Below are 57,153 nucleotides of genomic sequence, written 5' to 3'. Positions count from 1 at the left end.
GAGGTCTCGATTGGCTTCGTCATTGTGACGGTGCTGCTGTGCGCCGGCACGCTGAACCTGTCGGGCATTGTCGAGGCGCAGCAGGCGCGCGGTCTGGCTTCGCTGCTGGGCGCGCCGCAACTCACCTTCCTGAACTGGTACATCATTCCGCTGTTCCCGATGTTCGTGGTCTTCCTGATCTCGACCCTCGCGGAAACCAACCGCCCGCCCTTTGACCTGGCCGAAGCCGAGTCGGAGCTGGTCGCGGGCTTCATGGTGGAATATTCGTCCACGCCGTACCTGCTGTTCATGCTGGGCGAGTACATCGCCATCCTGACCATGTGCGCCATGGGCGCCATCCTGTTCATGGGCGGCTGGTCCGCGCCGGTTGACCTGCCGCCGTTCACCTGGGTGCCGGGCGTCGTCTGGTTCATCCTCAAGCTGTCGTTCTTCTTCTTCCTGATCGCGATGGCGAAGGCGATGGTTCCCCGTTACCGCTACGACCAGCTGATGCGCCTGGGCTGGAAGGTGTTCCTGCCGATTTCGCTGATCATGGTGGTTCTGGTCGCGTTCTTCCTGCACTTCACCGGGTTCGCCCCGGGCGCATGATGCAGTTGCTGACGCCGGCGGCCATCGCCGGCGCCGCCATCGGTCTGATGATGGCGGTCGTGCAAATTCTGGTCGCCCAGGCGCTGATCCGCCGGGCGATCGACCAGGAAACGGAGGCGGAAGGTCCGTCTCCCGATGAACTGGAGTTCCAGAAGCGCCTGGCGACGATCCGCCGGATGGTCTGGTCCTCCCTCGTGATCCTGCCGCTCGCCGGTTTCGCGCTTGGCGTGGCTGTCGGCAGGGGTCTTTGAGTGAATGCGTTTTCCTGAAACGGGGCGTTGTCCGCCTCGCCGGGAGACGCTCCAGGTGGTTCTTCCCCGACAGGGGGGGCTGCTGGCGCAAGCTGGTTGCGCGGGGCTGGACTTCAGTTCGCGCGGCGTTGACGGAGTAAGATCATGGCGATCGGCCAGGCGGTGTCGTCGTTGTTTCTGAAGGAGTTCGTGTCGGCGTTCACGCTGTCGATGCGTTATTTCTTCCGGCCCAAGGCGACCCTCAACTATCCCTTCGAGAAGGGCCAGTTGTCGCCGCGTTTCCGCGGTGAACACGCGTTGCGCCGTTATCCGAACGGCGAGGAGCGGTGCATCGCCTGCAAGCTGTGCGAAGCCATCTGTCCAGCCCAGGCCATCACCATTGAGGCCGGGCCGCGTCGCAATGACGGCACGCGCCGCACCACCCGTTACGACATCGACATGGTGAAGTGCATCTATTGCGGCATGTGCCAGGAGGCCTGCCCGGTGGACGCCATCGTCGAGGGGCCGAATTATGAATTCGCGGTCGAGACGCGCGAAGAGCTCTACTACGACAAGCAGAAGCTCCTCGATAACGGCGATCGCTGGGAGCGGGAAATCGCGCGCAACATCGCGATGGACGCGCCTTACCGTTAATCCAGGTCAGTTCCACGCCCTGTCCGGCGCCAGCGTCCGGGCAGGGCGGTCACCCGCAGCAAAACCCGTTCATTCCGGACCGGAGTTTTGCTCCATGTTTTGAATTGACGCGCTTTCCGCGCGCAGGGCGCCACGGGCCTTGCGGGAAAACGCTCCAGGACGGGTTGAGGGCCTTACCGGGACCTGAAACCGCAACCGACGCCGGGCAGGCTGTCAAGGACGCAGACGGATGATCGCCGCAGCAGTCTTCTTCTATCTCTTCTCAGCAGTGGCCGTCGCTTCGGCGTTCATGGTGATCGCCTCGCGCAATCCCGTGCATTCGGTGCTGTTCCTGATCCTGACGTTCGCCAACGTCACCGGGCTGTTCATCCTGCTCGGCGCCGAGTTCCTCGGACTGCTGCTCATCATCGTTTATGTGGGCGCGGTGGCGGTGCTGTTCCTGTTCGTCGTCATGATGCTCGACGTCGACTTCGCCGAGCTGAAGAAGGGCGCGCTGCAGTACATGCCGGTGGGCGCCCTTGTCGGCCTGGTGTTGCTGGCCGAGCTGGTGATGATCATCGGCGCCTGGCTGGCCCCCGCCGGGGTTCCGCGCACCGTGGCCTCGCCGATCCCGCCGGCCGCCCAGCTCACCAACACCGAGGCGCTGGCCCGCGTGCTCTACACGGACTTCGTCTTCTACTTCCAGGCAGCCGGTCTGGTGCTGCTGGTGGCCATGATCGGCGCCATCGTGCTGACCCTGCGCCACAAGCCCAATGTGCGTCGTCAGGACGTCAGCCGTCAGGTGGCCCGCACCAAGGAAGATGTTATCGAACTGCGGAAGGTTCCCTTCCGTCGCGGCCTCTGAGGGAGATCAGCCAGATGATTATCGGACTTGGCCACTACCTCACCGTCGCCGCCATCCTGTTCACGCTCGGCGTTTTCGGCATCTTCCTCAACCGCAAGAATGTCATCGTCATCCTGATGTCCATCGAGCTGATCCTGCTCTCGGTGAACCTGAATTTCGTGGCCTTCTCCAGCTTCCTTGGCGACATGATGGGTCAGGTGTTCGCGCTGATGGTGCTCACCGTCGCCGCCGCCGAGACCGCCATCGGCCTCGCCATCCTGGTGGTGTTCTTCCGCAACCGTGGCTCCATCGCGGTTGAGGACGTCAATACGCTGAAGGGCTGAGGCCCCGCCGCCGGCTTCCGGGCCGGCGGAACCACGGATCCGCCGCGTCGCGCCTCTGGTGCGACGCGGCTCCAGAGCCGGAGCCGCGAGCGCCTGACATCTGTCGGGCAGGGGAGTTTCCCCGCAAGCGGCGCCGAAACAAGCCACAGGACGGCGGGGCGCAAGCTGCGGCCGTCCACATGCACGAACGGCCGTCATGTATCACGCGATCGTCTTTCTTCCGCTTGCCGGATTTCTGATTGCAGGCCTCTTCGGCCGCATCATGGGGGCGCGCGCCAGCGAAATCGTCACCACGTCGCTGCTGTTCGTTTCAGCGGCTCTGTCGTGGGTGGTGTTTTTGCAGGTGGCGTACCAGTCCGGCCCCGTCCACGTGACGATCGTCAACTGGATGACCTCCGGCGGGCTGGTCGCCGACTGGGCGCTGAAGATCGACACGCTGACCGCCGTGATGCTGGTGGTGGTCAACACCGTGTCGGCGCTCGTGCATCTGTATTCGATCGGCTACATGCATGAAGACCCGTCCCGGCCGCGGTTCTTCGCCTATCTGTCGCTGTTCACTTTCGCCATGCTCATGCTGGTGACCGCCGACAATCTGGTGCAGATGTTCTTCGGCTGGGAAGGCGTCGGCCTGGCCTCGTACCTGCTGATCGGCTTCTGGTACGAAAAGCCCTCGGCCAACGCCGCCGCCATGAAGGCCTTCATCGTCAACCGCGTTGGCGACTTCGGCTTCCTGATCGGCATCTTCATCGTCTTCGTGATGACGGGATCGGTCGCCTTCGACCAGATCTTCCCGAAGGCCGCCGAGATGGCTGGCAAGACGTTCCACTTCCTGGGTTATGACTGGAACGCCATGACCATTGCCTGTCTCATGCTGTTCATGGGCGCGATGGGCAAGTCGGCGCAGTTCCTGCTCCACACCTGGCTGCCTGACGCCATGGAAGGTCCGACCCCGGTGTCGGCGCTCATTCACGCCGCCACCATGGTGACCGCCGGCGTGTTCATGGTCGCCCGCCTGACGCCGCTGTTCGAACTGGCGCCCACGGCGCTCGTGGTGATGACGGTCGTCGGCGCCACCACGGCCTTCTTCGCCGCCACCGTCGGCCTGGTGCAGAACGACATCAAGCGCGTCATCGCCTATTCGACCTGCTCGCAGCTCGGCTACATGTTCGTGGCGCTGGGCGTCGGCGCCTTCGGCGCTGGCGTGTTCCACCTGTTCACCCACGCCTTCTTCAAGGCCCTGCTGTTCCTTGGCGCCGGTTCGGTGATCCACGCCATGCATCATGAGCAGGACATGCGGAACATGGGCGGGCTGCGGAAGTACATTCCGTACACCATGACCGCTATGCTGATCGGAAATCTGGCGCTGACCGGCTTCCCGTTCACGGCCGGGTATTATTCGAAGGACGCGATCATTGAATCCGCCTTCGTCTCGCACTCGCCGGCGGCAACCTACGCCTTCCTTTGCGTTGTCATCGCCGCGCTGTTCACCTCGTTCTACTCCTGGCGTCTGTTCTTCATGACCTTCTTCGGCGAGCCGCGCTGGAAGCAGCATGACGCGCACGGTCATGACGATCATGCGCACGCGGCCCATGCCCATGATGACCACGGCCACGGCGATCACACGCCGCACGAGAGCCCGATGGTCATGATGATCCCGCTGGCCGTGCTGTCGGTCGGCGCGCTGGTCGCGGGCGCGGCGTTCGCCGGGTCGTTCATCGGCGACAACTACGAGCACTTCTGGAAGGGCGCGCTGTTCACGGCGAAGGACAACCATATCCTGCACGACATTCACCACGCGCCGCTGTGGGTGAAGCTGTCGCCGATGCTCATGATGATCCTGGGCTTCGTCGTCGCCTGGTGGTTCTACGTCAAGAACCCGGCGCTGCCTGTGCAACTCGCCGCCGACCAGCCGATCCTGTACCGCTTCCTGCTCAACAAGTGGTACTTCGACGAGATCTACGACGTGCTGTTCGTACGTCCGGCGAAGTGGATCGGCAGCTTCCTCTGGAAGAAGGGCGACGGCTGGCTGATTGACGGCTTCGGGCCCGACGGCGTGTCAGCCCGCGTGGTTGACGTGGCCAACCGGGCGGTCCGGCTGCAGTCCGGCTACCTCTATCACTATGCGTTCGCCATGCTGATTGGCGTTGCAATCCTCGTTACCTGGTACCTCGTTGGAGGGGCCCACTGATGTTCGGCTTTGGCATCCTCTCTGGCCTGGTCGCCATTCCGGTTGTCGGCGCACTGCTGATCCTGGCGTTGCGCGGCGCGAAGGAATCCGTCGCCGCCAATGCGCGCTGGATCGCGCTGGCGACCACGGTTGCGACGTTCATCCTGTCTCTGGTCGCCTGGCATCGCTTTGATACGGCCAGCGCCACGTTCCAGCTGGTTGAAAGCCACGCCTGGATCGCGGAGACCATCCGCTTCAAGCTTGGCGTCGACGGCTTCTCGCTGCCCTTCATCGTGCTGACGGCGTTCCTGATGCCGTTCTGCGTGCTGGCGTCGTGGAATTCGATCGAGCACCGGGTGCGCGAATACTTCATCGCCTTCCTGATCCTGGAAGCGACGATGATCGGCGTGTTCGCCGCGCTCGATCTGGTGCTGTTCTACCTGTTCTTTGAGGCAGGCCTGATCCCGATGTTCCTGATCATCGGCATCTGGGGTCATGACCGGCGCATTTACGCCAGCTTCAAATTCTTCCTCTACACGCTGCTCGGCTCGGTGCTGATGCTGCTGGCGATCATGGCCATGTACTGGCAGGCCGGCACCACCGACATTCCGACGCTGCTGCAGCACAAGTTTGGCCCCCAGCTGCAAATCTGGCTTTGGTTGGCCTTCTTCGCCTCGTTCGCGGTGAAGATGCCGATGTGGCCGGTGCACACCTGGCTTCCTGACGCCCACGTGGAGGCGCCGACCGCCGGTTCGGTGATCCTGGCCGCCATCCTGCTGAAAATGGGCGGCTACGGTTTCATCCGCTTCTCGCTGCCCATGTTCCCCGACGCGTCGGCGTATTTCGCGCCGCTGGTCTACGCCATGTCGGTGATCGCGATCATCTACACCTCGCTGGTCGCGCTGATGCAGGAGAACATCAAGAAGCTCATCGCCTATTCGTCGATCGCCCACATGGGGTTCGTCACCATGGGCATCTTCTCGATGACCGAGCAGGGCGTCCAGGGCGCCATGTTCCAGATGGTGTCGCACGGCCTCGTCTCGGGTGCGCTGTTCCTCGGCGTCGGCGTGATTTACGACCGCCTGCACACCCTGCGCATCGACGCCTATGGCGGCCTTGTCTCGCGCATGCCGAAATACGCCATCGTCATGCTGATCCTGACCATGGCCAACGTCGGTCTTCCGGGCACCTCGGGCTTCGTCGGCGAGTTCCTGACGCTGCTTGGGACCTTCCGCGCCAACACGTGGGTGGCGTTCCTCGCCTGCACCGGCGTCATCCTGTCGGCGGCCTACGCCCTGAGGCTGTTCCGCCGCGTGGTGTTCGGCCCGATGGAGAAGGACGTCCTGCGCAAGATGACGGACCTCAACGTGCGCGAGGTGGTGATCTTTGTCCCGCTGATCCTGCTGATCATCTGGTATGGCGTGCAGCCGGGCCAGATCCTCGACGTGTTCGCCGCGCCGACCGCAGAACTTCTCAAGCACACCCAGGCAGCGCTTTCCGCCGTGAAAACGGCTGCGCTCGCGACCCATTGAGGCAAGCATGACCGCCGCAGCGATTTTTCCAGCGCTTCCGTTGTTCCTGCCCGAGCTGTTGCTCGCGGGGAGCGCGCTTGCGCTGCTGCTCATCGGCGCTTTCGCCGGCCCCCGGTCCACGGCTTTCGTCAATGGCATGACGCTGCTGTTGCTGATCGTTGCGGGCGCACTGGTTGCGATGCAGCCGGAAGGACGGACCGTCGCCTTTAACGGCGCTTTCGTGGTGGATGGTTTTGGCCGCTTCATGAAGGTGCTGGCGCTGATCGGCGCCGCCGGCGCGCTGATGCTGTCGTTTGACGATTTCCGCCAGCGCGGCCTCAGCGCCTTTGAGTATCCGGTGCTGGTGCTTCTCTCCGTCACCGGCATGATGGTGATGATCTCGGCCGGAGACCTGATCGCGCTGTATATCGGCCTGGAGTTGCAGTCGCTGGCGATCTACGTCATCTGCGCCTTTGACCGCGACAATGTCCGTTCGACGGAAGCTGGCCTGAAGTACTTCGTGCTGGGCGCCCTGTCCTCGGGCATGCTGCTGTACGGCGCGTCGCTGATCTACGGCTTCACCGGCACTGTGTCGTTCGCCGGCATCGCCGCCGCCGTTACGGGCGCTCCCCATAGCGGCGTGATCTTCGGTCTGGCCTTCCTGGCCGCTGGCCTTGCCTTCAAGATGAGCGCCGTGCCGTTCCACATGTGGACGCCGGACGTTTATGAAGGCGCGCCGACGCCGGTCACGGCTTTCCTCGCCAGCGCCCCCAAGGTCGCCGCCGTCGCCATCACCGTGCGCGTGCTGGTCAGCGCCTTCCCGGGCATCACGGGCCAGTGGCAGCAGATCATCGTGTTCGTGTCGTTCGCCTCGATGGCGCTGGGCGCCTTCGCCGCGATCGGCCAGCACAACATCAAGCGTCTGATGGCCTATTCCTCGATTGGCCACATGGGCTTCGCCCTCGTCGGTCTTGCGGCCGGCACGGAGCAGGGCGTCTATGGCGTGCTGCTGTACATGGCGATCTATGTGGCGATGACGCTGGGCGTGTTCGCCTGCATCGTCGCCATGCGCCGCAATGGCCAGCCGGTGGAGGAGATCAGCGATCTCGCGGGCCTGTCCAAGCAGAGCCCGGCGATGGCCTATCTGTTCGCCCTGCTGATGTTCTCGCTGGCCGGCATTCCGCCGCTGGCCGGTTTTTTCGCCAAGTTCTACGTCTTCGCCGCCGCCATTCAGGCCAAGCTGACGCTGCTGGCGGTGTTCGGCATCCTGACCAGCGTGGTCGGCGCCTTCTACTACCTGCGCATCGTCAAGGTGATGTTCTTTGACGAACCGAAGGAAGGGCTGGACCCGATGCCCGTTGCGGCCAAGGTGGTTCTTGCCCTGTCGACGGTGGTCACGGTTGGCTATTTCGTGGCGCCTGCGCTGCTGAATGTGGTGGCGGTCGCTGCGGCGAAGACCCTGTTCTGACAGACGGGCAGATCCGCTCCGGGACTCGAAAAAGCGCGGCGTCGATGACGCCGCGCTTTTTCATGCGTCCGGCGCCTTCCGCTCCCGTTACAACCCGGCGTCTTTGCCGGTCGTGAGATGAAATACAGGTGTAGCGTTGACCGGGCGGCTCTGGCATACACGATGGGATGCCCGGGATCATCGGCCCGCTGCTTCGTCAGGCAGGGCGGGCTCGCCGTTTCCTGGGCGCCATGGAGCGCGACATCGCCATAGAGCGCTTTCCGACCAGACGGAATCGTCTGGTCGATCAGAATTCGCTCAAAACAAGGAAACTGGAGCAGTTCCCGATCCATATAGAGCGGGAATGGCTCCAGCCCGGTGGAGTCAGACAGGAAGCGCTGCACAAGCCGGAAGGGGCGTCGACATACATGCGATTTTCACTGGCGCCTCAGGCAGAAGCGACAGGTTACAGGCTGCTGGCCTTTGACGTCGTCGAGGGTTCCACGAATACGGACGCCATGGAGCGAGCGCGCGCCGGCGCCGAGGCCAATCTGTGGGTGGTGACGTCGCAGCAGCGCGGCGGCCGCGGTCGCCGTGGCCGCAGTTGGGAAGGGCCGCGAGGCAATCTGGCCGCGTCCCTGCTGGTCGAGCCCCAGTGTGAGCCGGGCATGACCGCGACGATCGGTTTCGTTGCTGGCGTCGCGCTTCACGAAGCAGTCCGGGTTTGCGCGCCGCATCTGGCGGACAGTCTCCGGGTCAAGTGGCCCAACGATCTGCTGATCAATGGCGGCAAGGCCTCGGGCATGTTGCTCGAGAGCGAGGTGCTCCAGCGCGGACGGCGCGTGGTGGTCATTGGCGTCGGCGTCAATGTGGTGGCCGCGCCGGAAGGCGCGCCTTATGCCGTGGCATCGTTGCAACAGGCCGGGGCGCACGTGAATGCTGCGTCGGTTTTTGAAGCATTGTCAGCTACATGGCTGGAATATTTCGCGTTATGGGATAACGCCCGGGGCATGAGGCGCATTCGGGACGAGTGGTTGTCCAGGGCGCACGGCGTCGGCGGCGCGGTCGCCATCCAGTTTGGCGATGAAGTCATTCGCGGCGTGTTCGAGACAATTGACGCCGCCGGGCAGCTTGTCGTCCGCCTGCCCACGGGCGAGGCGCGGACCATTACCGCAGGCGATGTCCAATTTGGCGACGTGGGTTCATTCAGGGGGGAGGCCGCGGCTGCGCGCCCGCAGGACGGGGCGTCGCAGAACGCAGCAAGGATTTGATGCACATGACACAGCCGGTTGAGGAACTCGTTTTTGCGCCGCTTGGCGGGCTGGGCGAGATTGGTATGAACGCGGCCCTGTACGGTTTCGGGCCGCGCAAGAACCGGCAGTGGATTCTGGTGGATCTGGGCGTGAGCTTCGCCCAGGCCGACACGACCCCTGGCATTGATCTGGTGTATCCGGATCTGCAGTTTTTGCACTCGATCCGCAATAACCTGCTTGGTCTGGTGGTGACGCACGCCCATGAGGACCATATCGGCGCCATCGCCCAGTTGTGGCCTCAGGTCAGCGTGCCAGTCTACGGCACCCGCTTTTCGCTTGGCCTGCTGGAGGCGCGGCGACTGTCGGAGTTCAACGCGCCCAAGATTCCGCTGCGCGAGGTCAAGCAGGGCGGCGTTCTGACCCTGGGCCCGTTCAGCATCGAGTTCGTGCCGGTGTCGCATTCGATCCCTGAGGCGAACGCGCTCTGCATTCGCACGCCCGCCGGCACGGTGCTGCACACTGGCGACTGGAAGCTGGACGCCACGCCGGTTGTTGGCCGCGCCACGGACGTGGAGCGCCTGAAGGCGATTGGCGATGAGGGCGTGCTGGCCCTGGTGTGTGATTCCACCAATGTGGTCCGCGCCGGCTCAAGCCCGAGCGAAGCGGATGTTTCCCACACCCTGAAGGACCTGATCGCCGGCGCCAGCAACCGTGTTTGCGTCACGGCCTTTGCCTCCAATGTGGCCCGCATCCGCTCGGTGGCTGAGGCTGCGGCGGCGTGCGGTCGTGAAGTGGTGGTGGTTGGCCGCGGTATGGACCGGGTGATCCAGGTGGCCGATGAATGCGGCTATCTCAGCGGCCTGCCGCCGTTCCGCGCGCCGGATGCGCTGGCCCGCCTGCCGCGCAACAAGGTGGTGGCGCTGCTCACCGGCAGCCAGGGCGAACCGCGCGCCGCCATGTCGCGGATTGCTCGCGATGATCACCCGGCGCTGAAAATTTCCCCCGGGGACCGGGTGATTTTCTCATCGCGCACCATTCCGGGCAACGAGCGCGCCGTCGGCGAGATTATCAACAGGCTGATGCTGAAGGACGTGGAGGTTCTGACGGATCGGGATCATCTGGTCCACGTCTCGGGCCATCCCCGGCGCGGGGAGCTGGAGCAGCTCTATGGCTGGATCCGCCCGAAGATCGCGATTCCGGCCCATGGCGAGCCGCTGCACCTCACCGAGCACGCCGCGTTCGCCCGCGCCCAGGGCGTGCCGACTGTTATCCGCGCCCTCAACGGCGACGTGGTGGCGATCGCCGAAGGCGGGGCCGGCGTTGTTGGCAAAATCCCTTCTGGCGTCCAGTACAAGGACGGCGACATCGTCGTGCCCGCTACGGAGCCAGCGATCGCGGAGCGCCGGCGACTGTCGTTCGCTGGCGTGGTGTCGGTGGCCATCGCCGTGGATGACGGCGGCAATGTCATCGGCGAGGCCGAGGTCCAGATTGCCGGCGTTCCGGCCAAATCGCCCCAGGGCGAGGAGCTGGCGGGGCTGATCGGTGAGATCGTCGACGAAACCATCGACAATTTCCCGCCGCGCAAACGGCGCGATTCAGGGGCGTTCGCCAGCGCCGTCGAGCGCGCGGTGCGCAATGAGCTGCGCAACATCTGGGGCAAGAAGCCGATTTGCCACGTGATGATCGTCGGCGTCTGACCGGCGTATTCTGGATCCGCCGGGCCGGCGCCAACGGGCCGCATGGACAGGCGGCGCGGGGCGTGGGATGCGCAGATCGCCTGGCGCGGACCGCTGTCCGCCCGGAAGCCATTTATCGGGAAACTGGCCGCAGCAGATCAGGGGCCCGCTTCAACACGGTTTGACGCGTTTTCTGGCGGCGCGGGCTGCGCCCGGCCGGAAGGCGCCGCAGTCAGGGAGAAAACAGCATGATCGGTCGACTCAATCACGTGGCGATTGCCGTCAAGGACATCGAGGCGGCGACGCGCGTCTACAAAGAGACGCTTGGCGCGACGGTCTCCGCAAAGGTGCCGCAGCCGGAACATGGCGTTTATACGGTCTTCGTCGAGCTGCCGAACACCAAGATCGAGCTGCTTGAGCCGATGGGCGCTGATTCGACCATCCAGAAGTTCGTCGACAAGAATCCGGACGGCGGCATCCACCACGTCTGCTACGAGGTCGATGACATCATCGCCGCCCGTGACCAGCTGGTGGCCAAGGGCGCCCGGGTGCTCGGCGGCGGCGAGCCGAAGATCGGCGCGCACGGCAAGCCGGTTCTGTTCCTGCATCCGAAGGATTTCTGCGGCACGCTGGTTGAGCTCGAGCAGGTCTGATCAGGCTGGGGCGAGGCAGACGTTTTCGTGGCGCTTGCGGTGCGAAAACGCGCTGCCGCCGATGCGCGTTCCGGACGACCTGACAACGGGTTCGTCCGGAAGCTGCGGGGCAGGGTTCCGTCTTGTGAAGGCGGTTTCCGCCCTGTCGGTCTGCTTGACGCATCCGGCGGGAGATGACGGCCAAACCGCCCGAAGCGGCCCGGCCCAGCATGGCGCCTTCATACGAAACACGCTCCAGCGCAGGAAGTCATTGCCGGAATGAGCCTTACCCTGTCTCTCGCCATATATTTCGTGATGTGGTGGATCACGCTGTTCGCGATCCTGCCGTTTGGCGTCCGTAGCCAGCATGAGAGCGGCGAAGTGGTGGAGGGCTCCGAACCTGGCGCGCCGTCGCGGCCGCTGCTGTGGTGGAAGATGCTGTGGACAACGGTCGTTTCCGCGGTGCTGTTCGCCGGCCTGTATGGCGCCTACCCCTATCTGTCGCTCTGAGCCGGGTTTTCGCGCCGGAGCGAAAGCCGTGACTGGCTTTCGCTCAACGCTTTGACCTGACGGGTCCTCCTGACGCCAGGCGGCGGCGTTTGCCTGGACGGCGTCCGGCAAGCCGTTTGCCCGTCATTTCGATTTTGCGAGATTGCGGCGCGGCGTTTCGGTTGCCGCAACCGGCATCCCGCCTGGTGCGGCGCCTGGAGCATGCGGGCGCCAGTTTCTCTGAATGAAAGCGTGTCGGCAGGGAGATGGGGCCCTGGCCGACGTCGCGCGACAAATCATGTATCGTCATGGCGTTGGCGGCGCTTGTCTTCTGCGCCGCGCGCGTGTGATCTTCCCTGCGATTCCCACCGTTCCCAGCCTGTCCGGAGCTGTCATGCGTCTCAGCCGTTATTTCCTTCCGATCCTGAAGGAGAACCCCAAGGAAGCCGAGATCGTCTCGCACCGGCTGATGTTGCGCGCCGGCATGATCCGCCAGGAGACGGCGGGCATCTACGCCTGGCTGCCGCTGGGGCTGCGCGTGCTCAACAAGGTGACGGGGATCATCCGGGAAGAACAGAATCGCGCCGGGGCTGTCGAACTGCTGATGCCGACCATCCAGCCCGCGGACCTGTGGCGGGAGTCCGGCCGTTATGACGCCTATGGCAAGGAAATGCTGCGCATCACCGACCGCCACGAGCGCGAGATGCTGTACGGCCCCACCAACGAGGAAATGATCACCGAGGTTTTCCGGGGTTATGTGCGTTCCTACAAGGACCTGCCGCTGAACCTGTACCACATCCAGTGGAAGTTCCGCGATGAGATCCGGCCGCGCTTCGGCACGATGCGTTCGCGTGAATTCCTGATGAAGGACGCCTATTCCTTCGATCTGGACAAGGAGGGCGCCCGTCACTCCTACAACGCCATGTTCACCGCTTATTTGCGCACCTTCGCCCGCATGGGGCTGAAGGCGGTGCCGATGAAGGCCGACACCGGGCCGATTGGCGGCGATCTCAGCCATGAGTTCATCATCCTGGCCGACACTGGCGAAAGCGCGGTGTTCTGCGACAGTGATTATCTGTCGTTCGACACGCCAGCAGCCGACACGGATTTTGGCGACCGCGCCGGCCTGCAGAAGCTGGTCGACACATGGACCTCGCTCTATGCCGCGACGGAAGAAATGCACGACGAGGCGGGTTTCGCCGCCGTTCCGGAAGGCAAGCGTCTTGCGGCGCGCGGCATCGAGGTCGGGCACATCTTCTATTTTGGCACGAAGTATTCCGAGCCAATGAACGCCGTCGTCACCGGGCCGGACGGCCAGTTGCGTCCGGTGCACATGGGATCATACGGCATCGGCCCGAGTCGTCTCGTCGCAGCCCTGATCGAGGCGAACCACGACGAAGCCGGCATTATCTGGCCGGACGCCGTGGCGCCGTTCAACGTGGCGATTCTCGATCTCAAGGCAGGGGATTCTACAACCGGGGCCGCCTGCGAGGATCTGTATCGCCAGCTTTCCGGCCGTGGGCTCGACGTGCTGCTGGATGATCGCGACGAGCGCGCCGGCGGCAAGTTCGCCACCGCTGATCTGATTGGCGCGCCCTGGCAGATTCTGGTGGGCCCGAAGGGCCTCGCGAACGGGCAGGTGGAACTGAAGCGCCGCGCCACGGGAGAGCGCGAGCTGGTTTCTCCGGCCGACGCTGTGGCGCGCATCTGCGGCTGAGCCTGCAGCTTCCGCGGGAGCATTGACCGGGCCGGAGCTGCAATTCCGGCCCGGACGCGGACGTCGTCTGGCCAGTCGGGAGAGTTTCTTCGGCGTCGCCCCGGGGAAACATCCTGGGCGCATGACTGGCTCAGCAAATTTTAAGCATATTTGGCTTTATTGTCGCGACGTCAGCGCCAACCCTGCGGCATGGGCAACCGTGATTGGCAGGGTGGGCGCGCATGACGTTCAGAGCATTTTCAGTGAAACCTGTTCACGTAAAATGCTCTATCTTTTTGGTTTGACGCATTTTCTTCATGAAAAGCGGGCTCCGCTTTTCTCGAAAATGCTCCAGAGCGCTTTCCGACCAGACGGAATCGTCTGGTCGATCAGAATTCGCTCAAAACAAGGGAAACTGGAGCAATCCCCGATCCATGTCGATCGGGAATTGCTCCAGTGCGTCGGTCTGGCGCGACGTCGGGGCGCTTCCTCACTGGTAGGTGAAAGCGCTTTGTCCTTTTTGATTTGTCGCAATTCGGCCGCAGATGGCGGCGGCGGCTTCGCCGGAATTGCATTGGCTGGTCTGGCGCGACCTGGACGCGCCGTACTGTCCGTCACCGGAGGCGCAACGTATGACCAGCCCTGCAGGCATATTGGATCAGGACAGGTTCGCCGGGCCACCGGAAGGGCGCGCCACCCGGCCGTTTTCCGCCTTTGAGTGGCTGATCGCCGGCCGTTATTTGCGCGCCCGGCGCAAGGAAGGCTTCATTTCGGTTATCGCCGGCTTTTCATTCCTTGGCGTGATGCTTGGGGTGGCGACGCTGATTGTCGTCATGTCGGTGATGAATGGCTTTCGTCAGGAGCTTCTCTCGAAGATCGTCGGCGTCAACGGCCACATATTCATCCAGCCGATCGACAGGCCGCTGGATGATTACCGCGACCTGACCCGCCGTCTCGACGCCATGAAGGGCATTTCCTTCGCGTTGCCAATGGTCGAAGGCCAGGCGCTGGCCTCGTCGAAGGGCGGACCGTCCAGCGGCGTGCTGGTGCGCGGCGTGCGCGGCGAGGACCTGTCGCGGGTTGCCTTCATCGCCAAAAATATCCGTGAGGGCACGCTGGACGGCTTTGACGCCAAGGAAGGCGTGGTGATCGGCAACCGGCTGGCCATGAACCTGGGCCTGCACGCGGGCGACACCCTGACCCTGGTGGCGCCTCAGGGCGCCTCGACGCCGTTCGGCACGGCGCCGCGGATCAAATCCTATACGGTCACGGCGATTTTCGAGATTGGCATGTCGGAGTTCGACGCCAGCTTCGTGTTTATGCCGCTGGCGGAGGCCCAGGCCTATTTCAACAAGGGCGACGAGGTGAGCGTGATTGAGGTGTTCCTCAAGAACGCTGACGCCGTCGACGCCGCCCGCGAGGTAATCGACGCCAATATCGGCCGGCCGGTGATGCTTTCTGACTGGCGCATCCGCAACCAGACGTTCTTCAACGCCCTGCAGGTGGAGCGGAACGTCATGTTCCTCATCCTGCTGCTCATCGTGCTTGTCGCGGCGCTGAATATCGTTTCCGGCCTCATCATGCTGGTGAAGGACAAGGCGCAGGACATCGCCATTCTCCGCACCATGGGCATGACGCGCGGCGCGGTCATGCGCATTTTCCTGATCACCGGCGCGGCGATCGGCGTTGTCGGCACCGTCACGGGCTCCATCCTCGGGGTGACGCTGGCGTGGAACGTGGAGGCGATCCGCACGTTCCTGAACCGGGCGCTGAACTCCAACATGTTTCCAGCCGAGCTGTATTTTCTGAGCCGGCTTCCGGCAGTGATCGACCCGGTTGAGGTCGCCGTCATCGTCATCACCGCATTCGTGCTGTCGCTGCTGGCCACGCTTTATCCAAGCTGGCGCGCCGCCCGGCTCGATCCTGTCGAAACCCTTCGCTACGGCTGATTCTGGAGCACCCGGACATGAGTGAGCCTCCCGCGCTTTATCTGACCGGCATCATGCGCAGCTATGCCCAGGGCGAGCGCTCCCTGGACATTTTGCGCGGCGCCGAACTGGCGATATGGCCAGGCGAAATCGTGGCTCTGGTGGCGCCCTCCGGCACCGGCAAGTCAACGCTGCTTCATGTTGCGGGATTGCTGGAAAAGCCCGACGCCGGGGAAATCTATGTGGGCGGCGAGCCGACATCCCTGCTCGACGACCGGGGGCGGACAGGCCTGCGCCGCACGCACATCGGTTTTGTCTACCAGTCGCACCATCTGCTGCCCGAGTTTTCCGCGCTGGAGAACGTCGTGCTGCCGCAACTCGTCGCTGGCCTGACGCAGCGGGAGGCGGAACGCCGCGCGTCAGAACTTCTGGGGTTTCTGGGGCTTGGCGAGCGTCTGAAGCATCGGCCAGCCGAACTGTCCGGCGGCGAGCAGCAACGCGTGGCGCTTGCCCGCGCCGTAGCCAATGCGCCGCATGTGCTGCTGGCCGACGAACCAACCGGCAACCTGGACCCGGAGACAGCCGAGCACGTGTTTGGGACACTGGTGACCCTCGTGCGGGCGACTGGCCTCGCGGCGCTGATCGCCACCCATAATCTGTCGCTGGCGGCGCGTATGGACCGGCGCCTGACGCTGCTTGACGGGCGCATCGTCGATATGGATGAAGCTGCGGCGCGCCAGTGAATCCCAGTCAGGTTGGCGTGACGATTCGCGCAGGCGGAGCGTAGCTGGCGGAGGGCGCGGGCATGAGTGACAGACTGCGTGGCGATGGCGTCGCAGGCGCGGCGCGTCCCGCGAAGGAACGGATTGGCAAGCCAGGCCGGGCCGGGCTTGGCGCCGTGCGGCGCGAGTTCGCGCCGTGGGCTGATCCGGCGGCCACGCCCCTCATTCGTTTCGAAGGCGTATGCAAGCGCTTCGGCGACGCCGTCGCCATCGACAACCTTGATCTGTCGGTTTATCGGGGCGAGTTTTTTTGCCTGCTCGGGCCATCCGGCTGCGGCAAGAGCACCTTGATGCGCATGCTCGCCGGCTTCGAGCAGCCTGACGCCGGGCGCATCCTGCTTGACGGAGTCGACCAGGCGGAGATTCCGCCGCACAACCGGCCTGTGAACATGATGTTCCAGAGCTATGCGCTGTTCCCGCACATGAGCGTGGCGCAAAATATCGCCTTTGGCCTGCGTCAGCTCAGTCTGTCGAAGGCCGATATCCAGGCCCGCGTCGATGAAATGTTGACCATGGTGCAACTGACGCCGCTGGCCCGGCGCAAGCCGCACCAGCTTTCCGGCGGCCAGCGCCAGCGCGTCGCCCTGGCCAGGGCCCTGGCGCGCCGGCCGCAGGTGCTGCTGCTCGACGAGCCTCTTGGCGCCCTGGACAAAAAGTTGCGGGAAGAAACCCAGTTTGAACTGATGGATATCCAGGAGGAACTGGGCGCCACGTTCCTGGTGGTCACCCATGACCAGGAAGAGGCCATGGTGATGGCCGACCGCATCGCCGTGATGAATCAGGGTCGCATCGCCCAGCTCGATACGCCCGGCCGCATCTATGAGGAGCCGGTAAGCCGTTATGTGGCTGACTTCATTGGCGATGTGAACCTGCTTGAGGGCGCGGCGGTGGGCCGGGAAGACGGTCTGTGGCGCATCGCCTGTCCGGCGACGGGCGGCGAGCTTCTCGTCGCTTCTGACGCCGTGCTGACCGTGGGGCAACAGGTGGTCGTCGCCGTGCGGCCGGAGAAAATCCGCATCGATCGCGCCAGGCCAACGGACGTCGCCAACGTGATTCCAGGCGAAGTCTGGGATATCGGCTATCTGGGCGACTGGACCACCTATGTGCTCAAGCTGGCCGGCGGCGAAACCCTCAAGACCTCAAGGGCGAATGTGTCGCGACATGTGGTCGAGCCGGTGACCTGGGAAGAGACGGTGTTCGCCAGTTTTGCCCCCGATGCGGCGGTGATGTTGACCGGCTGATCGTGGGCGCTTCATCAGGTTTGCCGGTTCTGCCTGCCCGTTCCGGGGGGAGTTTCTCCAGCGAAGGGGCAGGTTGAAACCGGGACCGTTTCATGAACAGGGTCAGGCCCCAGTTCGCCGCATATCTCCGGTTGGCGCCGTATGACGATATTTCCAGATTCCAGCCTGTCCGTGTCATTGACTGGCCGCAGCCAGCCAGAGGTTCGCCCGTGAGCCGGCGGGGCTATCGCGCGCCAGGCGCGCAACGCCTGGTGCGCTGGGCGCCGGCGATCTGGTTGACGCTGTTTTTCGCCACGCCGTTTCTGCTGGTGTTGCGCCTGAGCTTTTCGGAAGCGGCCACGGCCCAGCCGCCCTATCGGCCGGTCATAGACTGGAGCGAGGGGCTGGCGGGCGTCTGGACCGCCCTGCGCGGCCTGAGGCTGGACAACTACGCCCTGCTGTTGTCGGATCCGCTCTATCTCGCCTCGGCGCTGACCTCACTGCAATACGCAGGCGTTGCGACGGTGCTGCTGTTGCTCATTGGTTTTCCCATTGCCTACGCCCTGGCGCGCCAGCCTGAAGGGCGGCGGGAATTGTTGCTCCTGCTGGTGATCCTGCCGTTCTGGACCAGTTTTCTGATCCGGGTCTATGCCTGGATCGGCATTCTGAAGCCGGAGGGGTTGCTGAACGCCGCGTTGCTCTGGCTGGGGCTGATTTCCACGCCCCTGCAGATCATGAACACCGGCGTGGCCGTGATGATTGGCCTTGTATACTCCTATCTGCCATTCATGGTCCTCCCGCTCTACGCCACGCTGATCAAGCTGGACCATAGCCTGCTGGAGGCCGCGCAAGATCTTGGCGCGACGCCGGCCCGGGCCTTCTGGAGCATCACGCTGCCGCTCTCGGCTCCGGGCGTGGCCGCCGGCGCATTGCTTTGCTTCATTCCGATGATGGGCGAGTTCGTGATTCCCGACCTGCTTGGCGGCTCCGACACCCTGATGATCGGCCGCACCCTGTGGAGCGAGTTCTTCAGTAACCGCGACTGGCCGATGGCTTCCGCCATCGCCGTTGTGCTGCTCGCGGCGCTGCTGGCGCCGATCCTGGCGTGGCGGCGGCTCGAAGAGCGGGCCGCTGAAGCGGAGGCGGGGCAATGAAAGGTTTGCGCCGCGCGGCGTCGCCGCTCATTCTTGGTCTCGGCCTGTTCTTTCTGTACGCGCCAATTGTGCTGCTGGTGCTGTGGTCCTTCAACGATTCCCGCCTGGTCACGGTCTGGGGCGGGTTTTCGCTACGCTGGTACGCGGCGCTGTTCAGCAATGCGGCGTTGATGGAAGCCGCCTGGGTCAGCATCCGGATCGCCCTGGTTTCGGCGGCGCTCGCCACCATTCTGGGAACGATGGCGGCGTTGACGCTGACGCGGCATGGCCGTTTTGCCGGCCGGACAGCCTTCACAGGCATGGCCTACGCGCCACTTGTGATGCCGGAAGTCATGATTGGCCTCGCCCTGTTGCTGCTGTTCGTCGGGCTGGGCGTTGATCGTGGTTTCTGGACTGTGGTGATCGCGCATACGACCGTCACCATGTGTTTTGCGACGGTGATTATCCGGGCGCGGCTGGCGGATTTCGACGTCAGCCTGGAAGAGGCGGCCATGGACCTGGGAGCGACGCCGGTCCGCGCGTTTTTTCTGGTCACCGCTCCGTTGATCGCGCCATCCATGGCCGCCGCCTTTCTTCTGGCGTTCACCATGTCGATGGATGATCTGGTTATCGCCAGTTTTGTTTCGGGACCTGGCGCCACCACCTTGCCCATGCGCATCTACAGCCAGGTGCGTCTTGGCGTAACGCCTGAGATAAACGCCGCCTCATCTGTATTGATCGCGCTGGTCGTCGTTGGTCTTGGCTGTGCATTTTTGTTGATGCGCCGCAGAAAGCCGGCGTCAGCCTGATTCCCGGCCACCCATTTCCCGTTCTACGCGTCCACGCGCAGCCTGCCGCCCTTTTTGCTTGCGGAAAGCCGGGCGAGCAAGGCTGTGTGTTGAAAATAATTTTAAGCATACATATGGTATTTTACTATTTCATGGAAATATTAATAATAGAAATATAGAGAATAATACTTGAAAATTCCGACCGTTATTCTGATACTTCAACCGTCGCGCAGCAGCGCAGGCGACGAGGTGAGCGATGTTCAACTTTCGGACGAGCGGCTGGCGCCGGCACGCGGACCGGGTGGACGAAGCAGCGGTCCAGTTTTCTGAGGCTGATCCCGACGCGGGGAATGAGGCAAAACCAGTCGCGGTGACCCATGAGGCGGCGGGGCGGGCGCAGGAGGTAACGTGCGTCCGCTCGCCATGTTCCTGCGGCTGTTCGCAACCCATGACTGCACGATCTGCCTGGAAGACTTTGAGGGCGGCCGTCGACAGCTGGATGTGGCGGCGCGGCAGGCCTGGTTTGTGCCGGCTGATGGCGTGTCCCAGGTTCAGGCTGCGCCAGGCAAAAATTTGGGCCGTCTTTACGTCAATGAGTTCGGCTGAGAGTGGAGGCCCTGCTCCTGGCGCCAAAATCCAGCGCTTGCTTCATGGGGCTTTGAACGCCTGGGAGGTGCAAGCGTTTTCTGGCATGCTTTACGTCGCCATGAGCTTTGCAGCTGGAGCTTTGCAGGTGGAGCTTTGCCGATCGTGGATGCGTCAGCATCGACGCGATCCGGCATGAGGGCTGGATCTGGGCCAGCATCTTCAAGGAAGCGCGTCAGGCGCTGATTGCGCTACGATTGCCCCGGAAACTGGATCACGCCTGCCCGCAGGATGGCGAGAGGCCTGCCTGGATCTTGCCATGCTTCGTTCACGGAGAAGCGCTGCCAGGCTTTGAAGGACCTGTGGGCATGCGCGAAATCATGGGGGTCTTCCAGGGACCCGTGATCTGAAACTGCGCGGCCTCGGCCCCTGTTCCAGAAGGGATGGAGCCATCCAGCGCCAGAACCCCGTTGGCGTCCATGGAGCCGGTGAGGCGAAGGTTTGCGAGGCTTCCCTGAACAAGGGCTTCATCAATGATGACGCGACCACCGTTCAGCATCCAGTTGACGCGGAGGCTGGAGAATTTGGTCTTGCCGCGCAAATCGGAAAGCCCGGTGGGGGCGTTTTTCAGCTCCGCCAGGCCGGCGAGACTGACGCCGGCCAATTCGCCTTCACCTACCTGAAAATGGCCGCGCCCATCCATCTTCTGGCGCAGTTCGGACGCCGTGGCGCCGCGGGTTTCCACCGTGAAGGCCCCGGACACGTTGCCGGTGATGCGTTCCGCCCCGGCGACAAGCGTGGAAAGCTGGCTGGCCGAAACACCGTCCCCTGACCCTTGGGCGCGTATCTCCACGCCACTGGTGCTGGCGGGCGCGATGGTCATGCGTCCCTTTATGCGCCCATCAAGAGCTTCCGCGATCCCGAGGACGGCCTCCAGCCTGCCATTGCGCAGCAGCACGCTGGCCGCGACATTCCGGGCGGTGATTTTTTCCGGGAGTTGCAGGCGTCCGGCCGAAAGCCGCAGATCAATGTCCCAGGCGCGCCAGCGGTCCGGCGACATCATGGTCGCGCCAAGTTGTCGGGCGAGTTCCGGGCCGGCGCCAAGATCCAGATCATCAGTCGCCAGCGTGCCGCCGAGGCTCCAGCCATTTGCTCCGCCGCGCAGACTGAGAGCCCCCTCGAGAAAGCTGTCATTAATGGTCAGCGCAGCCGAGGTCAGGGCCATTCCCCTGGAAGACAGGCTGCAAGTCGCGTCGATTGACAGGGCCGTGGCGCTTCCAGTCAGCGGCAAGCGCAGATCGAGCCAATCGTTGGTTCGGGAGAGACTGGCGGTCGTGAGCCTGGTTTTGCCGTCAAAACGGCGGCCGCCATCAGTCAGGGCCCCGCGCAGGTCGATATTGAGCGGTTCGCTGGCAAGTCTGGCGGTGAGGTCGGTGTCGCCGCCGCTGGCAATGGCGCGCGGCGCGAGGCCGCCCAGGCTGAACTGCACGGCCTGGCCCTTGTAGACGGCGTTGCCTGACAATGACAGCGCGGCCTCGGGCGAGGGCCAGGCAAGCGTGGCGTTTACGCTTTCAGCCAGCGGTCGCTCTCCGACCGCATCCGTCAATGTGCCGCCAATCACCGTCAGGCGGCTGAGGGGTGGAGCGCCGCCACTGGCGCGCCGGTAGGCGGCTGTGAGTTGGGCCAGAACGTTGGCCCATATGCTCTCGCTGGAAACACGCGAAGCCGCCGCGCGGGCAGCCGGGTCGACCAGCACAGCATCCGCCAGCACGAAGCGTCCGGAAAGCAGAGGCGCCAGCTGCAACTGCCCACGCAGTTGCCGGGCCGTCACGCGTGTGGTCCCGTCGGCGGCTGACAGGACGATGTCCTCAAACTTGATGCGCGGCGCCGGAAGAATCGCCAGCGTGACCGGCCCGCGGACCTCAAGCCCCAGGCCAGTGAGCGCATTGACGTGCTTGCTGATCTGCCGCGCGGCATGATCGTCGGCCAGAGTCCACGGCGCCATGCCGACGCCAATGGCCGCCAGGCCGACAGCTGTCAGAATCAGAACGCTGCGTCGGCGCATGAGCCTTCCTGGAACATCCCTGGAGCCCGTCTGGACATGTCGGACCGGTCGATCTGACGGTTCTGTTTGGTCCTGCGGCGTCGCCAATCCCGCCGGCGCCAACCGATGCTGGCCGGGACTGTCTTCTTGCAGGGCGCCAATACCCCTTGTCGGATCTCCACCGCCGAATTCCCGGACCAGGTTCCTACCCGGACGTGGATATCATGTTCCTGAAGAAAAATGCGTCAACACAGAGGTCTGGGGAAAAAATCTGGCTGACGCATCGATGTTTTGCTCCATATCCCCGATGTTCGCGGGCGCCAGGGGAGCGCCCGGCCAACCACCCACGCATTGGCGCGCACCCGGCGATGAGGGAATGACCGGAGAGAATCAGGCGGAAACCCACCATCGAGCTCACATGCCAGACTCACATGGCGCTGGAGGTTGTTGCGCCTATTGCCTGTCAGTCACCACCCGGACCATACGCTTGCCGCGATTCTCGCCCGCCAGCAGACCGATCAGGGCCGCGGGGAGATTCTCCAGCCCGTCGATAATGTCTTCCTGAACCTTGAGCTGGCCGGACGCCGCCCAGGCGCGCAGGTCGGCGAGCGCAGTCGGGGCCTCGTCGTAAAAATCGTGGACGATGAAGCCTTCCATGCGCAGACGCCGGACAACGATCAGGCCGGGAACGCCACGAACGCCGCGCGGCGTCGCCGTATCGTACTGGGAAACCGCGCCGCAGCAGGCGATACGGCCGCGCTCGTTCATGCGGAACAGCATGGCTTCCAGCACGTCGCCGCCGACATTGTCGAAATAGACGTCGACGCCGTCTGGCGTCGCGGCTTTCAGCGCCTTGTGGAAGTCCCCGGCCTTGTAATCGACTGCGGCGTCGAAGCCGATTTCACGCACCAGCCAGTCGCACTTCTCCGCGCCGCCAGCCACGCCGACGACCCGGCAGCCCTTGATCCTGGCGATCTGGCCGACGAGCGAGCCCACCGAGCCGGCGGCGGCCGAGACGACGACCGTTTCGCCGGCCTTCGCCTGGCCCACCTTGAGCAGGCCGAAATAAGCGGTGAGGCCGGGGATGGTGTACAGGCTGATGAGGTGGCTGAGCGGCTCCGCCCGCTCCAGCCTGGTCAGGGCTGCGGCCGGCGCAGTGGCGTATTCCTGCCAGCCGGTGTCGGCGAAGACCAGGTCGCCGGGTTTGAAGCCATCGGCGCGCGATTCGATCACCTCGGCGAGGGCGCCGCCGGCCATGACCGCGCCAGCGCCCAGTTAGGAGCGATAGGTGGCGGCCTGCATCCATGCGCGGTTCGCCGCATCGAGCGAGACGATCAACACGCGCAGCAGCACCTCGCCATTTTCAGGGCTGGGAACCTTGCCATCGACCAGCTTGAAGTGATGGGGCGCCAGCTTTCCTGACGGTTTCTCAAGCAGCAGAATCTGGCGATTGATGGCTGCGGTCTGCGACATGGCTGGCTTCCTCCCGGTTTTTATTGGCCTGCCATTGGCGCGATGGAATGGGTTTTGGTCAAGCCGCCGACGGGGCTCTGGTTCGATTGGTGGCTCCGGTTCGATGATCTGTTGGGTGGATGGGGATAATGATTTTTATTTTATATAAATATAACAATGAGATAATATATGAGTTTAATCTATTTTGTCATTAACGTCACCCCGCGCCATGGCTTTGGCCCCTGTGAAAGTTGGTTGGCGCGATATGGGTCAACGTCATTCGTTGTGATCATGTTTTAAATGAAAAATTTCTGGTAAGTATCTGAAAAAATAAAAGACGCCGGATTTCTCCGGCGTCCCGTCACCATCCGCGGGGGATGATGGTAATCAGAGGCGCTCGACGATGGTGACGTTGGCGAGGCCGCCGCCTTCACACATGGTCTGCAGGCCGTAGCGCTTGCCGCGCGCCTGCAGGGCGTGCAGCAGCGTGGTCATGAGCTTGGCGCCGGAGCCGCCGAGCGGGTGGCCAAGGGCGATGGCGCCGCCATTGACGTTCAGGCGCTCCGGATCGGCGCCGAGCACCTTCAGCCACGCCATCGGCACGGAAGCGAAGGCTTCGTTCACTTCGTACAGGTCGATGTCGTTGATCGACATGCCGGCCTTCTTCAGGGCGACGCGGGTCGCCTCGATCGGGGCCTCGAGCATGATGACCGGGTCGCCGCCAACCACGGTGAGGTGGTGCACGCGGGCGATCGGGGTCAGATTGTGCTCCTTCAGCGCCTTCTCGTTGACGACGAGCATGGCGGCCGAGCCGTCGCAGATCTGGCTGGAGGTGGCGGCGGTGATGCGGCCGCCTTCCTGCAGCAGCTTCACGCCCTTCACGCCGTCAAGCGTGACGTCGTAGCGGATGCCCTCGTCGATGTCGTGCATGATCTTCGTGCCGTCATCGAGGGTGACCTCGACCGGAACGATCTCTTTCTTGAAGGCGCCTTCCTTGGCGGCGCGGATCGCCTTGAGCTGCGAGTTGTAGCCAAACTCGTCCATGGCGTCCTTGCTCAGGCCGTGCTTGACGGCGATCGCTTCGGCGCCGGCGAACTGGCTGAACTGCACGCCCGGATAACGCGCTTCCATGCGCGGGCTCTTGTAGATGCCGAAGCCGTTCTTCATCGGCAGGATCGCCGGAAGGCCCATGGGCACGCGCGACATCGACTCAACGCCGCCGGCGATGACCATGTCCTGGGTGCCGGACATCACCGCCTGGGCGGCGAAGTGCAGGGCCTGCTGCGAAGAGCCGCACTGACGGTCAACCGAGGTGGCCGGAACGCTTTCCGGAAGACGCGAGGCCGAAACGGTGTTGCGGGCGACGTTGGTGGCCTGCTCGCCAGCCTGGCCGACGCAGCCCCAGATCACGTCGTCGACGCGGCTCGGATCAATGCCCGTGCGGTCAAGGAGGGCGTTGATGACTTCCGAACCCAGATCGACCGGGTGCCAGTCCTTCAGACGGCCAGCCTTGCGACCGCCGGCCACGCGCGCCGCTGCAACGATATAAGCTTCTGCCATTTTCTAACTCCCACGGGCCAGTCCGGCCCTTGATCTGCGCCATACGGCCGACGCCGCTGGGTCAGGATTTGTTGCCGCGCGGGCTGCACGTCAAGGCGCCCCTGAGGTGACGCTGCGCCGCAAGCGACGCGGTGCTGCGGGCCCTGGAGAAGGGCTGGCGACGGCAAGCTAGAAACCGCAAAACAGCGTCGGCGGTCTGTTCACAGCCGCCGCCCGGTGTTTACGGTTCCTTGCATATACACACTTGAAATTCTAACGATCGTTTGGTCAATGTTGTCAAGCTCCGCCGGCATCATCCTTCGGCCAGGGCAAAAAAAGCGACGGTGGCCTCCTGGCGCAGCGCCTTTCATGGCGCCGGGGCAAGGGGCCAGTTGTGGCCATATGAGCGTCCGTTCGGGCGCATGGGAGGAAGGCGGCGCAACGTTTGCGGCGCCTCAGGAGGAAAAAGGTATGGATTTCAATATTCCGGCCGATATCAAGGCTTATCTGGGCGTGCTCGACAAGTTCATCGAGGACGAGATCAAGCCGATCGAGAACTCTGACGACAATATCCGCTTCTTCGATCATCGGCGCGAGTACTCCCGCACCGATTTCGAGAACCAGGGGCTGCCGCGCCATGAGTGGGAAGCGCTGCTGACCCGCGTCAAGCGTCTGGCGGACAAGGCTGGCCACTTCCGTTACGCCCTGCCGAAAGAATTTGGCGGCCAGGATGGCACCAACCTCGGCATGGCGATCATTCGCGAGCACTTCGCCTCCAAGGGATTGGGCCTGCACAACGATCTGCAGAACGAGCACTCCATCGTCGGCAACCAGCCAATCGTGCTGATTTTGCGCGATTTCGGCACCGAGGAGCAGAAGCAGGCTTTCATTCCGAAGCTGCTCGACGGCACGATGCGCATCACGTTCGGCCTGACCGACCGTCACCACGGCTCCGACGCCACCCACATGGAGACGCACGCGGTTCAGGAAACCCGTGACGGCGTGGCCGGCTGGCGGATCGACGGTGAAAAAATGTGGATCACCGGCATGCATGTGGCGACCCACTGCATGATGTTCGCCCGTAGCCACGGCAAGGACGGCGACGCTTCCGGCATCACCGCCTTCCTGGTTCCGGCCAACGATCCGGGCATCACCATCGACGAGTACATGTGGACGTTCAACATGCCGACGGACCATCCGCGCATGACGATCCGCAACGTCTGGGTGCCGGAGAGCGCCATTCTTGGCCCGATTGGCGGCGGCCTGGCCCTGGCCCAGCACTTCGTGCATGAAAACCGTATCCGTCAGGCGGCTTCGTCGCTTGGCGCGGCGGTCTACTGCATCAACGAGAGCGTCAAGTACGCCCGCCAGCGCCAGCCGTTCGGCGAAGCGCTCGCGGTAAACCAGGCCATCCAGTTCCCGCTGGTTGAGCTGGCCACCCAGGCTGAAGGCCTGCGCCAGCTGATCCGCAAGACCGCGTGGGAAATGGACCAGATGGCGAAGCCGGAGGTGGCCAAGGTGCTCTCCGACAAGGTGTCGATGTGCAACTACTGGGCGAACCGCCTGGTGTGCGAGGCTGCCGACCGCGCCATGCAGGTGCACGGCGGGATGGGCTATTCACGCCACAAGCCCTTCGAGCACATCTATCGTCATCACCGCCGCTACCGCATCACCGAGGGCTCGGAGGAGATCCAGATGCGCAAGGTCGCCGGCTATCTGTTCGGCTACATGGGGCCGAAGAAGGCCGAATACAGCGCTATCGAGGCGGAAGCCCGTCGCCCGACCAACAAGTAAACGGGTAGCTGCGACTTATGACTTCCAACGCGCCTTTTTCGCAGGCGGAACTTGCTGAGCGGCTTGGGCGCGTTGTCGCCCGCCGCATCGGCGGAGCCGGTGAAATCCTTGAGTTGCGTCGCCTGACCGGCGGCGCAACCAAACAGACCTGGGCATTCTCGTCTGTCGTCGACGGCGACAGGCGCGACTACATCCTGCAGATGGTCGGTGAATTGCCTTCCGTGGACAGCGACCATCCGCGCGCCGGCATGCCGCGCGTCGCCGGTCGCGATGAAACCCTGCTCATGCTGGCCGGCATGTCCGCCGGCGTGCCCACGCCGCCGGTGCGCGTCGCCTTCGACGCCAGCGATGGCCTTGGCGCGGGCCACATCACCGATTTCGTGCCCGGCGAAACCATCGCCCGCAAGCTGTTGCGTGAACCGGAATACGCGGAGTTGCGCAGCAAGTTTGCGTATCAGTGCGGCGAGGCGGTCGGCAAACTGCATCGCATCGATCCAGCCAGCCTGCCATTTCTCGTGTCCTTTGGCGCGGAAGTGCAGGTGGCGAAGTACAAGCAGATTTATCACGGCTTCGGCTACGCCATCCCGGCGCTGGACGTTGCCTTTGCCTGGGCCGAGGCCAACCTGCCGCGCGGCGTTCCCGATTCGGTGGTCCATGGCGATTTCCGCATGGGCAATATCATCTGCGGTCCCGAGGGCATCCGCGCGGTGCTCGATTGGGAGCTGGCCTGCGTTGGCGATCCCATCGCCGATCTGGGCTGGCTGTGCACCAACACCTGGCGTTTCGGCGGCAAGCATCCGGTCGGCGGCGTGGGAACGCGCGAAGATCTGGTAGCCGGTTACGAAGCCGCCAGCGGGCGCAAGGTTGATCCGGCCCATCTGGAGTTCTGGGAAGCCTGGGGCTCGGTGAAATGGGCGGTGATGTGCCTGCTCAAGGGCCAGGCGCACAAACGCGACGCGTCCGAGCGCACGGTTGAGGCCTTCGCCATCGGCCGCCGCATGGAAGAGCCGCTGTATGATTTCTACCAGTATCTGACACGGAGGGGCTGAGATGCCGTCCAGTCTGCCGCAATCGTCCGATCTGGTTGCCGTCGTCCGCGAGTTTCTCGAACGGGAGATCCTGCCCGAATCCTCCGGCGCGCGCTGGTTCAATGTGAGGGTCGCCGCGAACGTGCTGGCGATGGTCGAGCGTGAACTGCTGCTCGGCAAGGATCTTGACGCCGCCGAGGCTGAGCGTCTGAAGCAGTTCGTTTCCGGCGATAGCCGCGAAGCGATGGAACTGGCGCTGTCGGACGCTATCCGTGAAGGAACGCTTGACTGGCGCACGGAGGGGCTGGCGCAGCATCTGGGCGAGACCTGCGAAGGCGCCCTCCAGATCAACAATCCGAAGTGGGCCCGCTGACGCCGGCCAGAGCTGGCGCGGGTCCGTGACCAGGAAATACCTCAGGAGAACAGCATGACGACTGAAGCAACTGGCCCGCTCAAGGGTGTCCGCATCGTTGAGTTCGCCGGCATTGGTCCGGGGCCGTTCGCCGCCGGCATGTTCGGCGACATGGGCGCGGACGTGATCCGTCTCGACCGCGTGGGTTCGAAGTTCACCGCCCAGAAGTTCAGCGCCCGCGGCCGCCGCGTCGTCGACGTTGATCTGAAGAACGCCGAGAGCATCGAAGGCGTCCTGGAACTGCTGGACAGCGCCGATGCGCTGATCGAAGGCTTCCGTCCAGGCGTCATGGAGCGTCTGGGTCTCGGGCCGGACGTTGTGCTGGCGCGCAATCCGAAGCTGGTCTACGGCCGTATGACCGGCTGGGGTCAGGAAGGTCCGCTGGCCCAGGCCGCCGGCCATGACCTCAACTATATCGCGATCACCGGCGCCCTGGCCGCCATCGGCCCGAAGGATGGCCGCCCGGTGCCCCCGCTCAATCTGGTTGGCGATTTCGGCGGCGGCGCCCTTTATCTGGTGGTCGGCGTTCTCGCCGCTGTCATCAACGCCCGCGCCACCGGCAAGGGCCAGGTGGTCGACACCGCCATGTGCGACGGCGCCGTGTCGCTGATGAGCATGTTCTACGAATTCCGCGCCCAGAAGATGTGGAAGGAAGAGCGCGAGTCCAATTTCCTCGACGGCGGCGCGCCATTCTACGGAGCCTACGAGACCAGCGACGGCCAGTATGTCTCGATCGGTTCGATCGAGCCGCAGTTCTATGCGCTGCTGCGCGAGAAGGCCGGCCTGTCCGATCAGGTGTTCGACGCCCAGCAGGACCAGTCGAAATGGGCTGAGCAGAAGGCCAAAATCGCCGCGGTGTTCAAGACCAGGACCCGCGCCGAGTGGAACGCCATCATGGAAGGCACCGACATCTGCTACGGCCCGGTTCTGACCATGTCGGAAGCGATTGAGCACCCGCACCTCAAGGCGCGTCAGACGTTCGTCGAGGTCGGCGGCGTGGTGCAGCCGGCCCCGGCGCCGCGCTTCTCGGCCACCCCGTCCAACGTCCGTCCGGTGGGCTCGGCCAAGCTCGCCGACGTCGTCTCGGAATGGAAGAAGTGATCCGGTAGCCTGGAGCGCGTCGCGTTCCGGCGCTTGCAAGCGCAGCCCCGGCGGAGCCATCGCCGGGGCTTTTTTGTTGGCTGATCACAGCGCCCCGATCACACCTGGTGGACGCCAGCGGGCTATGGCGCTCCGGCGCCGTTCGACGCCATGGGCGCAATGCTGAATCAGGCGGTTAGGGGGCGCTCCGGTTTTCTGGAGTGTATTTTTCTCAACTACCTGAACTGACAAGTTTCTATCGGCCGGACCCGGGCTGTGGCGCGCCGCCTGGGCCTTCTACCGTTTCGCGGCGTCGACATAAGCGGCGAGGGCGCGTTTCGTCGTTTCATCAATCATGGGCGCGGCGTCCCGGGCCAGATCGGCCAGCGTCTGGCCGCGCAGGGAATCGCGCCACAATTTTTCCGCCTGCAGCATGCGCACCCTGATCAGGCAGTTCTTCTTGTAGTTGCAGGGCTCCTTGCTGGCGACGGGCCCGCACTGGCGGATTTCCCGGCACACGAACGCAGGGCCGGGGCCATCAATGGCCTCGACCACGTCCAGCATGGTGATGTTGGCGGGATCGCGGGCGAGCCTGTAACCGCCGCGCGGGCCGGAGGTCGCCTCGGTGACGCCAGCAGCGGTCAGGGCGCGCAGGTGCTTCAGCAGGTAGCTCTCCGACAGGTCATACAGCACGGCAAGGTCCCGCCCCGGGATCACGGCGCCATCCGGCAGGCCCGCAAGCACCAGCGCGCAGTGCATCGCCGCCTCAACTCCGTCTCCCAGACGTCGCACCAGTCGTACTCCTCACGCTTGACAGCGGCATCATAGCCGGTTTGTATCGTGGATACAAAATATCGATGATTGGTGCGGCGGGCGCGCCGCGACCGAAGAATACGCGGAAACCTGAACAGGAGCGGATCATGCAGCAACGGATGAACATCGCCACGGCGGCCCCAGCGCTTTACAAGGCCGTTTATGGGCTGGAGGTCGCGGTTCTGAACTCGGGGTTTGACAAGAACCTGTTGCACCTCATCAAGATCAGGGCCTCGCAGATCAACGGCTGCGCCTATTGCGTTGACATGCATGTGAAGGAGGCGCTCGCCGCCGGCTTGCCGGATCGCAAGTTGCATCTGATCGCCGTCTGGCGGGAATCGCCGCTGTTCGACTCCAGGGAGCGCGCGGCGCTGGAATGGACGGAAAGCGTTACCCTTGTCGCGCAGACCGGCGTTCCGGATGCAGTTTATGAGTCGGTGCGCGGCGTGTTTTCTGAGGAGGACCTGGCGCGTTTGACGGTGGCCATCGGAACCATCAACGTCTGGAACCGGATCGCTGTCAGCTCCCGCCTGATCCATCCGGTGGATTGAGCCGGGCGCCAAAATGAAAAATGGCCGGGTGCATCCCGGCCATTTCCATATCTGCATTTGACTGTCGGCAGAGGCGGAGCGCCGTCTGTGGTCAGCCCGCCATGGTCACGCGCAGTTCCCGTTTCAGCAGCTTGCCGGCGGTGTTGCGCGGCAAATTGTCGACGAAGACCACGCGCTTTGGCACCTTGAAGGGAGCCAGCTTTTCGCGGGCGTGGGCAATCAGGGCCTGTTCGTCGCCGGCCTGGCCGTCGCGCAGCACCACCACCGCGGTCACCGCCTCGATCCATTTCGGATCCGGCAGGCCGATCACCGCCACTTCGGAGACGCTGGGGTGGGTGAACAGCACTTCCTCGACCTCGCGGCTCGCCACCATGGAGCCGCCTGACTTGATGATGTCCTTCACGCGGTCGACCACGTAGAGGTAGCCTTCCTCGTCCAGCACGCCGATGTCGCCGGAGTGGAACCAGCCGCCCTCGAAGGCTTCCGCCGTCTCCTCCGGCTTGTCCCAGTAGCCGAGCAGCAGTTGCGGCGAGCGGTGGACGATCTCCCCCTGAACGCCGGGCGCCACGTCGTTCATGTGCTCGTCGACGACGCGGGTCTGGACGTTCAGCACCGGCCGGCCCGCCGACGCCGGGCGGGCGTCATGCTCTTCGGGCCGCAGCACTGTCGCCAGCGGGCCGATCTCGCTCTGGCCATAGCAGTTGAAGGCGCGGGCTCCGTTGAGGCGCTCGCGCAGTTCCTGCAGCACCGGCACCGGCATGATCGAGGCGCCGTAATAGACGTTCCTGAGCTGGCCAAGATTGCGCGTGGCGAAATCCGGATGACGCAGCAGGCTGATCCATACGGTGGGCGGCGCGAAGAATGAGGTGATGCGATGGCGCTCGATCAACTCCAGCACCTGCTCGGGAACAGGGGATTCGATCAGCACGGTGAAGGCGCCGAGCATCAGCGCCGGCACGGTGAAGCAGTGCATCTGGGCGGTGTGATACAGGGGCAGGGCAGCCAGCCAGCGATCGCCGCGCGACAGCTCCAGGTCATTGATACAGCTGAAATATTCATGCATCTGGGCGCGATGGGTCATCATCGCGCCCTTGGGCATGGCGGTGGTGCCGGACGTGTAGGTGATTTGCGCCAGGTCGTTCTCATCCTGTTCGACGTCGACCGGATCGATGATCGCGCTGTCCGTAGCAAGCGCCAGAACGTCGATGTCGCCCCCGTCAGCGAACGTGCCGATAAAGTCGAGGCCGGGTCTGCCCCGCATTTTCTCCGCATTGTCGGCCAGGAAGCCGTCATGGATCAGCGCGCGGGCGCCTGCCTGTCCGACGATGTAGGCCAGCTCTGTCTCGGTGAGCGCATAGTTGATCGGCACATGCACCACGCCAGCTCGGGCGCAGGCGAGAAACAGGATCAGATAGGCGTCTGAGTTGCGGCCATAGGCGCCGACCCGCTCGCCGCGTTTCAGGCCGAGCGCCAGCAGGCGGGCGGCAACCCTGTCAATGGCCTGGTCCAGGCCACGGAAGCTCCAGGACCTGTCGGAAAAGTCCAGCGCTGGCGCGTCGCCCATGCGCAGGGCGGAGCGGCGAATGGCGTCAGAAATGGTGTTGCGACGCGCGCGCGCGCCATAAGTTGTGTCGACGCTCAAGGGTAACCTCCCGGGACATGTCCTGTCGCTGCGCGCCTGGTCGCCGTTATGGTCATGCCAGCCACGCACAAACTCTGGAGACAAGGTTGTACTGCGGCGGTCGCGCGCGCGCCATATCAGCGTCGCGTCGCGTCACGTTGGCTCAGGGCGGTTGGGCGTGTCCCAGGCCGGACGCCCGAATGTTCCGTCGAGATAGAGCAGCGGCAGGCCGGCGCTGGCAGAACTGGCGGCGCGCGCGCGGCCAGTGATGATCGAATGGGTGCCGGCGGTGATGACCGTATCGACCGTGCACTCCACCCAGCTCTGGGCGCCTTCCAGGGCGAGCGCCGGCGCGGGCTTGCCGTCGATTCGCGGCCGGAACCAGTTTCCAGTGGCGAAGCGGCTGTGGCCGGCGCCGCGTCTGGCGAAAGCCTCGGCGATATCCTGCTGCGCGGCGTCGAGGATGTTCAGGCAGAACCCGTCGCCGCGAACCAGCGGATCATGCAACGACGCGGTGGTGTTGATGACCACCAGGACCATGGGCGGATCAAGCGACACGGAGCTGAAAGCCGTGACGGTCATGCCGTGATCGGCGTCATTCCAGCGGGTGGTGACGACAGCCACGCTGCCGGCGACGCGCCGCATCGCCTGCCGCAACGCCTCGGCCGCAGGGGTGAGGGGCTCCGCGTCGGCGGTGGATGACGTCGGGGGCTTCGCGCTGTTTGCCATGGTCGCCTGCATGCCCCCGCTCAGGCGCGGGGCGCAATGGAAAAATCAAGCGGCGGCAGGCCGTCGATGCGCGCGGCGACGACGTCGCCTGGCGACAGGGGCCCGACGCCGGCCGGCGTGCCGGTGAAGATGAGATCGCCTGGCGCGAGACGCATGGCGCCGGAAACGTTGGCGATGATTTCGGGAACGGACCAGATCATGTCCGATATGACGCCCGTCTGCCGTAGCTGGCCGTTGACCGTCAGGGAAAGACGCGCGTCAGGGGCTGCGCGCCCGCCCGCGCTGACTGGCGACAGCGGGCCGCATGGGGCGGAAAAATCGAAAGCCTTGCCCCATTCCCACGGCCGGCCGGCGGATTTGGCGGCGTTCTGGAGGTCGCGCCGGGTCAGGTCGACGCCGACGCCATAGCCGTACGCCAACGCCAGCCCGTCGCCCGGCGCCACGTGGTCGCCCGGCGCGCCGATGGCCACGACAAGCTCCACCTCGTAGTGCAGGCTGGCGGTGAGCGGCGGATAGGGGATGACGCCCCCATCGGTCACGGCGTCCGCGGGCTTCATGAAGAAAAACGGCGGCTCCCGATCCGGGTCGCTGCCCATCTCGCGGGCATGTTCCGCATAGTTGCGGCCAACGCAGATAATGCGGCGCACCGGAAAACGGCCGGAATTTCCGGCGACGGCGACGCTCGCCTGCGGCGGCGGTTCAATGACGAACCGGCTCATATTGATGCCTCCCCCAAGGTGAGAGTCTCCAGCCTCGGCCCGTTCGTAGCCGCCCCGGCCCGGCGTCGCAACCGTGGGGCGCCAGGCGATGCGATTGCCGGGCGGTCGGGACGGGGGGCGACGGGCAGGCAAAGCAATCACCGGGCGTTGGTCGCGGGCCGCGCGGCAGCTTCTCCGGGCGGGGGCGACGCGCATGTCAACAATGTGCGTTGAGAGATTGATGGCGATCTGGCTTGCGCTATATTCAATACAGTCATGCTGCAATCGCATTGGCTGGGTGTTTCCCGGTCGATCTGGAAGGGAACATGCTGAGCGACTCCGCCCTGCTCGTCACCGGCGCCGCATTCGCCGCCATTCTTGGCGGCGCGTGGTTCTTGCATCGCCGGACGCTGGCGGACGCGCACGTCCCTGCGCCGCCCGCGGCGGCCGCGGTCAGGGTGACGGCGCCTTCTGTCCAGCCGGCTGCAACTCCTTTGGCCAGAAACGCCGTGAAGATTGGCGCGCCAGCCCAGTCAAAAATTGAGACGCTGGTTTTGAAGGCGGCGCTTGAAGATGCGCTGGAGCATCTTGCCGAAGTCTATGGACAGGAGTATCTCGACGCCTTTCACGCCCGGCGCATGGGGCGCAATGTAGAGCCATATCGCAAGCTGATGTCCGCAATTGATGACCCTGCCATGGCGAGCCAGGGTCTGCGTCAGGCGCAGGAAGCCGAGGACGCCCTGAACGCGGTTATCGCTGCGGTTCGCAAGAATCCGGAGGTCATGCGCGCCTGAACGCGATCGTATCACTTGACGTGGAGCGGCTGGCGCAGGTTTGAATCGGCAACAGTTTACGTTTTACTTGTGAATTACTTTGGTTATGTTTTATTCAGATTTATGTCGCGGTTCGCGATTCGCTTCATCGTCATGTTCGGTGGTGTGTTGTGAGCTTGGCGAAGCCGCATGTCGCGCGACGCGATTGTCTGGCTCCGGTCATTGTTTCTGATTTTGTATTCGTGGGCGGACGGTCACAGTTTGGGCCGGTATGTGTGAGATGTGCCTCAGGTTGTGGTTCTGGTTTGGCGGTTCACGGGCCTGTCAAATGGTTGATGCGGAAGGGGCGCCGTTTTCGCGCCGGGTGTGGGGAAGGAGGGAAGATTGAAGCGTACGGAAGGTTCTCAGGTCGCCGCTCTTCCTTATCGTCGCCTGGTTGATGGTTCCCTGCAAATCATGCTGATCACCTCTCGTGAGACAGGTCGCTGGGTTATTCCAAAAGGCTGGCCCATGAAGCGCCTGACTGCGCCGCAGGCGGCCGCGCAGGAAGCGTTTGAGGAAGCCGGTTTGCGCGGGCGCATGGGCGAGCAGCCCCTGGGCGCCTATGGCTATGTCAAGCGGCGCAAGAATGGGCAGTTGCAGCAGTGCACGGTGACGGTTTACCCCTTGCTGGTTCGCGGCCAGGAGGCCGATTGGCCGGAGCAGGGGCAGCGTCATTGCGTCTGGCACGCCCAGGACAATGCGGCGGCGCAGGTGGCAGAGCCTGAACTGGCGGAAATTATCGGAACGCTGGACGAACGACTGCTGGGCGCGCTTCCCCGGTCGCGGTCACGTTCGGGCCTTCCCATGTTGGGGGGGGATGCGGCGCAGGGTGGTTCCGGGGCTGCATCGCTTCGCTCGGGCGGCAAGGACCTGGCGGTGGAAACAGCCGATCTGACCCACGATTGATCAAGGCAGAGCATGGTGCGCCGACAAGAGTGGCGCGCCATGTCCTCCCGACGCCAAACATTATGGGCTCGACGCCCGGGGCGGTGAAGTCCGGGCGACGCAACGTATTTCCTGGCGGGAAATACGTTATGCTGATTTGAACTTTTCAGGCCGGGTATGCATCAGCATCGCCGCGATCTGGCGTCAAATACTGAATGCTCCGACAGTGGATTGAAGATTTTCGGCCCGTTCGGGCTTTGGTGAGCTGGTTCTGCTCTGGCGTGTTTCTGGAATGACGCCCCGAACCCAATGCCCGACCTGTATGAAACCGGCGACTTCGCATCGTTCGCTTCGCCTGGATTTGTATTGCAAGCTTTGACGCCAGTTTGGGCATGTCGGGCCGGTCGATCCGGCGGCTTTACGCCCTGTGGCCTCGACAGCCCCGACTTCGACAGCCTGGCGTCGGCAACCTCGACTTCGACAGCCTGGCGTCGGCAATTCCGGCTACATCAATGGTGACTGGCGACAATTGGCTTCTGGCGGGGCGCAAAAATCCTTCGCCGGATCCCCAGCCGTCGCATCTCCATGCGGGTTCTTGGGCATCCTGAGGCGGTCAATACCTGTATTTGATGCTTTTGATCAGGGTAAATGCCACTCAGAGTGGCATGTCCTTGCAACTTCGCGCCGACGCCAGCCCGCCGCGACAGGCCTGGGTTCGCGGTGAGGCGCTGGCGGCCTGTTCCCCTTGCTACCGCCCGCAAAGATCATGCTATGCTTGCTTCATAACGAACAAGTGTGGGGAGAAACGTCTTGAAAATTGGCAAGCGGACCATTCTGGCTGGACTGTGCGTCGCGTCTGTTTTGAGCCTTGCGACAGCTTTTCCGGCTCTTGCTGAAAAGAAGTATAGTCGTGGCGCCAGCGACACCGAAATCGTCGTTGGCAATTTCGTGCCCTATAGCGGCCCGGCTTCAGCCTATGGCGTCGTGGGCAAGACAGCGGCCGCCTACTTCAAGATGATCAATGAGCAGGGCGGCGTGAATGGTCGCAAGATCCGCTTCCTGAGCTATGACGACGCCTACAGCCCGCCGAAGGCCGTTGAGCAAACGCGCAAGCTGGTGGAGAGCGATGGTATTCTGGCGTTGTTCGGCACTGTTGGAACGCCGTCGAACACAGCCATCATGAAATACATGAACGCCAAGAAAACGCCGCACCTGCTGCTGGCTTCCGGCGGCACGCGGTTTGGCGATGACCCCGCCCAGTTTCCGTGGACCATGCCGTTCAACGCGTCCTACAACTCGGAAGGGCGCGCCTACGCCAAGTTGATCAAGACGCGCTATCCCAACGCCAAAATCGGCGTGCTGGTGCAGAACGACGACTACGGCAAGGATATCTACAAGGGCGTGAAGGACGGTCTGGGCGACAAGACGTCGATGATCGTGGCTGAAGCACACTACGATCTGTCGGACGCGACTGTTGATTCCCAGATGGTGAAGCTGAAGGCCTCCGGCGCTGATCTGTTCCTTAACCTGTCGACGCCGAAGTTCGCAGCCCAGGCGATGCGCAAACTGGGCGAAATGAAGTGGCGCCCGGTGCACATCCTCAACAACGTCGCGGCCCAGGTCGGCGCCGTGATTATCCCGGCCGGTGTCGAGAACGCCCAGGGCGCGATCACGGCCACCTATATCAAGGATCCAACCGATCCTGCCTTCGTGAATGATGCAGACATGAAGGCGTTCAAGGCTTTCATGGCCAGGTACATGCCGGAGGGCGATCTCAATAACTCGCTCTACGCCTATGGCTACGCCATCAGCAGCGCGCTCGTGCATCTGCTGAAGGAGGCGGGCGACGATCTCACCCATGAGAACGTCATGAAGGTCGCGACCAGCATGAAGGGATACAAGGCCGATCTGCTCTATCAGGGCATTACGATGACGACGTCGCCGACCGACCATTTTCCGATCGAAGACCTGCAAATGATGGTGTTCAAGGGAGATCGCTGGGTCCCGGAAGGGGGCGTGATCAACGCGCGCGAAGGCCGGTAAGCCCCCTGACAGACGCGCGACGCTCCGTGCCCGTCGCGGGGCGCCGTTTCTGTCCGCCGCCATGTTCCTGTCCGTCGCCATGACAGGCGCCAGGTCTGCCGGCCCTGGCGCCTGGTTTGTCTTGCGACACGTGTTGCACTGCTTTGGTATGCGCTTCACGCGCCACTTCACGCGATCCCGCCTGGATGCAAATTTGTATCCGGCGGGCTCTGTCGCCGACCTGGCTAGGCGCTACCTTTGCCGGTGGGTGATGCGGCGACGGATTGGCTGGCCCCTTCGGGAGACCGCACGATCTGCCGCCGAGCGGGCCGCGCCGGCCGCGCGTTCTGCCTGCCTTGACACCGGAAATACCGCCATGCCCAGATTCCGCGCGCGGTGGAACTCCGTCTGGAACGCCTCGCCCATCTTCGGAGATCAGCGTCGAACTGGAGTTCTCATGGCTCGCTACGTCACGGAAGACCTCGATCAGGGTTTGGCCATCATCACCTTGAACCGGCCAGACCGGCGCAACGCCATCAGCATGGAGTTGGCCGAGGACCTGGTGGCGGCCGTGGCGCGAGCCGCCAATAATCCTGACGCCAGGGCGGTGCTGCTGCGCGGCGCTGGCGGCTCTTTTTGCGTCGGCGGCGATGTCAAGGGAATGGCGGAGCATGGCCATGGCTCCGGCCCGATTGATCACCAGGTGAGCGAACTCCGTCGCGTCATGGAGGTTTCGCGCCTGCTGCACGACATGCGCAAGCCGACAATCGCCGCGCTCGACGGCGCCGCCGCGGGTGGGGGGCTTTCACTGGCGCTGGCCTGCGACCTGCGCATCGCCGCGAAGTCGACCAAGATCACCACCGCATTCGCCAAGGTGGCGCTGCCTGGCGATTTTGGCGGTACATATCTGCTCACCCGGCTGCTTGGCTCCGCCAGGGCGCGGGAACTGTTCCTGCTGTGCCCGCTGCTGACCGCGGATGAAGCGCTGGCGTACGGACTGGTGACAAAGGTCGTCGCAGACGACGATCTCCAGCGCATCGCCCATGAGATCGCGCTGGGGCTGGCCCAGGGCCCCAGTCTGACCCTGTCCTACATGAAGCAGAACCTCAATCTGGCCGAGACGGCTTCGTTTGAGGTCTGCCTCGACGCGGAGGCCTTGCAGCAGACGCGGGCGACCGTGACCGATGACCACAGGGAAGCGGCGCGCGCCTTCGTCGAAAAACGCCCCCCGCGTTTCACGGGCTCCTGAACCTGACGCCAGGGGCTGCCCGGCGATTCTGGCCTGCCAGGCCACGGGGTCTTCACCATTGCTTTCGCGGGAGCAAACGGTGGGGAAGGCCGATGACGTTCAATCTCTCCAGACGGCAATCCGGAAAGTTCAGCCAGGCGCCTGGCGGCGCGGCGATCGTGACAGGTCCCCGGCGCAAAACCGCATGCGGGTCGGGCAAACCATTGGCTTGAGAACCTCCGCCATGGCGCGTGGAGCGACGCCATTTGTGCGTGGCGGTTCGCCGCGCGCACGATCGATAATTGTCTGCGGGTGGAACAACGCTGACAGGACGAGTGTTTTTCCTGAGATGAGATCAATTGAACTCAGGAGGGACGCATGCCTCCCAATGGACGATATGGACGCCATCCGGCGCAGGCCAGAAGCCCGTGCAACAGCAATGCCGGCTGGAACCTGTGAAAGGAGAGCGCCATGACAACCGTCACAGCTCTTTTTGACACCCACGAACACGCCATGGTTGCGGCGGAGCAGCTTCAGGCCCTTGGCGTAGCGCCTGCGGACATCAGCATTCTCGCCAATAACGCCGACGCCTGGTATCCCGGAAGCACAATCGATCAAGAAGTCGTCGGGGGCATTCTTACCGGCGCCGGGACTGGCGCGGCGCTTGGCGGAGCCGGCGGATTGCTGGCCGGGCTTGGCCTGTTGACCATTCCGGGCATCGGTCCTGTGGTTGCCGCCGGCTGGCTGGCCGCCACTGGTCTGGGGGCTCTTGCCGGCGCGGCCGCCGGCGGCGCTGCGGGCGGCGTCGTCGGCGCCATGGTCGGCGCTGGCCTCACCGAGAGCGAGGCCCATCTCTATGCCGAAGGCGTACGCCGCGGCGGGTCCATCGTTTCTGCCCGCGTCGCGGAGGCCAAAGCCGCGCACGTCGCATCAGCGCTTCAACAAGCGGGCGCAGCCGATCTCACCCAGCGCGAGGCCTCGTGGCGTGACGAGGGCTGGATGCGGTTCGATCCGGACGCCGACGCCTGGCGAGACAGCAAGCTCGCCAAAGAACGCGAGCGGCTGGATCGCGCACGCGACAAGGCGCCTTCCTGAGCAAGGGAGAGCCCAAACCAGGCCGTTGACAACACAAAAGCCCCACCTGGTGGGGCGGGGCTAGGTTCCCCGCATCAGACCATGCGGACGTGGTCCTCCGGGCCAGCCACCATACCAGCGGCCTGGTCGGTCAACTGCAGGATATTGTTTCCTGAGCCAATCTCGCGCCCATTGAGATACAGCACCGCAGAGCCATGGAGCCCGACATGGATCTCAAACAGGTCAGGACGCCGCTCTGACCAGATGACGCGCATGGGCTTCCCCATGCCATCAGGTCGAACAAAACTGTTCCACCATAAACGCATAACAGCCTCCTGTCGCCTCGTTTGCTGAAGGAAGTCAGGAAGCTTACGCCTGACCCGGCGGAAAAACAGCATCGTTAACGACATCGTTTATTACGAAATGAAGACGTTGTTATATTTGAACCGCGATCAAGCTGGGATTTGAATTTTCCTGAGGACGCTTCCCCGATTGTCACCGACACCTTCAGGTGGCGGTGAGGGGTCTTTCCCGTCATTGCTTGCCGTACCTGTCGCTTCGGTCGCGATCCTGACAGGCCTCGCAAACTCGTCGGGCGCGAGGGGCAAGATTTGAAATCGTCTTGCTCTCACGATGTGTGGGAGCGTCCACCGCCACCACGGCCCGATCGCTCCAGCCGATTTTTTTTTCGCGTTCGGCGATGGTGGGGGCTTTCTCGACAGATCGAAGCTCATGGACTTCCGTCCGGATCACCCCGAGCGGCTGCCTGGCAGGGCGCGACCGTCGCACCTGAAGCTGTCCGGTGACGCGCCAGCGTACTTTCTGCATCGTCAGTCACGCCAGGAAGCTCCCCTGATTTCTGTAAGGAAGATGGGGGTAAGTTTGCGCAGGCTGCCAGCGATTTCGGTCATTTCAGCCGGACGCCGGAAGCGCGAGCCCAAAGGGAAAAGCGAGCGCTTTCAAGGTTCAGGCCTCATGATCTCCGGCGCGACCACGCCACCATGGCCTTGCGGAGCGGGATTGACATTTACACCCTGAGCCAGCATCTCGGGCACACGTCAGTGAAGACGCCCGGGATCAATCTCGCGTTCCTCACCCATGCGGCGGCTCCCGGAGCCAGGCGCGGTGGGTCAGGCGTCGGCACAGGTGGGCGCAAAAGTCGGCGCAGTCATGGCGGTTTCTCCATGATGTGCTGATGAAGGCGCCAATGGAAACAGCTGGTTAGCTGGGTTGGATGGGTGGCCGAGTGGTTTAAGGCAGCGGTCTTGAAAACCGCCGTGCGGGTAACCGCACCGTGAGTTCGAATCTCACCCCATCCGCCAAATCTGTTAAATTTCAAACGTTTGCCAACCATCTCACATCACGGGTGCGACCGTTCCGCCATGGGCGAAATGGGCCGGGTCAGGCCATGGCGCGCTGCGGTTGCGCAGGAATTTCCGAAAAATCCCGAAGATGTTTTTCCTGATGCTGCGGCTGTCCCGTTGTGACCGTCATTGCGGCCTTTCTCCCTCTTTCCTTGGCGGGTGAACCATCTGGAGGCGGCCGGGGGCTTTGCTGATTACGTTGGTGGGGGATGGAAAAGGTTGCGTTGTGGCCGCGGCCCGGCGTCAGCGAGCGATATCTTCCGCAAAGGTCCTGGCGCGCATGCGAAAGTCTTGGCGAAACCGTTGCATCGGCTGCGCATGAACCTGGCGTATTGGAGAGAACGCGGCGGGCCTTTCATGCCGGTATTGCCGACAGTTTCGCCGGGCGGCCGAATTTCAGATGAGCGTGCTGGCGCCGGTCGTGAGGTTGACAATTGTCAATTGAGGCCTTGACCGTTTCTGCCTGATCGATAGGTTGCGGCCGTCAGGGTCTCCGGTTCGCGCCGGAGCCTAGAGGGAATCCGGTGCGTTGCAGGCCATGGGGAAGGGTGGGCCCTTCCTTTTGTGCGCTGTGACCAGTCCGGAGCTGCCCCCGCAACTGTAAGCGGTGAGCAGGCGCTCAAGAAGCCACTGGCCCCAGGGCCGGGAAGGCGACCGTCGTGTGATGACCCGTAAGCCAGGAGACCTGCCCTGACCTGATGATGTCGCGCCGACGGTGGGTCGTGCAGTTGCTGACGGCATGCGCAGATGCGCATGATGATCTGCGCTGTTCAGCCCTGTCCGCGCCAGCGAGGGGCTGGTTTAGTGATTGTTTCCATAAGTTCAGGCGGTTCCGGCGCAGGCAGCTGCCGTCGCGCCATCGTGGCCGCCCGCCGGGGCGCGGCTGTCCCTGGCGGGCGGGTCAGGTCAAGTCTCATCGTATTGCAATGTTATAATATTGCAAATATGGAGAGAGCATGACCATGAACCGCCCGTTTTCCGCGCCGCCGATTCCTGAATCTGCGGCCGCGTTCGCCCCATTTCCCGCGTCGCCGGAAACCGGGCTGGCGCTTTATGCCGGGGCGATTGACGCCTCCGATTATGTGCCGCGGGTTGCGCCGGTGCTGCGGCGCCTGGCGCCGCATGTCGGCGACCTGCTCGACGTCGGCGCCGGCGGCGGCCAGCTGGGCGGCGCCCTGCGCGTTCCCGGTCGTGGCTGGATGGCTGTCGAGCCTTCCCGGGTGATGCAGGCGCGACTGGCCATGTTGCCGGCGCCGCCGGTGATCGTGCCGGCGCGCTGGGAGGAGGCGGGGGACCGCGTCGCGCCGGCCGACACGGTGCTCGCCGCCACCATGCCGGGATATTTTGGCGATGCGGCCGCGTTCCTCGCCTGGTGCCGCCGTTATGCGCGCCGGCGCGTGATCTGGCTGACGCCGGCGCAGCACGGCCCGCGCGGGCTGGTGCTGGCGGCCTGCCTGCCGCGCGAATGGCATCGTGAAGACGAAACGCCCGGCATCGATCTGGTGCTGCCGCAGTTGGGCGACGACCGGCCCGACCATCTGGAGACGGTGGACTGGACCTTTTCTCTCGTCACGACGGATTTGCCGCAACTCGCCTCCTGGATGGCGGACCGGCTTGGCTGGTCTGCCGGCGACAGCCGCCGCGCCGACATTTTCGAACATCTCGCCGCCCAGGCGATCGCGACGCCAGAAGGCATGCGCCTGTCCTGCAGCCGTCGCTCCGCAGTCCTGATCTGGAACCTCTGATGCCGTCTCCCGCATTCCGCCGCAAGGGCCTGGCTTGCCGCGCACTTGCCGCCACCACCGCGCTCGCCTCCGGCGCGCTGGCGACCATGCTGTCGTCTGGCGTCGCCTGCGCCCAGGCTGCGCCTGCGCAAGCAGCTTCCGCCCAGCCTGTGACGCCGCCGCCGGCCGTAGCCACAGATGAAATCGTTCTTGACCAGCTTGTCGTCACCGCCACCGGCCGTCCCGAGCCGCGCAGCCAGATCACGGGCACTGTCCAGGTCATCGACCAGAAGCAGATCGAGCGCTCAGGAGCCAAATCGATCACGGGCGTGCTGGCGGAGAATGGCGTCGGCTTCTTCAGTGAATGGACGCCCGGCCAGACCTCCATCAATATTCGCGGCGGAGCAAGCGACGGCCAGGGCAAGGATTTCCGCAGCCAGGTGCTGGTGCTGATCAACGGCCACCGCGCCGGCACCGCCAATTTGTCCAAACTGTCGCCCGCCAATATCGAGCGCATCGAGGTGATCCGCGGCCCGACGTCGGTGGTGTATGGCAGCCAGAACATTGGCGGCGTCATCAATATCATTCTGAAAAACGGCCGCACCAATCCTGGCGCCGATCTCAAGGTCACCGGCGGCTCCTGGGGGCTGGGGCTCGGTCAGGTCCAGGTCGGCGGCGTCAGGGATGGTTTCGACTGGTATCTCGGCGTCGATGGCGGCCAGCGCGGCGACTACCATGCGGGTCGTGGCGGCTCGAAAATGGAGAACACCGGCTGGAAGCGCTTCGGCATGCTTGGCGCCTTTGGCTACCAGATCAATCCGGACCACCGGGTCGAGGCCAATATCCGTAGCGACGGCGTCTATGACGTGGGATTCCGTGGTTCCGGAGCCAATATCTTCAGCACCGACGACCGCTACAACAACTCCGCCGACGTGACCTACAGGGGACAGACGCCAGGCGGCCAGCACCGCTGGATGCTGCAGGGCTACGCGGTGACCGACGTGGACGATTTCCATTGGGCCTCGCCGGTGATCCGTGGTTCCAACGGCTTGCCGGCCAGGGGCACGGCCGCCGACTACAACCGTCGCCGGCTTGATATCGTCGGCACGCGCCTGCAGCCGTCCATGACCCTGTGGGAAGGCAATGACCTGTTGCTGGGCTGGGACTGGGAGCAGAGCCGCCTGCGCTCCACCCGTGACCGCATCGGCGTGACCGGCAATCCGCTGGCCCAGGCATCGCCGCAGGACAACAACCAGCACGAGACGGTGAACGCCCTCTACATCGAGGACGCGCAGAAATTCTTCAACGACCGCCTGACCATTCGCGGCGGCGTCCGGCGAACCTTTGGCGAAACCAGTTTCGACTGGACGCCGAACCTCGCCGGTCAGGCCCCGCGCGCGGTCGACTATCAGGCGACGACCTATTCCACCGGGGCCGCCTTCCGGGCCACAGATCAACTGACCTTCCGCGTCGGTTACGCCACCGGTTTCCGCGCGCCGACGGCGACGGAACTGGCCGCCGATTTCAACACCCTCAGCGGCGGCCGCATCTTCGGCAATCCGGCGCTGCGGCCGGAGGAAAGCCACCAGATCGAGGCTGGCGCCGCCTGGTCCGGCCATGGCCTGAACGTCGATCTGGCGATCTTCCAGAACACGATTTCCGATCGCATCATCACCCGCAACAGGGCCGGCGTCGCCAACACCTCCGACTACGCCAACAATTCGGCTGACGTGGTAGTGCGCGGCGTTGAGTGGCAGGTCAGCGCCGATCTGCTGCGACTGGCCAACGTGGGCGAAACCAACTGGCGCTGGACGGCCTACGTCAACGGTTCGTGGAACTTCGACATGGTGGACAAGGGCGTGGCCCTCACCGCCAACAGCCACAAGCCGGAGCGCATGTACCTGTACCAGGCGGCGGTCGGCACGCGCTTCGGCCAGGTCGACGTGCGCTATCCCTGGTCGCTGCAGATCACCGGCGTGCTGCGCGGGCCGGTATGGTACAACACCGAAGAAAACCTGCTGATCCCGTTCGCCGAGCCCAATCGCGACTGGATACATCGCAAGGGGCCGTTCTGGGTGTGGAATATCCGTGGCGAAGTTGAGGTGATGCAGGGCGTGAAGCTGTTCGGCTTCGTCAACAATCTGTTCAACAAGAACGAGCACCCGCTGTTCATCGGCGTCGACCGGCAGCCGTACAAGCTCGACGCCCGCTTTGTGAATGGCGGCGGAGCCGGCACGTCCATGCCGGGCATTGAGGCCCAGGCCGGCCTGCAGGTGCGGTTCTGAGCCCGCATCCGGACATCCGGCGGCCATGGCCGCCTGACGTTTCCAGATGGCTACTGGCTGGCCGCCGCATGCCGCTGCTGCTAGCCGCCATGACATGGCTCGCTCCTGGTGCAGGCGGCGCTGGCGCGGCGGCGGCGCGCCAGCCCTGGCCGGTTCAGGTGACGGACGGCGTCGGTCGCCAGATCGCCATTGCCCGGCCGCCGCAGCGCATCATCCCCATCTTCGCCTCCAACGCCGAGCTGGTGGCGGCGCTGGGGCTTTCCGACCGCATCGTCGGCGTGGAAGCCTACACCCGGTTTCCGCCAGAGCTGACCCGCAAGCCGCAGATCGGCGGACGCCTTGGGTTTTCTGTCGACGCCATCGCCGCACAGCGGCCCGATCTGCTCATCGTCACGCCGGCGCGCCAGGCCATGCACCAGCTCATCGATCCGATGACCCGGCTCGGCGTCCCTGTCATTGTGCTGCTGGCCCGCGATGTCGGCGAGGTGCTGGGCAATTTGCGCCTGATCGGCCAGGCGACCGGGGAGGCGGCCAAAGGCGAGGCGGTCGCCGCCGCCTTGCAGGCGCGGCTCGACAAAGTGGCGGCGATGACGCCTGTCCGGCGGCCCTCGTTGGTAATGCTCACCGGCCGCCCTGGCAACGGCCTGGCGCTCATCGCCCGCGCCGACACCTACACCGGCGACGCCATGGTGCGGGCCGGCGGCCGCCACGCCCTGGCCCGCAGCGTGGTCGCCCAGGTCTCGCCCGAGGCGGTGATCGCCGCCGATCCGGACGTGCTGCTGTTCGCCGGTCGCGGCGAAGACCTCGAAGCCCTGAAGGCCCAGCCTGGCTGGAAGCTGCTGCGCGCCGTGCGCGAGGGCAGGGCCTGGACCGTGACCCGCGCCGAATTCCTCATTCCCGGACCGCGCACGGTCGACGGCATTGAAAAGCTGGCCGCCCGTCTGCGCGATGTGACCTTGCAAGGCGGGCAAGCAGGCGCCGCCGCCAGTCCGGCCCGGGAGTAGCCATGACGCCGCAAACCGACCGCCGGCTCCAGCCCCGCCGCTTCCTCCTGCTGACCCTGTTTCTCGCCGGGGCGCTGCTGTTTGGCCTCGTCGCCGGGCACGAATGGGCGTCGCCGGCGCGGCTGGCCCGGGCCTTCGCCAACAGCGGCGGCCATGACATGACCAGCCAGCTGCTGGTGGTCTGGCGACTGCCGCGCGTGCTCGCCGCCGCCATGGTGGGAGCGCTGCTCGGCGTCGGCGGCGCCATCTTCCAGGGCGTGTTCCGCAACCCGCTGGCCGAGCCATATCTGCTCGGTGCCTCGGGCGGCGCCGCCATTGGCGCCACCATCGCCCTGCTGGTTCCGCTGGGGCTGCCCGGCGGACCGGTTCTGGCGGCGCTGTCGTTCCTCGGGGCCTGGGGCGCCACCTGGCTGGTGCTGGGCGCCGCCGGCCTGCAGGGGCGGCCAGACACGGCGGGGCTGCTGCTCGCTGGCGTCGCCGTCGCCGCCATGCTCGGCGCCGTGCGCTCCTTTCTGATGCTGGCCCTCTCCGACGATACGGTGAATCTGCAGGTTGTGCTGAGCTGGACCCTCGGCGGCGTCCAGACCCCGGACGCCGGCGGCCTCGCCATTCTGGCTCTGCTCACCGCTGGCGCGCTGGCCGTCTCACTGCCGCTGGCGCGTGGTCTCGACCTGTTGGGGCTCGGCGATGACCAGGCCTTCGCCTTCGGGCTTGATCCGGCCCGCTTCGAACGCCGCGCCGTGCTCGTCGGCGCCGCCGTCGTCGCCGCCGCCGTCGCGTTCGGCGGCCTCGTCGCTTTCGTTGGGTTGATCGCGCCTCATATCGGCCGCTGGCTCATCGGCCCGCGTCATCGCGCGCTGTTGCCGGCCAGCGCCCTGATTGGCGCGGCCCTGGTCGCCGTTTGCGACGGCGTCGCCCGCGCCGCGCTGCCGCCGGCCGAAATCCCCCTGGGGCTGGTGACGGCGCTGATCGGCGGGCCGTTTTTCCTGATCCTGCTGATGCGAAGGCTGCGGGCATGATTGCCGTCGATTGCGCCAGCGTCTCGGTCGGACGCAAAGGGACCAGTCTGCTGCGCGACATCAGCTTTCGCCTCAATGGGGCCGGCTTCGTCGGCGTTCTTGGCCCTAACGGGGCCGGCAAATCGACCCTGCTGCGCGTGCTGGCCGGCCTGCGCGCCCCGGATGCGGGCGAAGCCCGCTGGAACGGCCTGGCGACGCCCCGGTGGCCAGCGCGCAAGCGGGCGGCGTTTTGTGGGTATTTGCCGCAGCAGTTCGCCCCGGCCTGGGACTACGAGGCCGGCGACATCATCGCGCTGGGGGCCGGGCGGGCCAGCGCTGGCGACGCCAGCCCCGGGCATGTTCTGGCCCGCTTCGGCCTGACGGCGCTGGCGCGCCGGCGCTGGAGCATGCTTTCCGGCGGCGAGCGGGCGCGGGTCATGCTGGCGGCGACGCTGGCGACCTCGCCGGCCCTTGTGCTGGCCGACGAGCCTGGCGCCAGCCTCGACGTACGGCACAAGCTCGATCTGTTGCGCCGGCTCAGGAGCGCGTCGACGTCGTCGCTGGTCGTCGCCGTCATGCACGACCTCGATCTGGCCCTGCGCTTCTGCGACCGCATCCTGTTGCTGGAGGAAGGCGCGCTGGTCGCCGACTGCAGTCCCGACGACCTGCTCGCCGGGGACGCCCTCGACCGGGTGTTCGGTCTGCGTCTGCAAAAGGTCCGCCGCCACGATGACCATGACTGGGTCATCGGGCTGGGGTGATGGCGCCCGGCGCATTTTCCCGCCCGCTGGCCCGGGCGCTGGCGGTGGACAAGAACCGCAGCGCCATGGCGCTTTATCCGACGATCTGAATCCCGGCGCGTTGACGCCCCGCGATTTCAGGATGTCGCAGCGCTTGCCGGATGACGGCGGCGCCGTTTCGGGCGTGATCCAGGATCAGCCCTTTTTCCGCAGCTTGATCACCGTGATCTGTCCATTGACGCGCTCGGCGTCGAACAGAATGCGGTCGCCAGCCATCAGGCCCTCGAGCATCGCGGGCTCGCCCGCGCGAAACACCATGGTCATGCCGTCCATCTCCAGATTGCGGATCGGGCCATGGTCGATGGTGAGCTTTCCCTGGGCCCTGTCGATTTTGGTGACCGTCCCGCTGACGGACTGGGCGGCCGCCGGCAGGGCGAAAGCGATGAAAGCAAGGGTCGTCGCCGTTCTGAGCATCTCGGGTTCCTTTCGTTGATGGGTGGTTTGCCGCCAGGAGCCATTGACCAGGCCCAAGATCAGGCGGCGAGGCCGGACGGGCTGGTTCCGGTAAAAGCCGGATGGTTTTGGCGTGAAGCGGGGCCAGTCGCCGGTTGCAGGTCACAACGTCAATGGCCGGCGTGTGGGTTTTTGGCGGGCGGCCGCGGCTGGCCGTCGGGGCCTGTCGCCGGCTTGCGCGGATCTTTGACCCGCCATGCCGGCGCACCGGCGTCGGTCGCTGGCGGCGCGGCGCGCGTCGGCGCGGGCGGCTGGCCCTGATATTCAAAGGCCACCGTTCCCTGGGGGTTCTTGTACCAGCCCGGGTCCTTGTAGTCGTTCTTCGCGAGCCGCTCGCGGACCTTCACCACGGAGAACATGCCGCCCATCTCCACCGGGCCGAACTGGGCGAAGCCGGTCATCATCGGCAGGGTGTTGTCTGGCAGGGGCATTTCCATGGAGCCCATTTCGCCCATGCCCGTCGCGCCCATCGGCATGTAGCCAGGCGCGAGCTTGCGGATGCGTTTGGCCAGCTCTTTCTGATCCACGCCGATATAGGTTTTCACCGAATGGCCCATGGCGTTCATGGTGTGGTGCGATTTGTGACAGTGGATCGCCCAGTCGCCGGGCTCGTCGGCGACAAAGTCGAAGGCGCGCATCTGGCCGACGGCGCAGTCGATGCTCACCTCGTCCCAGGCGGCGGCGGGGTCGACCCATCCGCCATCGGTGCAGGAGACCTTGAACTCGTAGCCGTGCATATGGATTGGATGGTTGGTCATGGTGAGATTGCCGAAGCGCACCCTGACCTTGTCATTCCTGCCGACGACGAGCGGATCGATGCCCGGGAACACCCGGCTGTTCCAGCACCACAGGTTGAAGTCCAGCATGGTGTTGACCTTGGGCACATAGGCGCCAGGTTCGATGTCAAAGGCGTTGAGCAGAAAGACGAAGTCGCGATCGACGCGGCGGAAGGCCGGGTCCTTGGGGTGGACCACGAAGAAGCCCATCATGCCCATGGCCATCTGCACCATTTCGTCGGAATGCGGGTGGTACATGAAAGTGCCCGAGCGCCTGAGCTGGAACTCGTAGACGAAGGTTTTGCCAGGCGGGATGTGTGGCTGGGTCAGGCCGCCAACCCCGTCCATGCCGTTAGGCAAGCGCTGGCCATGCCAGTGAATGGTCGTGTGCTCCGGCAGCTTGTTGGTGACGAAGATGCGGATCCTGTCGCCTTCGACCGCTTCGATGGTCGGGCCAGGCGACTGGCCGTTGTAGCCCCACAGATAGGCCTTCATACCGGGAGCCAGCTCCCGCTCGACCGGCTCCGCCACCAGGTGAAACTCTTTCCAGTCGCCGTTCATCCGCCAGGGCAGCGACCAGCCGTTCAGGGTGGCGACGGGCTGGTAGTCGGGACCGGTGGTGGGCGCGAGCGGCGGCTGGGTGGCGGCGTCCGTCATGGTGGGCGCCTCCGGAACGCTGGCGAAGGCCGCGCGGCCTGAAACCGCGCCGGTCGCCAGGCCGCTTGCCAGCGCCAGGCCCGATGAACCGAGGAACCCCCTGCGGGACAGATTGGTCATGGCTGGGCTCCCTAATGGCCTGCCGCGGCGCCGGCGTTGGCGAGGGCGGTTTCGGCCACGGCGCCGTCGCCTCCCACGCCGCCGCCAATGAGCGCGTGCCTGAAGTTGGTGTGGGCGATCCAGAAATCCCGTCGCGCATTGATGGCGGCGACATTGGACAGGATGCGGTTGCGGGCGTCGGTCAGCAGTTCTGTGACGTCAGTCAGCATGCCGTTGTATTGCAACAATGATTCATCCTGGATGATCTTGCGCAGCGGCAGGACGTTGTTCTGGTACTGGCGGACGATGTCGTAGCTGGCGCGGTAACTTGCGTAAGCCTCCCGGGCCTCGGACCGAACGTTGACGGCCTTCTCCGCCAGCCGGTTGGCCGCCTGCATGTAGGTCTGTTCCGCCATGGCCACCTTCGACTGCCCGAAGTCGTAGATGGGGATCTCGATATCCAGCTCCAGCGTCGAACTGCGCGCGGTGTCGCGCTGGACAGAACCGACCCCGGTGATCTCGCGACCCCGGTCGTACGTGCGACGGCCCAGCAACTCGGCGTCGTTGATGAAGCGCACCGCCTGGGTCAGCCCCAGGGAGCGCGCGAGCAGGGCCAGTTCGTTGCGAGCGATCTGCATGTCGACGCGCTGGCGCAGGGCTTCAGCCTCGATGGCCTTCGCGGTTTGGGGGCGTGGCGTTGGCGGCAGGGCGGAAGGCAGGCGGAAACGGGCGTCGGCGCCCCACAGACCAAGCTGCCGCACGAGGCGTTCGCGTTCCTCGCCCTGGCGACGCCGCGCCTCCGCGAGTTGCACGGTGAGTTCGGCGTCGAAGGCGAATTCACGCGCCTGGTCGATCTTGTTGACGCCGCCACTCTCGCCGAGGCGCCGGAACAGCTCGGTCGTCGCCGTGGAGGCGGCGCTGGCCTGCTGGTAGAAGGCGACCTGGGCGTTGGCGGCGACGGCGCGCCAGTATTGCCGGCGGGTGTCCGCGGCCAGTTTCAGCACCGCCTCGGCCGTTTGCTGCTGGGCGATCCTGAACTGGTCGCGCGCGATCTCCGCCCGCGCCGGCAACGTGGCGAGGGCCAGCAGATTGCCGACGATCTGCCGCTCGATCTCCACCTCAAACCGGCCCGAGAGCTTCGAAATGCCGAAGCGGGGATTGGGCGGCAGGCTGGCCGAGACCATCTGCGCCTCGGCGACGCCCAGCCGGTTGAATGCGGCCTGCAGGCCGCGATTGTTCAGCAGCGCCACCTGCACCGCCGCATCGGCGGTGAGTTGCTGGCGCAGGAGCCGGTCGACTCCCTCCTTCGCGGCGGCGGCGGACTGGTCGTCGCTGATGCGGACAACCTCCTTGTCGATGCTGGCGCTGGAGCCGCTGACCACGCTCGCCATGCCGCCGTCGCCGGAAAAGCCGACGCAGCCGGTCAGCAACAATGCGGCGCCGGAAACCAGACCAGGCCGCAGCAGGCCGCGCATGCGCCGCCCCGTTTGCGGCATGGCGCCGGCTTTGCCAGAAACTGCGCTGGTCAGGATGGGAGAACGGCTGCGACGGATCATGTGGCGGGTCCGCTTCGCGGAGTGACCTGGCGGTTGATCTCGCGCCAGTTCATGGGGCCAGCCGGCCGTAACGTCGCCGCGCCAGCGGTCACGCTGCGGTAGGTCGCCGGCGGAACCGGCGCATCGGGGTTCGCGGGGCGGGACAGGCTGTCCGGAATCACTGGCGCGGCGCAGCCGCCAAGCGCCAGCAATGCGACCGGTAAAAACATCCTGGGGCCGCGTGACGTCAGGCCGGAGCGGAAGCTTGCGCCAGATGATTGGTTCGACTGGTATTTTTCGCTGCAAGCGGCGCTCGCTCCGCTGAAAAATGCTCTGGCGACATTCACGCTTCTGTCCCTCCCGGCGGTGCTGCGGCTGGCGTCAACGGAATAGCCGCTGCGTCGTCCTGACTGCTGGAAGGGGTAGCAACCCGTCGCGCCGCCCGTCCGTTACAAATTGTTTCAAACCGGCGCGGGTCGCCGGCGGCGAGGCGCGCTATCTTCAGTGGGGCCGGATGCGCCGGCAGGCGGGAGGCGCCCGGAGGCGTTTCAGCCGCCTGGCTTGCGCCGCCCTGGCTCGTGCAGGTTTCAGGCCCATGGTCGCTGTGCTGGCGACGATTTCGGCCAGGCCCGCCGGCCCCAGGGCAATATCGGGAAAGCAACGGCGCGTTCCCCGGAAAACGCCATGCGCGAGAGACTTGAGAAGCGATGCAGCAGCCAGAACCACCGGCGACGCCCGGCGCGGATCACCCCGGCCAGGATCAGGCGCAAGAGCATGGACTCGACTTCGGGCGTGTGCTCATCGTCGACGACGATCCCGAAATCAGGCTGCTGGTGGGGCGGTTTCTGCAGCGCCACGGTTATCAGGTGGCCGGCGCGGCCGATGGCGGCGCCATGATGGCCGCGCTGGCGCATGGCGACGTCGATCTGGTGATTCTTGACCTGATGCTGCCCGGGCGTTCGGGTTTCGATCTGTGTCGCGACGTGCGCGCCGTCTCGCAAATCCCGATCGTGATGCTGACGGCGCGCGGCGATGAAGCAGACCGCATCCGGGGCCTGGAAGGCGGGGCGGATGACTATATCGCCAAGCCTTTCAGCCCCCGTGAACTGCTGGCGCGGGTGCGCGCCGTCCTGCGGCGGGCGCGCGCCGCGCGTGGCGGCGGACAGGCCGGCGCCGAGACCGCGATGGTGACGTTCGACGGCTGGGTGATGGATCTGCGGCGGCGCGAGCTGTTTTCACCGCCTGGCGTGCTGATCGATCTGTCGACCGGCGAGTTTGACCTGCTGGCGGTCTTCGTCGAGCACGCCAACCGGGTGTTGTCGCGCGAGGCGCTGATGCAGTTCGCCAAGACGCGAACAAGCGACGACCCGTTTGACCGGACGATTGACGTGCAGATCAGCCGGTTGCGCCGCAAGCTGGGCGCTGACGCCAGCGGCGGACAGTTGATCAAGACGGTGCGCGGCGCTGGCTACATGCTGGCGGCGGATGCGCGACGCCACCAGCCCGGGGACGCCTGATGAACGCGATGCTCCGCAGACTCTGGCCCGACACGGTCGCCGGCCGGGCCATTCTGGTTCTGATCGTGGCGCTGCTTGGCTTCCACGCGCTGGGATACTGGGCATGGCGCGTTGGCGCCGATACCCTTGCGGCTTCGGCTTCCGACAGGGCGCTGGCGGCGCGCATGCTGTCCATCAGCCGCGCCGTCGCGGGCGTTTCCGGCGATGCGGAGCGAAGCCGGGTGGCCCACGATCTCTCCGACGCCAGCCTTGAGGCGCACTGGAGCAGGACTGGCCTCGCGCTGGACAAGGGAACTGCGGACGAGCGCGCCCGGATGATGGCGGCGCGATTGCGGGAGCTGGCGCCGGGACTTGCGCCAGCGGCGTTGCAGATCGGCTTCGCCCCGGCCGGGGCCCATGACCACGGCGCCGGGGCCGTCTGGCGGCACATGATGCTGGCGTCGCTGCGGCTTGATGACGGCTCCTGGGTCAACTTCTCCATATCCACCCTGGAGCCAGGTTCCCACGAGGACTGGGGCGCCTTCGCGATGATGATTTGCGTCGGCGTCGCCATCATTGGCGTCGCGGTCCTGCTGCTGCGCTGGGCGACATGGCCGTTGCGCGAATTGGCTCTCGCGGCGGAGCGGTTCAGCATCGACCAGGCGCCGCAGCCGCTGGCCGAAACCGGGCCTGTCGAAGTGCGGCGCGCGGCGCGGGCGTTCAACACCATGCAGGAACGCATCCAGCGGCTTGTGACCGAGCGCATGCAGGCCATGGCCGCGGTTTCCCACGATTTGAGAACCCCCATCACCCGGCTGCGGCTGCGCTCGGAAATGCTTGAAGACGCGGCGACCCGCCGTCAGGTCGACGCCGATCTGGGCGAGATGGAGACGATGATCGATTCAACGCTCGCATATCTGCGCGGCGGCAAGTCCGGGGAGCGCATGCGGCCGGTGGACCTCGCGCCGGTGGTGGAAACCATTGTTGACGAGTTCCAGGATCAGGGGCGCGACGTCTCTCTTGGCGGCGTCGATTCTGCTCCGGTTCTGGGGCAGGCCCCGTCATTGAAACGCGCGTTCTCGAACCTCATCGGCAACGCGCTGAAATATGGCGATGTGGCGCGGGTGACCACCGCCGCCGCGGGCGGCCATTTTACCGTAACGGTGGAGGACGAGGGACCAGGCATTCCGGCGGACGCGCGGCGGCGGGTCTTTGAACCCTTTGTCAGGCTGGAGGAATCGCGCAGTCGTGAAACGGGCGGATCGGGTCTCGGGCTGACCATCGCAAGAGCGGTGATCGTGGCCCATGGCGGCGAGATCAGCCTTGATGACCGGCCAGGCGGCGGTCTCCGGGTCGTCGTGTCGATCCCGCGGCCTGAAGCGGAAAGCCGGACGACCTGACGCCAGATCGCGGAGGCGCAGACGCATCATCGGCGATTGGCAAAGTCCACCTGAGCGTGGCGCATTTTTCCGCAGGAAACGCCGTGCGTCGTCATGGCTTTAGCCAAATCCCTTCACCAATCCAATGAGCCAGGCCCAACGTGGGAGCTCGCGGGGGAAGGGGCGCGCCAACGTCACCAGATTGGCTGGAAACGCCGGCGCGCCCTGATCTGTCTGACAAAAGCGATGAAGCATTTCAGGTGAACTGGTTTTCACCGGACATGCTCTGGCGCGCTGTGGCTGGCGCGATTTTCCGCCGGCCTGTTCTCAGGATCGCGTCAGCACGGTTTTGATCACGCCCGCCTCGCGCGCCTCGAACATCCGGTAGGCTTCGGCGCCAGCCTCCAGAGGCAGGCGATGGCTGATGTAACGCTCCGGACGCAGCCGGCCTGACTGCACCAGCGGGAACAGCGCCGGCAACTCCTCCGGCACCGAGCAGGTGCCGATGCGGAAGGTCAGGCCGGCGGCGAAGGCGCGCTCAAGCGGGAAGGCGTAGCGGCGGGACTGCTGGACGCCAATGACGGACACCGTTCCACGGCGCGTGACCAGGCGCAGCGCCAGGTCGACGGTCGCGTCGAGGCCGACGGCCTCGATCACGCAATCCACCTTGCGGCCGCGCGTCGCTTCGCGAATGGCGTCCGCGGCTTCATCGGGCGACAGGGCGATTGCTCCGGATTGCCGCGCCAGCTCGCGCCGCTCCTCCACGGGGTCGATGGCGTAGACCACATGCGCGCCCATGACGAAAGCGCTGTCCACCGCCATGAGCCCGATGGGACCAAGGCCGATGACAGCGACGCTGGAGCCGGGCCGGATGTCGGCGTTACGGGCGCCGAACCATGCGGTGGACAGGGCGTCGGTCATCATTAACGCCTGCTCGGCGCTGACCCCTTCCGGGATTTTCACGGCGTTCATGTCAGCGGCGGGAACGCGGAAGGCCTCGGCCTGCACGCCCTGGAGCCGGGCCGACAATCCATAGCAGGCGCCCGCGCCAAATTCGCAATGAATGACGTTGCCCGCGAGGCAGGAGCGGCAGGCGCCGCAGCCGACCGCCGCTGGCATCATCACCTTGTCTCCCACCTTGAGGCGCTGCACGGCGCTGCCGATCTCGACCACCTCGCCAACAGCCTCGTGGCCTACGCAAAACCCCACGTCAGCCGAAAAACCGTGGCCGTGATAGATGTGCAGGTCACTGCCGCAGATCGAGCAGGCCTCCATTTGCACGATGGCGTCACGATTGGACTGGAGCGCCGGATCATCCATGGAATCGCAGCGGATGTCGCGCGGTCCAAAATATCGCAAAGCCTTCATTGGTCGTTTCCGCCGTTCTTCCGTCTCGTCATTGCTGTGGCCTGCCTGGAGAGGCTGTCAGAAGCGCAATTACGACTCTTTTGGTATGTCCGCCAGACCTGGTCGCCACCATTGGTGGAGGGGGGCAATTCATTAACCCCGAATACCTTTGGGTTCGCGAGACAACCCGGCCTTAACCGGCTGTTTTCGCCATCGCCTGCACTTTCCCGGTCCACGCCGCGTGCGTGGGCGCACGCCAGCCGGGAAGCCTTTTGCGCATGCTCCAGCGCAAGAAATGCCCGATCAAACAGGAGGACGCCATGTCCATTGTTTTCGCAGTCATCGCAGGCGTGTTTGTCGCTGGTTCCGTGGGGGCGGCTGAATGGTTCAGCGCCAGCCGGCGCGTTCAGGGCTGAGGTCGGCGCAAGGCGTCGCGGCGCTTTTGCGAGACGTCATTCGGCAGCCTGACGCAGCGGGAGCTGCAGGCGCGCAATATCGGCGTCGACCATTTCACGCATGGTGTCGGCCGCGCCTGAACGCGGTTTCCAGCCAAGCAGATCCCTGGCCTTGCTGGCGTCGCCAAGCAGCGCGTCAACCTCTGCCGGGCGCAACAGAGCCGGATCGTGCGTGACGTGCCGGTCCATGTCGAGCCCGGCGTGGGCAAAGGCAACCCGGCAGATGTCGCGGACGCTCATGCTCGTTCCGGTCGCGATTACCAGATCGACCGGCTCAGGCTGTTGCAGCATGAGCCACATGGCCTCCACATAGTCGCGGGCATGGCCCCAGTCCCGCCGCGCCTCCATGCAGCCAAGCGATAGTTTTTGCTGGAAGCCGCAGCGGATCGCGGCGACGGCGCGACTGATGCGGCGCGTCACGAATTCTTCGCCGCGCAACGGGGATTCATGGTTGAAGAGAATGCCGCAACTGGCGTGCAGTCCAAAGCTTTCCCGGTAATTCACCGTCATCCAGTGAGCATAGAGTTTGGCGGCGGCGTAGGGTGAACGCGGCTGGAATGGCGTTGTTTCGCTTTGCGTGGCCGTGGCGGCCTGGCCGAACATTTCCGATGACGAGGCCTGGTAAAAGCGGGCGGACGGGCAGGCGATGCGCGTCGCTTCCAGCATGTTGGCCGCGCCCATCGCGGTGACGGAGCCGGTGAGCAGCGGCTGTCGCCACGATGTCATTACATAGGATTGCGCGGCGAGATTGTAGATCTCGTCAGGTCTGGCGTTCTGCATGGCGCGCAGCAGGCTTGAAAGGTCAAGCAGATCTCCTTCAAGCATTGTGACGTCCCGGGTGACGCCAAGCCAGTCCAGCCGCTCTGCGGTGAAGAAACCGGATCCGGAACGGCGAGCCAGCCCAAATACCTCATAATTCTTCGAAAGCAGCAATTTTGCCAGCCACGCGCCGTCTTGTCCCGTAATGCCGGTGATAAAGGCGCGTCTGGCCATGGATTTGGACCCCTTGAATGATTTCTTGTAACGTAAATTTAATTACATGATATTATT

50 protein-coding genes, 1 tRNA gene, 2 pseudogenes and 1 riboswitch (1 of these 54 cut by a window edge) are annotated in these 57,153 nt (G+C 64.6%); of the genes and pseudogenes, 39 read left to right on the top strand and 14 right to left on the bottom strand.

Going from position 1 to position 57,153, the window contains the following annotated elements; translation table 11 throughout:
• From nuoH to IE243_RS08560, 20 genes are all read left to right on the top strand, one after another.
• Positions 1–588, top strand: partial view of an NADH-quinone oxidoreductase subunit NuoH gene (nuoH, locus tag IE243_RS08655; RefSeq protein WP_191318966.1) — the 3' portion only. 465 nt of this gene lie to the left of the window's left edge; 588 of the gene's 1,053 nt are visible here — the last part of the coding sequence; the start codon falls outside the window, past its left edge; its stop codon occupies positions 586–588.
• Positions 585–839, top strand: a complete 255-nt coding sequence (locus tag IE243_RS08650; protein WP_191318965.1) for a hypothetical protein — start codon at positions 585–587, stop codon at positions 837–839. The genes nuoH and IE243_RS08650 overlap by 4 nt, the downstream gene beginning before the upstream one ends.
• A 144-nt stretch (positions 840–983) precedes the next feature.
• Positions 984–1,472 (top strand): NADH-quinone oxidoreductase subunit NuoI, encoded by a 489-nt coding sequence (nuoI, locus tag IE243_RS08645; protein WP_373301620.1) that lies wholly within the window; start codon positions 984–986, stop codon positions 1,470–1,472.
• Between the two features lie 229 nt (positions 1,473–1,701).
• Positions 1,702–2,316: an NADH-quinone oxidoreductase subunit J gene (locus IE243_RS08640; RefSeq protein WP_191318964.1), complete on the top strand. Its 615-nt coding sequence runs from the start codon at positions 1,702–1,704 to the stop codon at positions 2,314–2,316.
• Between the two features lie 14 nt (positions 2,317–2,330).
• On the top strand, positions 2,331–2,639 hold the full coding sequence (nuoK, locus tag IE243_RS08635; protein ID WP_132005589.1) for an NADH-quinone oxidoreductase subunit NuoK: 309 nt from the start codon (positions 2,331–2,333) through the stop codon (positions 2,637–2,639).
• Positions 2,640–2,835: 196 nt separating this feature from the next.
• The gene (gene nuoL / locus IE243_RS08630; protein WP_191318963.1) at positions 2,836–4,827 is read left to right on the top strand and encodes an NADH-quinone oxidoreductase subunit L; all 1,992 of its coding nucleotides are present in this window, start codon (positions 2,836–2,838) and stop codon (positions 4,825–4,827) included.
• Entirely contained in the window at positions 4,827–6,338 is a 1,512-nt protein-coding gene (locus IE243_RS08625) for an NADH-quinone oxidoreductase subunit M (RefSeq protein ID WP_191318962.1), read from the top strand. The genes nuoL and IE243_RS08625 overlap by 1 nt, the downstream gene beginning before the upstream one ends.
• Before the next feature lie 7 nt (positions 6,339–6,345).
• Positions 6,346–7,785, top strand: a complete 1,440-nt coding sequence (gene nuoN / locus IE243_RS08620) for an NADH-quinone oxidoreductase subunit NuoN (RefSeq protein WP_191318961.1) — start codon at positions 6,346–6,348, stop codon at positions 7,783–7,785.
• Between the two features lie 167 nt (positions 7,786–7,952).
• Entirely contained in the window at positions 7,953–9,035 is a 1,083-nt protein-coding gene (locus IE243_RS08615; RefSeq protein WP_308432025.1) for a biotin--[acetyl-CoA-carboxylase] ligase, read from the top strand.
• A 5-nt stretch (positions 9,036–9,040) separates the two neighbouring features.
• Positions 9,041–10,714 (top strand): ribonuclease J, encoded by a 1,674-nt coding sequence (locus IE243_RS08610; RefSeq protein WP_191318960.1) that lies wholly within the window; start codon positions 9,041–9,043, stop codon positions 10,712–10,714.
• A 227-nt stretch (positions 10,715–10,941) separates the two neighbouring features.
• Entirely contained in the window at positions 10,942–11,346 is a 405-nt protein-coding gene (mce, locus tag IE243_RS08605; RefSeq protein ID WP_191318959.1) for a methylmalonyl-CoA epimerase, read from the top strand.
• Positions 11,347–11,604: 258 nt separating this feature from the next.
• Complete coding sequence (locus tag IE243_RS08600; RefSeq protein WP_191318958.1) at positions 11,605–11,835, top strand: DUF1467 family protein; 231 nt, start codon at positions 11,605–11,607, stop codon at positions 11,833–11,835.
• A gap of 373 nt (positions 11,836–12,208) precedes the next feature.
• Positions 12,209–13,531: a proline--tRNA ligase gene (gene proS / locus IE243_RS08595; protein WP_191318957.1), complete on the top strand. Its 1,323-nt coding sequence runs from the start codon at positions 12,209–12,211 to the stop codon at positions 13,529–13,531.
• A 121-nt stretch (positions 13,532–13,652) separates the two neighbouring features.
• On the top strand, positions 13,653–14,228 hold the full coding sequence (locus IE243_RS08590) for a hypothetical protein (protein WP_191318956.1): 576 nt from the start codon (positions 13,653–13,655) through the stop codon (positions 14,226–14,228).
• Positions 14,143–15,459 (top strand): lipoprotein-releasing ABC transporter permease subunit, encoded by a 1,317-nt coding sequence (locus IE243_RS08585; RefSeq protein WP_191318955.1) that lies wholly within the window; start codon positions 14,143–14,145, stop codon positions 15,457–15,459. Before IE243_RS08590 ends, IE243_RS08585 begins: the two co-directional genes overlap by 86 nt.
• Positions 15,460–15,476: 17 nt before the next feature.
• Positions 15,477–16,181 carry an ABC transporter ATP-binding protein gene (locus IE243_RS08580; protein WP_191318954.1) on the top strand — a complete coding sequence of 235 codons (705 nt, stop codon included), beginning with the start codon at positions 15,477–15,479 and terminating at the stop codon, positions 16,179–16,181.
• Positions 16,182–16,243: 62 nt separating this feature from the next.
• A complete protein-coding gene (locus tag IE243_RS08575) occupies positions 16,244–17,461 on the top strand; it encodes an ABC transporter ATP-binding protein (RefSeq protein WP_191318953.1) in 1,218 nt (405 codons plus the stop codon).
• 209 nt (positions 17,462–17,670) lie between these two features.
• The gene (locus tag IE243_RS08570; protein ID WP_244642990.1) at positions 17,671–18,594 is read left to right on the top strand and encodes an ABC transporter permease subunit; all 924 of its coding nucleotides are present in this window, start codon (positions 17,671–17,673) and stop codon (positions 18,592–18,594) included.
• Positions 18,591–19,382, top strand: a complete 792-nt coding sequence (locus IE243_RS08565) for an ABC transporter permease (protein WP_191318951.1) — start codon at positions 18,591–18,593, stop codon at positions 19,380–19,382. The genes IE243_RS08570 and IE243_RS08565 overlap by 4 nt, the downstream gene beginning before the upstream one ends.
• 387 nt (positions 19,383–19,769) lie before the next feature.
• Complete coding sequence (locus IE243_RS08560; RefSeq protein ID WP_191318950.1) at positions 19,770–19,967, top strand: hypothetical protein; 198 nt, start codon at positions 19,770–19,772, stop codon at positions 19,965–19,967.
• A gap of 307 nt (positions 19,968–20,274) precedes the next feature.
• Here the strand turns inward: IE243_RS08560 and IE243_RS08555 are convergent, their stop codons facing one another.
• From IE243_RS08555 to IE243_RS08545, 3 genes and pseudogenes are all read right to left on the bottom strand, one after another.
• Positions 20,275–22,011 carry an AsmA family protein gene (locus IE243_RS08555; protein WP_191318949.1) on the bottom strand — a complete coding sequence of 579 codons (1,737 nt, stop codon included), beginning with the start codon at positions 22,009–22,011 and terminating at the stop codon, positions 20,275–20,277.
• A gap of 432 nt (positions 22,012–22,443) precedes the next feature.
• A pseudogene (locus tag IE243_RS08550) lies at positions 22,444–23,463 on the bottom strand (NADP-dependent oxidoreductase).
• Between the two features lie 366 nt (positions 23,464–23,829).
• The gene (locus IE243_RS08545; RefSeq protein ID WP_191318948.1) at positions 23,830–25,002 is read right to left on the bottom strand and encodes an acetyl-CoA C-acetyltransferase; all 1,173 of its coding nucleotides are present in this window, start codon (positions 25,000–25,002) and stop codon (positions 23,830–23,832) included.
• Positions 25,003–25,452: 450 nt separating this feature from the next.
• On the opposite strand from IE243_RS08545, the gene IE243_RS08540 reads away from it, so the two are divergent.
• The 4 genes from IE243_RS08540 to IE243_RS08525 are packed head-to-tail and all read left to right on the top strand — an operon-like array spanning position 25,453 to position 29,316.
• Positions 25,453–26,775: an acyl-CoA dehydrogenase family protein gene (locus IE243_RS08540; RefSeq protein WP_191318947.1), complete on the top strand. Its 1,323-nt coding sequence runs from the start codon at positions 25,453–25,455 to the stop codon at positions 26,773–26,775.
• Between the two features lie 17 nt (positions 26,776–26,792).
• A complete protein-coding gene (locus tag IE243_RS08535) occupies positions 26,793–27,824 on the top strand; it encodes a phosphotransferase family protein (RefSeq protein ID WP_191318946.1) in 1,032 nt (343 codons plus the stop codon).
• Position 27,825: 1 nt separating this feature from the next.
• The gene (locus tag IE243_RS08530; protein WP_191318945.1) at positions 27,826–28,176 is read left to right on the top strand and encodes a DUF6285 domain-containing protein; all 351 of its coding nucleotides are present in this window, start codon (positions 27,826–27,828) and stop codon (positions 28,174–28,176) included.
• A 54-nt stretch (positions 28,177–28,230) separates the two neighbouring features.
• On the top strand, positions 28,231–29,316 hold the full coding sequence (locus IE243_RS08525; protein ID WP_191318944.1) for a CaiB/BaiF CoA transferase family protein: 1,086 nt from the start codon (positions 28,231–28,233) through the stop codon (positions 29,314–29,316).
• A 276-nt stretch (positions 29,317–29,592) separates the two neighbouring features.
• Here the strand turns inward: IE243_RS08525 and IE243_RS08520 are convergent, their stop codons facing one another.
• Positions 29,593–30,087, bottom strand: a complete 495-nt coding sequence (locus tag IE243_RS08520) for an RrF2 family transcriptional regulator (RefSeq protein ID WP_191318943.1) — start codon at positions 30,085–30,087, stop codon at positions 29,593–29,595.
• A 128-nt stretch (positions 30,088–30,215) separates the two neighbouring features.
• Here IE243_RS08520 and IE243_RS08515 point away from each other — a divergent pair, with 128 nt between their 5' ends.
• Positions 30,216–30,659, top strand: a complete 444-nt coding sequence (locus tag IE243_RS08515; RefSeq protein ID WP_191318942.1) for a carboxymuconolactone decarboxylase family protein — start codon at positions 30,216–30,218, stop codon at positions 30,657–30,659.
• Positions 30,660–30,750: 91 nt separating this feature from the next.
• Here IE243_RS08515 and IE243_RS08510 read toward each other — a convergent pair whose 3' ends face one another.
• The 3 genes from IE243_RS08510 to IE243_RS08500 all read right to left on the bottom strand — a co-directional run bounded on the left by IE243_RS08510 (position 30,751) and on the right by IE243_RS08500 (position 33,728).
• Positions 30,751–32,301: an acyl-CoA synthetase gene (locus IE243_RS08510; RefSeq protein ID WP_191318941.1), complete on the bottom strand. Its 1,551-nt coding sequence runs from the start codon at positions 32,299–32,301 to the stop codon at positions 30,751–30,753.
• 132 nt (positions 32,302–32,433) lie between these two features.
• Positions 32,434–33,009: a flavin reductase family protein gene (locus IE243_RS08505; RefSeq protein WP_191318940.1), complete on the bottom strand. Its 576-nt coding sequence runs from the start codon at positions 33,007–33,009 to the stop codon at positions 32,434–32,436.
• Between the two features lie 20 nt (positions 33,010–33,029).
• Entirely contained in the window at positions 33,030–33,728 is a 699-nt protein-coding gene (locus IE243_RS08500; protein ID WP_191319049.1) for a fumarylacetoacetate hydrolase family protein, read from the bottom strand.
• Positions 33,729–34,033: 305 nt separating this feature from the next.
• Between IE243_RS08500 and IE243_RS08495 the strand changes: the two genes are divergently transcribed.
• The 5 genes from IE243_RS08495 (at position 34,034) to IE243_RS08475 (ending at position 39,752) form a co-directional block, all read left to right on the top strand.
• On the top strand, positions 34,034–34,501 hold the full coding sequence (locus IE243_RS08495) for a hypothetical protein (RefSeq protein WP_191318939.1): 468 nt from the start codon (positions 34,034–34,036) through the stop codon (positions 34,499–34,501).
• 363 nt (positions 34,502–34,864) lie between these two features.
• Positions 34,865–35,428 carry an NUDIX hydrolase gene (locus IE243_RS08490; protein WP_191318938.1) on the top strand — a complete coding sequence of 188 codons (564 nt, stop codon included), beginning with the start codon at positions 34,865–34,867 and terminating at the stop codon, positions 35,426–35,428.
• 795 nt (positions 35,429–36,223) lie between these two features.
• Complete coding sequence (locus IE243_RS08485; RefSeq protein WP_373301628.1) at positions 36,224–37,450, top strand: ABC transporter substrate-binding protein; 1,227 nt, start codon at positions 36,224–36,226, stop codon at positions 37,448–37,450.
• Positions 37,451–37,886: 436 nt separating this feature from the next.
• Positions 37,887–38,678, top strand: coding sequence for an enoyl-CoA hydratase-related protein (locus IE243_RS08480; RefSeq protein WP_191318937.1), 792 nt, complete (start codon positions 37,887–37,889; stop codon positions 38,676–38,678).
• Positions 38,679–39,128: 450 nt separating this feature from the next.
• Positions 39,129–39,752, top strand: a complete 624-nt coding sequence (locus tag IE243_RS08475) for a hypothetical protein (RefSeq protein ID WP_191318936.1) — start codon at positions 39,129–39,131, stop codon at positions 39,750–39,752.
• Positions 39,753–39,826: 74 nt separating this feature from the next.
• Here the strand turns inward: IE243_RS08475 and IE243_RS08470 are convergent, their stop codons facing one another.
• Positions 39,827–40,006 carry a hypothetical protein gene (locus IE243_RS08470; RefSeq protein ID WP_191318935.1) on the bottom strand — a complete coding sequence of 60 codons (180 nt, stop codon included), beginning with the start codon at positions 40,004–40,006 and terminating at the stop codon, positions 39,827–39,829.
• A 669-nt stretch (positions 40,007–40,675) separates the two neighbouring features.
• Here IE243_RS08470 and IE243_RS23910 point away from each other — a divergent pair.
• From IE243_RS23910 to IE243_RS08435, 7 genes and pseudogenes are all read left to right on the top strand, one after another.
• A pseudogene (locus IE243_RS23910) lies at positions 40,676–40,927 on the top strand (site-specific integrase); the annotation flags it as partial.
• Positions 40,928–40,963: 36 nt separating this feature from the next.
• A tRNA-Ser gene (locus tag IE243_RS08460) sits at positions 40,964–41,053 on the top strand.
• A 512-nt stretch (positions 41,054–41,565) separates the two neighbouring features.
• A riboswitch (cobalamin riboswitch) is annotated at positions 41,566–41,803 on the top strand.
• A gap of 248 nt (positions 41,804–42,051) precedes the next feature.
• On the top strand, positions 42,052–42,840 hold the full coding sequence (locus IE243_RS08455; protein ID WP_191318934.1) for a hypothetical protein: 789 nt from the start codon (positions 42,052–42,054) through the stop codon (positions 42,838–42,840).
• Positions 42,840–45,104 (top strand): TonB-dependent receptor, encoded by a 2,265-nt coding sequence (locus IE243_RS08450; RefSeq protein WP_244642987.1) that lies wholly within the window; start codon positions 42,840–42,842, stop codon positions 45,102–45,104. The genes IE243_RS08455 and IE243_RS08450 overlap by 1 nt, the downstream gene beginning before the upstream one ends.
• 68 nt (positions 45,105–45,172) lie before the next feature.
• Positions 45,173–46,108, top strand: coding sequence for an ABC transporter substrate-binding protein (locus tag IE243_RS08445; RefSeq protein ID WP_191318933.1), 936 nt, complete (start codon positions 45,173–45,175; stop codon positions 46,106–46,108).
• A gap of 2 nt (positions 46,109–46,110) precedes the next feature.
• Complete coding sequence (locus IE243_RS08440) at positions 46,111–47,127, top strand: FecCD family ABC transporter permease (protein ID WP_191318932.1); 1,017 nt, start codon at positions 46,111–46,113, stop codon at positions 47,125–47,127.
• Complete coding sequence (locus IE243_RS08435; protein WP_191318931.1) at positions 47,124–47,867, top strand: ABC transporter ATP-binding protein; 744 nt, start codon at positions 47,124–47,126, stop codon at positions 47,865–47,867. Before IE243_RS08440 ends, IE243_RS08435 begins: the two co-directional genes overlap by 4 nt.
• 174 nt (positions 47,868–48,041) lie before the next feature.
• Here the strand turns inward: IE243_RS08435 and IE243_RS08430 are convergent, their stop codons facing one another.
• The 4 genes from IE243_RS08430 to IE243_RS08415 form a co-directional block, all read right to left on the bottom strand.
• On the bottom strand, positions 48,042–48,320 hold the full coding sequence (locus IE243_RS08430) for a copper-binding protein (protein WP_191318930.1): 279 nt from the start codon (positions 48,318–48,320) through the stop codon (positions 48,042–48,044).
• Between the two features lie 149 nt (positions 48,321–48,469).
• Positions 48,470–49,912, bottom strand: coding sequence for a multicopper oxidase family protein (locus IE243_RS08425; RefSeq protein WP_191318929.1), 1,443 nt, complete (start codon positions 49,910–49,912; stop codon positions 48,470–48,472).
• Positions 49,913–49,923: 11 nt separating this feature from the next.
• Entirely contained in the window at positions 49,924–51,447 is a 1,524-nt protein-coding gene (locus IE243_RS08420) for a TolC family protein (protein WP_244642985.1), read from the bottom strand.
• Positions 51,444–51,656 carry a hypothetical protein gene (locus IE243_RS08415; RefSeq protein WP_191318928.1) on the bottom strand — a complete coding sequence of 71 codons (213 nt, stop codon included), beginning with the start codon at positions 51,654–51,656 and terminating at the stop codon, positions 51,444–51,446. The genes IE243_RS08420 and IE243_RS08415 overlap by 4 nt, the downstream gene beginning before the upstream one ends.
• 477 nt (positions 51,657–52,133) lie before the next feature.
• Between IE243_RS08415 and IE243_RS08410 the strand changes: the two genes are divergently transcribed.
• Together IE243_RS08410 and IE243_RS08405 are read left to right on the top strand one after the other, a co-directional pair.
• Complete coding sequence (locus IE243_RS08410; RefSeq protein ID WP_191318927.1) at positions 52,134–52,943, top strand: response regulator; 810 nt, start codon at positions 52,134–52,136, stop codon at positions 52,941–52,943.
• Complete coding sequence (locus IE243_RS08405; protein ID WP_191318926.1) at positions 52,943–54,322, top strand: ATP-binding protein; 1,380 nt, start codon at positions 52,943–52,945, stop codon at positions 54,320–54,322. Before IE243_RS08410 ends, IE243_RS08405 begins: the two co-directional genes overlap by 1 nt.
• A gap of 306 nt (positions 54,323–54,628) precedes the next feature.
• Here the strand turns inward: IE243_RS08405 and IE243_RS08400 are convergent, their stop codons facing one another.
• Both IE243_RS08400 and IE243_RS08395 read right to left on the bottom strand, forming a co-directional pair.
• Complete coding sequence (locus tag IE243_RS08400; protein ID WP_191318925.1) at positions 54,629–55,669, bottom strand: alcohol dehydrogenase family protein; 1,041 nt, start codon at positions 55,667–55,669, stop codon at positions 54,629–54,631.
• A gap of 431 nt (positions 55,670–56,100) precedes the next feature.
• Entirely contained in the window at positions 56,101–57,096 is a 996-nt protein-coding gene (locus tag IE243_RS08395; RefSeq protein ID WP_191318924.1) for a GDP-mannose 4,6-dehydratase, read from the bottom strand.
• Between the last annotated feature and the right edge of the window lie 57 nt (positions 57,097–57,153).

Origin of the sequence: Camelimonas fluminis (assembly GCF_014656355.1) — a bacterium.
GTDB classification, from domain to species: Bacteria; Pseudomonadota; Alphaproteobacteria; order Rhizobiales; family Beijerinckiaceae; genus Camelimonas; species Camelimonas fluminis.
Note: the sequence above shows the minus strand (reverse complement) of the source record. Positions and strands in the feature narration are given on the sequence as shown.

Bases quoted from the DNA above. Each gene is read 5' to 3' on its own strand.
- IE243_RS08650 (WP_191318965.1), top strand. From the start codon at position 585: ATGATGCAGTTGCTGACGCCGGCGGCCATCGCCGGCGCCGCCATCGGT.
- nuoI (WP_373301620.1), top strand. From the start codon at position 984: ATGGCGATCGGCCAGGCGGTGTCGTCGTTGTTTCTGAAGGAGTTCGTG.
- IE243_RS08640 (WP_191318964.1), top strand. From the start codon at position 1,702: ATGATCGCCGCAGCAGTCTTCTTCTATCTCTTCTCAGCAGTGGCCGTC.
- nuoK (WP_132005589.1), top strand. From the start codon at position 2,331: ATGATTATCGGACTTGGCCACTACCTCACCGTCGCCGCCATCCTGTTC.
- nuoL (WP_191318963.1), top strand. From the start codon at position 2,836: ATGTATCACGCGATCGTCTTTCTTCCGCTTGCCGGATTTCTGATTGCA.
- IE243_RS08625 (WP_191318962.1), top strand. From the start codon at position 4,827: ATGTTCGGCTTTGGCATCCTCTCTGGCCTGGTCGCCATTCCGGTTGTC.
- nuoN (WP_191318961.1), top strand. From the start codon at position 6,346: ATGACCGCCGCAGCGATTTTTCCAGCGCTTCCGTTGTTCCTGCCCGAG.
- IE243_RS08615 (WP_308432025.1), top strand. From the start codon at position 7,953: ATGCCCGGGATCATCGGCCCGCTGCTTCGTCAGGCAGGGCGGGCTCGC.
- IE243_RS08610 (WP_191318960.1), top strand. From the start codon at position 9,041: ATGACACAGCCGGTTGAGGAACTCGTTTTTGCGCCGCTTGGCGGGCTG.
- mce (WP_191318959.1), top strand. From the start codon at position 10,942: ATGATCGGTCGACTCAATCACGTGGCGATTGCCGTCAAGGACATCGAG.
- IE243_RS08600 (WP_191318958.1), top strand. From the start codon at position 11,605: ATGAGCCTTACCCTGTCTCTCGCCATATATTTCGTGATGTGGTGGATC.
- proS (WP_191318957.1), top strand. From the start codon at position 12,209: ATGCGTCTCAGCCGTTATTTCCTTCCGATCCTGAAGGAGAACCCCAAG.
- IE243_RS08590 (WP_191318956.1), top strand. From the start codon at position 13,653: ATGACTGGCTCAGCAAATTTTAAGCATATTTGGCTTTATTGTCGCGAC.
- IE243_RS08585 (WP_191318955.1), top strand. From the start codon at position 14,143: ATGACCAGCCCTGCAGGCATATTGGATCAGGACAGGTTCGCCGGGCCA.
- IE243_RS08580 (WP_191318954.1), top strand. From the start codon at position 15,477: ATGAGTGAGCCTCCCGCGCTTTATCTGACCGGCATCATGCGCAGCTAT.
- IE243_RS08575 (WP_191318953.1), top strand. From the start codon at position 16,244: ATGAGTGACAGACTGCGTGGCGATGGCGTCGCAGGCGCGGCGCGTCCC.
- IE243_RS08565 (WP_191318951.1), top strand. From the start codon at position 18,591: ATGAAAGGTTTGCGCCGCGCGGCGTCGCCGCTCATTCTTGGTCTCGGC.
- IE243_RS08555 (WP_191318949.1), bottom strand. From the start codon at position 22,011: ATGCGCCGACGCAGCGTTCTGATTCTGACAGCTGTCGGCCTGGCGGCC.
- IE243_RS08545 (WP_191318948.1), bottom strand. From the start codon at position 25,002: ATGGCAGAAGCTTATATCGTTGCAGCGGCGCGCGTGGCCGGCGGTCGC.
- IE243_RS08540 (WP_191318947.1), top strand. From the start codon at position 25,453: ATGGATTTCAATATTCCGGCCGATATCAAGGCTTATCTGGGCGTGCTC.
- IE243_RS08535 (WP_191318946.1), top strand. From the start codon at position 26,793: ATGACTTCCAACGCGCCTTTTTCGCAGGCGGAACTTGCTGAGCGGCTT.
- IE243_RS08530 (WP_191318945.1), top strand. From the start codon at position 27,826: ATGCCGTCCAGTCTGCCGCAATCGTCCGATCTGGTTGCCGTCGTCCGC.
- IE243_RS08525 (WP_191318944.1), top strand. From the start codon at position 28,231: ATGACGACTGAAGCAACTGGCCCGCTCAAGGGTGTCCGCATCGTTGAG.
- IE243_RS08515 (WP_191318942.1), top strand. From the start codon at position 30,216: ATGCAGCAACGGATGAACATCGCCACGGCGGCCCCAGCGCTTTACAAG.
- IE243_RS08505 (WP_191318940.1), bottom strand. From the start codon at position 33,009: ATGGCAAACAGCGCGAAGCCCCCGACGTCATCCACCGCCGACGCGGAG.
- IE243_RS08500 (WP_191319049.1), bottom strand. From the start codon at position 33,728: ATGAGCCGGTTCGTCATTGAACCGCCGCCGCAGGCGAGCGTCGCCGTC.
- IE243_RS08495 (WP_191318939.1), top strand. From the start codon at position 34,034: ATGCTGAGCGACTCCGCCCTGCTCGTCACCGGCGCCGCATTCGCCGCC.
- IE243_RS08480 (WP_191318937.1), top strand. From the start codon at position 37,887: ATGGCTCGCTACGTCACGGAAGACCTCGATCAGGGTTTGGCCATCATC.
- IE243_RS08475 (WP_191318936.1), top strand. From the start codon at position 39,129: ATGACAACCGTCACAGCTCTTTTTGACACCCACGAACACGCCATGGTT.
- IE243_RS08470 (WP_191318935.1), bottom strand. From the start codon at position 40,006: ATGCGCGTCATCTGGTCAGAGCGGCGTCCTGACCTGTTTGAGATCCAT.
- IE243_RS08455 (WP_191318934.1), top strand. From the start codon at position 42,052: ATGACCATGAACCGCCCGTTTTCCGCGCCGCCGATTCCTGAATCTGCG.
- IE243_RS08450 (WP_244642987.1), top strand. From the start codon at position 42,840: ATGCCGTCTCCCGCATTCCGCCGCAAGGGCCTGGCTTGCCGCGCACTT.
- IE243_RS08445 (WP_191318933.1), top strand. From the start codon at position 45,173: ATGCCGCTGCTGCTAGCCGCCATGACATGGCTCGCTCCTGGTGCAGGC.
- IE243_RS08440 (WP_191318932.1), top strand. From the start codon at position 46,111: ATGACGCCGCAAACCGACCGCCGGCTCCAGCCCCGCCGCTTCCTCCTG.
- IE243_RS08435 (WP_191318931.1), top strand. From the start codon at position 47,124: ATGATTGCCGTCGATTGCGCCAGCGTCTCGGTCGGACGCAAAGGGACC.
- IE243_RS08430 (WP_191318930.1), bottom strand. From the start codon at position 48,320: ATGCTCAGAACGGCGACGACCCTTGCTTTCATCGCTTTCGCCCTGCCG.
- IE243_RS08425 (WP_191318929.1), bottom strand. From the start codon at position 49,912: ATGACCAATCTGTCCCGCAGGGGGTTCCTCGGTTCATCGGGCCTGGCG.
- IE243_RS08420 (WP_244642985.1), bottom strand. From the start codon at position 51,447: ATGATCCGTCGCAGCCGTTCTCCCATCCTGACCAGCGCAGTTTCTGGC.
- IE243_RS08415 (WP_191318928.1), bottom strand. From the start codon at position 51,656: ATGTTTTTACCGGTCGCATTGCTGGCGCTTGGCGGCTGCGCCGCGCCA.
- IE243_RS08410 (WP_191318927.1), top strand. From the start codon at position 52,134: ATGCAGCAGCCAGAACCACCGGCGACGCCCGGCGCGGATCACCCCGGC.
- IE243_RS08405 (WP_191318926.1), top strand. From the start codon at position 52,943: ATGAACGCGATGCTCCGCAGACTCTGGCCCGACACGGTCGCCGGCCGG.
- IE243_RS08400 (WP_191318925.1), bottom strand. From the start codon at position 55,669: ATGAAGGCTTTGCGATATTTTGGACCGCGCGACATCCGCTGCGATTCC.
- IE243_RS08395 (WP_191318924.1), bottom strand. From the start codon at position 57,096: ATGGCCAGACGCGCCTTTATCACCGGCATTACGGGACAAGACGGCGCG.